We start from the raw sequence: 57,671 nt of genomic DNA on the forward strand, positions 1-57,671 counted from the left end.
TTGGAGCAATGGGGGCCACTGCTGAATGGCTTGTTGAAACGACACCGTAATTAAGCTACCGCAATTGACTTTATCGTATTTAACGCATCGTATGGAACATTATGGCTACTTCATCAATTTTTTTGGATTTTAGTTTACTTAAAAATAATGCCCATTTTCGCGCTATCTTTATTGCCCGTATGTTATCTGTCTTTGCATTAGGAATGCTGACGGTTGGGGTTCCTGTCCAAATGCAGTTTCTGACAGGATCTACCTTACAGGTGGGAATTGTGGTTGCACTGGACGGAGTCGGTATGTTCATCGGCTTAATCTTAGGGGGAATACTGGCTGATCGTTATGATAGGCGTAAACTCATTTTGTTTGCCCGTGGTACTTGTGGTATCGGTTTTGTCGCACTGAGCTTTAACGCATTTTTAGACTCTCCGTCCCTGTATATGCTCTATTTTCTTTCTATTTGGGATGGTTTTTTTGGTGCGTTGGGTATGACGGCATTAATGGCAGCCATCCCCAATTTAGTCGGGCGGGAAAATCTGGCTGCGGCAGGCGCCTTGAGCATGATTACTGTTCGCATAGGTGCCATTATTTCACCGGCATTGGCAGGTATTATTATTGTTGCTGGTGGACCGGGATGGAACTTTGCTGTTGCAGCAATCGGTACATTAGCCACATTGTTACCCCTGATGAGGCTTCCTGAAATGAAGCCTCAGCCAAGTAAACAAGAGCATCCAATCAGTGCTTTGATAAGCGGAGTGAAATTTGTTTGTCAGCATAAGATTGTGGGCAGTGTCATATTGGTGGGGATGATGATCAGTATCGCAGGCGCTGTTCGTATTCTGTTTCCTGCATTATCTCAAGAAGTATACCACCAAGGGCCGTCAGCAACGGGCTTGATGTATTCCGCTGTTCCTCTGGGAGCCATGCTCGGAGCCTTTACCAGCGGTTGGATAGGACGAAGTAACCGGCCTGGTGTTCTGCTTGTTATATGTGCTCTGTGCTCTTTTATCACGTTATCTATGCTAGGGATCGTCACCAATATCGTTCTGGCATTACTTGTGTTGGTTTGTTATGGATATTTGAATGCATTCGCATCCTTACTGCAATTTACCCTTGTTCAGAGTCATACACCGGATCATTTATTGGGGCGAGTGAACAGTTTTGTCACTGCTCAAGATGTTACTGGTGATTCTTTGGGGGCATTGGGATTAGGTTTTATGGGACGTTTGCTATCTCCGGTAATCACCGTCTTTTCGTTTGGAACTGTTGCTGCACTTACCTGCTTGTTGCTTGCAGCAGTAGTAAAACCTTTACGTCATTCTACACTGCGTGACCGCATGCCATTATCAGAAACAAACACCTTAGAACATGGGCCTCAGCAAAGTGATAATTAATTGAAACCATAGTTAACGGAAATAACACCATAACATGATGTGTTGTGGTGTTGTTAAATATTATTAAAATAAAGGATAATAAAATGTGGCATTTTATGGTGTGCATTGGTGATGTAAATAGTGTAGGTGATGGCTTTGATTAAACCCGCTTTATTTTGATAACAATCTAAAAATCAGCACGCCTTTTTAATCTGTCTCTGCTTTTTAGACAACTATCACCTTGATGGTTTCAAGCTGCCTACACAATAAAAAACATAAGAGCTGGCATTTTTGCAAATCAACAATGGATGGTGACTAAAATGAATAAGAAATACAGAATACCTTGGAACCCTCTGACGTCCACACGTTTATCAGTCAAAACCCAACCACGAGTACTTTATCACGCTATCGCTTGCTGTTTGGCCGCGGCCAGCGCAGGAGCCTATGCGGAAAATTATGTTGAGAAAGGGCGGAGTGGCGATCCTGCCAGTTGGCGTTCCAGTGAGTTTTTGAGTCAATGGGGGCTTAGTGCAATTCATGCTGATGAAGCTTATGCCAGAGGTTATACCGGTAAGGGGATCAAATTAGGAATATTTGATCAGGTAGTTTATGCCAAGCATCCTGAGTTTATGGGAAAAGGCAAGGTCACTAACTTAGTGACTTCTGGGATACGTGAGTATACCGATCCCTATATTCCGGTGAAGAAAGGTGATCCATTCACCTATGATGGCACGCCGTCCGTGGATAGGTACGGGACGCTAGGAGCACATGGTGTCCATGTTGCAGGCATAGCGGGGGGTAACCGAGAGGGCAAAGAAATGCATGGTGTGGCCTATAACGCCCAAATACTCAGTGCGGATAACGGTGATCCTGGTCCTGAAGATGGCATTATCTTAGGCAATGATGGTGGTGTTTACCAGGCTGGTTGGAATGCGTTGATAGATAGCGGTGCTCGTATCATTAACAACAGCTGGGGAATTGGTATTGACAGGGAGCTTGAGAGGGGTGGGAAAGATCCGAACGCAGCCCATTTTACTTTAGCTGAGGCCCAGAAGCAGTTTGATGCAATAAAACCGATTTTGGGTACAAAACCTGGTGGTGCATATCAGGGCGCAATTGATGCGGCTCGTAGCGGCATTGTGACAATTTTTGCTGCTGGTAATAGTAATAACTACAGTAATCCAGATGCTATCGCGGGCTTGGCTTGGTTTGTACCAGAGATTGCACCAAACTGGCTGACAGTCACTAGTTTGCAAAAAGATCCAAATAGTACCAATAGTGTGCCTTATTCCATCAGCGATTTTTCCTCCCGCTGTGGCTATACTGCCAGTTTTTGTGTCAGTGCACCTGGTAGCTGGATATATAGCTCAGTTATTAAGGGAACAGGAATAGACAATATAACTACCGGCTATGACAGTTACAGAGGGACTTCAATGGCTGCGCCACATGCTGGTGGTAGTATTGCGGTATTGATGGAGCGTTTCCCATATATGACCGGCGATCAAGTAGCTTCCGTGCTTCGCACTACGGCTACTGATATGGGAGAAAAGGGCATTGATGCGCTTTACGGCTGGGGATTGATCAACCTCGGTAAAGCAATAAATGGCCCTGGCATGTTCTATACCGCAGAAGATATCCCTGAAAAATTCCGTATTCCAGATCCTGACGGAGTGGCCTACGGCAAGGGTCAGTTTATTGCTGATATTCCGGGTGTTGGTGCTGTGCTCGATAAGGGTAAACCAACTGAACGTGTCTGTGATGCGGGTCAGTGTGCTCAGGATCAATGGAGCAATGATATCAGTGGTCATGGTGGATTAACCAAACAAGGTAGAGGTGGGCTGACTCTCAGTGGCCAAAATACCTATTCTGGCCCAACGCTGGTCAAACAGGGATTACTAAATGTTAGTGGTAGTGTCTCTTCTACCATTTCAGTAATGGAAAGTGGCATTCTTGGCGGGAATGGTACGGTGGGGGCGCTCAATGTGCAGCGTGGCGGTACTGTAGCACCAGGTAACTCTATGGGTACGCTTAAGGTTGCCGAAAAAATTACCTTTGAACCCGGTTCTCATTACGCGGTTGAAATCGCTTCCGATGGGCGCAGTGACAAAATTCAGGTTGAAAAAAGTGCGCAGATTGATGGAGGAAAAGTTACCGTTTCTCTTGAGAATACGGGTAACTTGCTTTCTTTTGAAGACGTGCGAAGCCTGACTGGTCAGCAATACACTATTCTTAGTGCGAAGCAGAATATCAATGGTCGCTTTGATGATGTTGTCCCGAATTATCTCTTCCTTGGCACAGGATTGTCTTATCAGCCTGGAGAAGTCACTCTCCATATTGGGCGTAATGAGACTGCTTTTGTCGATTTTGCTAAGACACAGAATGAACGTGCAGTAGCTGCTGCCGCTGATACCCTTGATAGGGGTAATCCGGTTTACGAAAGTATCTTAGCCAGCAGTTCTGCGGAGCAAGCTCGATCTGCGTTCCGTCAGCTTGATGGGCAAATCCACGCTGATATCGCGTCTCAGTTGGTTAATGACAGCCGTTATTTACGTGATACTTTGAATTCTCGTTTGAGTCAGGCTGAAGGCCGTTCATCTTCGCCCGATATTCATGGAGACAGGAACGGTGCATGGGTTCGGCTACTTGGTGCATGGAGCCACGCTTCTGGTACAGCGAATGCGACGGGCTATCAGGCTTCCAACTATGGTTTATTCCTTGGTGCGGATGCTCTTATTGATGAATACAGCCGTCTTGGTATCGCAACTGGTTACACCCGTACTTCCCTTGATGGCGGCAACAGTGCTACTGCTGACAGTAATAACTATCACCTCGCTCTTTATGGTGATCGTCAATTTGGTGACTTTATTTTGCGTGCCAATAGCGGGTTCACGTGGCACCGTATTGATACCAAACGCTTTATCAGCTATGGCAGTCAGCGTGATAGTGAGAATGCCAAGTACAGTGGGCGGACAACACAATTATCCGCTGAACTTGCTTACCATCTGCCGACAGGGGCTGTGAATCTGGAGCCATTCGTTAACCTGGCTTACGTCAATTTCCGCAATGAAGGTATTAACGAGAACGGTGCCGCAGTCGCACTTCACGGTAACAGCCAACATACTGAAGCAACTCTCTCCACATTGGGATTGCGTGCCAATCATAGCTGGCAGGCTGCATGGGGTTCTTCAATTACCTTAAATGGAGAATTAGGTTGGCAACACCAATACGGTGAGCGTGAACGGGCAACAGGTTTATCGTTCCGTGGCAGTAACACAACATTTGTGACTCGTAGCGTGCCTGCCTCTCGTGATGGTGTGGTGTTAAAAGCTAATGCGGAGATGAATGCAAGTAATAACGTCTCATTCACGCTTGGCTATAGTGGATTGCTCTCCAGCAGTCATCAGGATAATAGTATGAATGTCGGTTTTAGATGGCAATTCTGAGGATGGGCGGGATGTAAATATTCGATAAAATATGTGGAGTCAGTCATGCTGGCTCCACAATATTTGTGTGGTGAATATTTTTTATGGTTTTATTGTGGGGTATTAAATGCCGTTTCTATTAATGTCCTTTAATTTTTACCCACTCAGTTAACTCCATAATTGAAGGGTCTCATTTTTACTTCGTGTTGGTGTAACTATTTTCATGTCTAATCAGGTTATTTAACACCGTCAGTTTTTTGATTGTTACTCTAATTATCTTTATTTATATTACGGCTAGGAATTTGTTTTTCCTTACTTCGTGTTGTTTTTTAGCAAGGCGGGAGCATGAATGTTTACTTATTATCCAAGGCTTGCATGTGAACTTTTCATAAACAAATTGAGTTCAAAAAAATCCTAAAATAGATCTGTCGTTTTCAAAAGGCAATACCACAGCCTGTCAGAACTCAGTAGCACTCGATTGCTGAAGTTGTGTGGCTGGTGGTTTAAGCGGCTTCTAAAAATGGATCATACCGATTCAAGATTGGCGTCTTGCGATGGGTCGTTAAATATGCTCAGCAAACTCTTCTCCGTTAATGCTTCAGGTTATAACGAAGATAATATCTTTGATGTTACCACTATCATTCTGTATCTTGCGAATATCAGTGAATATGATGCTTATCACTGACTGTTAAATCAGAATCCAGTTTCGTCAATGGAAATTCAAGAGATTGTGATGGTTACTATTACATTTGCAATTATTTTCACAACAATAAGTTAACAATTATTATGACATACCGTTTATCATCTAAAGATATTTGGGCATTGGGCTTTATGACCTTTGCCTTATTCGTCGGGACAGGAAATATCATCCCGCCTATGGTTGACCTGCAAGCGGGTGAGTATGTTTGGAGCGCTGCTGCTGGTTTTTTGCTTACAGCTATGGGCCTAGGTACATGTGCTAACACTGTATTTATTCGGGGGTTAGCATGAGTCAACAATGGACATCCCGTCTGGGGCACATATTAGCCGCAACCGGATCTGCCGTTGGCATTGGTGCCATCTGGAAGTTCTCGTATGTTTCAGCAACAAATGGTGGTGGTGCATTTCTGGTTGTATTTTTATTGTTTAGCTTTGTGATTGGATTAGCGGTTCTGTTAGCTGAAAATATGCTGGGAAGCAGTACGGGTGAAGTGGCCGTTAATGCGTTTAAAAAATTACTTGGTAAACACTGGGGGTGGGTTGGCCTTATAGGTGTATTCAGTTCATGGTGTATCTATAGCTTCTACAGTGTTGTCGGTGGTTGGACCATAGGCTACACGGTGATGGCAAGTACAGGAAAGTTGAATATTACAGACATCTCTCAACTGACATCTATTTTCACCAATTTCATCAGCAATCCATGGTGGCCGATAATCGCACATCTGGCATTTTCAGGGCTAACCTGTTTCGTTGTATTATCTGGTGTGCAGAAAGGTTTGGAAAAATCAGTTAAGGTCATGATGCCGCTGTTATTCTTGATCATGATAGTGTTAATTATTATCGGCATCCGTTTACCGGGCTCATCAGAAGGGCTAAAATTATTCTTATACCCAGATTTCAATAGTTTGACCGGAAAAGGTGTTTTAGATGCATTAGGGTTGGCATTTTTTTCACTGTCTATCGGTTTAGGTATCCACATTACGTACAGCTCCTATTTGCCTAATAACAAAGGTATTGGTAAATCGAGTATCTGGGTTGTAATCCTCTCCTGTTTGGTCTGTATATTGGCTGGTCTGATGATTTTTCCTGCTTTGGCTGCTGCTGGTTTAAAACCAAATGCGGGCCCCGGATTAACGTTTATGACGATGCCAATTTATTTCGCCAGTCTTCCTGGTGGCTCAATCTTAGCAGTCACTTTCTTTTTATTGTTATTAATGGCCGCGCTGACCTCAGCAATTTCATTACTTGAGCACATTGTTGCTTATGTTCAGACGCGTTTTCAATGGTCACGTCGTAAAACAAGCTTAATAGTCACGGCATCGATTATGTTAATGGGGATCCCTGTTTCCTTATCTTTTGGCCCCCTAAGTCACGTCACATTAGGTGGAAAATCCATCTTCGACATGCTGGACTTTATTACTTCCAATGTTCTCATGCCATTATTCGGGATTATCATTTGCCTCGTATTTGGTTGGTCACGTAAGGTCAATGCACTAATACCGGATAATATGTCATCGCGGAAACGTCAGTGTTTACGGTTTGTATGGCGATATGTCGGACCTTTATGTATCGGGGTGATTTTGGTACACGGACTTATTTGATTGTGTTAAGTATCATCTTTCATTCATTTTTATTTGATAGAGAATGATGCTGCAATTTTGTAACACTGCTACATTTTAGGTAAAAATTTAAACGGGCGAGTTTATCCACCAAAACCGCCCGTTAACCATCATAAAAATGCCTCGAACCGATTTTAATCCTCCAATTTTCCTAAGACACTCAAATGTTTGATAGAAAATTTCATATGGAGTTTGGATTCACATAATGAATGTTTGACTAATCAAGTCGCTAATAACTGATTAGCGAAATTAAGTTAATTAACCCGCATTCTGGATAAGAAATTGACGTGAAGCCTGTTCCAGGAGCCATGTTTTGGTACATGCCGAAACAGCTCCGGGAAGGAACAGGTCATGGACAAGTTAGTTGAAATTTTTTGTGGTGTCGACGATTTTTGCCGTTTTTTTATCCCGAAGTGGGAGCAATTTTGTCTCGATAACGGATACCTGCTTCCAAAAGTGCGCAGATGTACCGCAATGCTTGCTCTCCCTTGCAGGCTACGGGAGTTAATGAGATGGTCTTCCCCACCTTGTGAACCATACTCTTTATAGAGTATTTTTTCTGGAGAGTCCATCATGCAAAACGTCACCCTTATTGGTATCGATCTCGGCAAGCATTCTTTCCATATCCATTGTCAGGACAAATTCGGCAAGACTATGCTGCGTAAAAAATTTACCCGCCCAAAATTAATGGAATTTTTAGCTGGGTGTACATCGACTACCGTCGTGATGGAAGCTTGTGCGGGTGCACATTTTCTGGCTCGTCGGATCGCTGATTTAGGCCATGATGCGAAGCTGATATCTCCGCAGTTTGTTCGTCCTTTTGTCAAAAGTAACAAAAATGATTTCGTTGATGCAGAGGCGATATGTGAAGCGGCATCACGCCCCTCAATGCGTTTTGTCCAGCCGAGAACGGAGACGCAACAGGCGATGAGAGCACTGCATCGTGTCAGAGAATCACTCATCAAAGATAAGGTAAAGACCACTAACCAAATGCACGCCTTTTTGCTGGAGTTTGGTATCAGTCTGCCAAAAGGCGAGGCGGTCATTAAACGGTTATCTCTGGTTCTGGCAGAACACGACGTGCCCGATTATCTGAGCCGTTTACTGATGAAATTACATGCCCACTACCTTTATCTTGTCGAGCAAATAACCACGTTGGAATTAGAATTAAAACAGTCCATCAAAGCGGACGATGCGACTCAACGCATGATGACAATACCGGGGGTAGGACCCATTACCGCCAGCCTACTTTCATCCCAGCTTGGTGACGGAAAACAATTTTCATGCAGCCGGGATTTTGCGGCTTCGATGGGGCTTGTTCCCCGACAATACAGTACAGGGGGAAAACCGACTCTGCTGGGTATCAGCAAACGCGGCAACAAAAATTTGCGCCGATTGCTGGTTCAATGCGCCCGGGCGTTTATGATGCGGCTTGAGCATCAGCATGGGAGACTTGCCGAGTGGGTTCAGGCACAACTGAGCAAGAAACATTCGAATGTGGTTGCCTGTGCATTGGCTAATAAGCTGGCAAGAATAGCCTGGGCAATCACTACTCGACAAAATGAGTATCAGGCCTAATAGAGGCTGGCTGATTCAATAACTTGATGATTAAACAGTGAAATACACGTTACCTATCTGGTTTTGCGAAGACTGATTATTGATGACATGAACGGCCAATCGGCCTGATGAATAACCTAAGAAACAAAATGGCTCATTGAAGCCGGGGAGTTTTTAAGGTTCATCAGGCGCAGAACTCATCGTGGCGCGGGTATCCATACTCATAGAGACGCCGGATAGATTTAAGCAAGCCAACCATACATCAAAATGAGTGTTGCAAAAACGGGGAAGACCATAGATTTTGTTCGCCAACCGAAGGCGATCCTGGCATCTTTATTTTTACCTGAATTTTCGCGCATATTCCGATAATCCCCCCATATTCCGCCAAAACCAGCCAAAAAGTGGATTTAATTCGTTAATTAATTTGATTGATTGATGTGTAGAATAAATGTGCTTTGCTGTTCAGCTACGCATTTTATCTCGCTGGTATTCAGCATAATACCGAAGCCCAATTGATAAAACATAAGTTAAATTCAATGAAAAGCGAAAAGGAATCGCTTTATCTAAAAGAGCGCGCTTACCTGCGAGAGCTGGCTGAGCACATCGCGAAAGAGTCGCCGCATCTGGCTGAATTTCTGGTTTCCTCTCATGACCCTGATATTGTCCGTGTTTTCGAGTCCTTTGCGTTTTTGATTGCCAATCTGCGGGACAAGCTGGAGGATATCCAAAAAATAAAGATTGAGCTAACAGAATCACTGAAAAAGATTCAGGATAATATCAGATGTCTCCAGTTTGATATTATTGGTTTTAGTCGGGGAGCAGCGGCTGCCCGCCATTTTGCCAACCGGGTTTTTAATCGTGATCCTATTCTGGTGCAGGCCTTAACTGATGGTTTTAATCAACGACGTTACCTGAATAAGTCCACGTATCCTACAGGGAAAAGCCGTTTTCTGGGTATTTTTGATACCGTTGCGGCGATGGGTACACTCAGAAATGGACTTAACCCTCATACCGCTGATACGGGCGATGTTTATATTTGTTTACCTGATGGCATAGCAGAGCATATTTTCCATATTACGGCCATGAATGAATGTCGTTATAATTTCTCTTTAAATAGCATTAAGCCTGATTACCCGGAATTGATATTCCCCGGCGCGCATTCCGATATTGGCGGGGGCTATAACCCGATGGAAACAGAACGGTTATTTATCACCCGGCCACGTAGCCTTACCGTGGATGAAAGTACCCCTAATAACGCCACCTGGATATATAGAAAAGCACAGGAAGAATTATCTCAGATAAGAAGCTATCCGGCTATTGCCCCGTTATTGCACAACAACGAGGTGAAAGTAGAAACGTGGCAAAATAACCAGTTTTACCCGCGTAACGAGCTGGAACGTTTTCAAAAACAAGTAGCATCGGCGACAGTGCTGTATCGGGAAATCACCAATGACTGGTCTAAAGTAGTCATGCTGGTCATGCAGGATGCCGCACAAGAGTCTGGTGTGATTTTTAGTAAACCCAGCGATAAAGATGACGATTATAAACTACCCTCAGAGCTTACTGCATTGGCAGAAAAAGCAATCAATCAAGGGCGTGCTGTTCGACAAGGCCAGTCATTAATTCCTTTTAACGCAGAAGAGTTAGCCTTGATCCAGACTAAATACGTCCATTGCTCATCACACTGGAATAGTGTCGGGGGACGCTTTCAGTTCTGATGCAATAATAAACGCCCCTTTTTTCTGGCTGCCGGACAGTAATTTTTTATCTCCATTGGGTTTGATGATCTGCGCGCCGGTGATTTTTTTATCCAGTGTTGTCAACGGCAATAAAACCGAATTATCAGACAATACAGCAAAATCCTGATGGAGTAAGGCTCACCGGTACTGATGAGACCGGGCAACAGGCTGAACTGACCTTGACGGTTCACACCTGGTTTGAGCGCTCGGGCCTGACAAAAGACTTTTATTCTCATGCGAAACAGCTTTGCCAATCACTCGGCAGCCGGATTGCCTCCAAATATGTCCTCGAACGGCTCTATGAGGAATGGGGGAACTTTTATCTCTATGATGGCTGGGCGCGGGAATTTTACGTGACCTCTACGGATTACCTGGCGGCCAGCTCAGGTTCCGCAGAGCATCAGGCGAAATGGGCGTTTTGGGCAGAAACAGACCGGTGGATGCGAAATGCCTGGGCGATGACGGCATTTGCGTGTGGTAAGCAGCAGTACTGAATAGCATGTTCCATTATTTTACCTATAAGAGAAATGAGCGGCTGTTTGGGCAGTCACTTGAAACGCCGCTATTTTTTCTTTGTTTTGAATGCCTTTTCTTGGATACGGCATCACATCCAGTGGTGATCCTGATTCAAGCACAGGTTCCCCCCCAAAAAAAATTATTATCACTTCAAGTAGTTATCTCTTTGGGACAACAAATTTTCTCGAGTAATCCGTCTCCATGCATGACGTTTTTTTTCATCCCTGAGCTGACAGATATCAATCGATTGATGGGGAGTTCTTAACGGATTATTCCCCCTCACTAATAAAAAAGGTAGTTAAATATAAATATTGGTTATTATGATGAAGGGAAATATTTCATTTATATAAGTAATGTATTAATAATTAAAAGCACTCATGGTGACGACATAGTCAAATAAATTTAACGGTATAATAAAAAACCTTATTCAATATGAAAAATATTACACCGCAATAAAATCGTGGGCCAATATTTCATATCGGTGAAAGTGTGTTAATTATCACATTTTAATGTAATTGAGAAATCCCCATTTCATTTGCAGAATAAAATTGAAACAGAAGAAAAGACAAGTGCTAATAATAATGCGGACATAATGCAACCATTTGTTTTGTATGTAAATAAATTGAAATAAAATATGGTTACCATGCTAAGTGTTTTAAAATTCCGTCAATGGGTTATTTTTCAGGTAAAAATTCAAGAGTAAAATCACATTTTTAACGATAAATAATATATCATTGAGTTTTCGATCGCTTTCTCACTACCAGCATAATGTATAAAAATACGCTTTACTGTCATTAATCAATGGAATAAAAACAACTATGTTTAAAAACAATAAAGGGCATGATATGAGAAAAATGGATAATCTGGAGTTTAGAATATTACAACTTCTCAGGAAAAATCCTTTTCTCGCCCAAAAAGAAATCGCTGATACTATTGGCATTAGTCGTTCAAGCGTTGCAGGATATATCCTTAACCTACAAAAAAAAGGGCATATAAAAGGAAAAGGATACATTTTTTCCAGTGGAAATTATGCCGTAACGGTGGGGGCTTCCAACATGGATATTACCAGCTTCGCTTCGACTGAATTATTAAAGAAAGATTCCAACCCAGGGAAAACAAAATATACGCTAGGTGGTGTCGCCCGAAATGTGGCGCATAACATTGCCGCGTTAAAGAATGACAGTTATTTAATTTCTGTTTTTGGTGATGATTCATATGGAAAAAGATTGTTTAGAGAAACCCGGTTAGCCGGTGTTGATCTTAGCCATTCTCATAAACTCAATAATGAAAGAACTTCGATTTATCATTCAATAGTTGATAGTCATGGTGAACCGCACACTTCCGTGAGTGATATGGATATTTTGAAAAAACTCACGCCTGAGTTGCTAAATAAATCTAAAGCGCTTATTGAGCGGGCCGGCATACTGAGTATCGACTGCAATTTGAAAGAGGATGCTCTGGAATGGTTATTTAAAAACTCAGGTAATGTGCCCATATTTGTTAATCCTGTCTCGTCATATAAGGCGGGCATAGTACGTAACTGGTTATCCTATATTCATACTATCAGACCCAATCGGCTGGAAGCAGAAAAAATCAGTGGCATTAAAATTAACTCAATAAAAGAGGCTAAGTGGGTCACATCATGGTTTCATGAACAAGGGGTACAGCGGGTAGTTTTAAGTATGGGCGCTGACGGTGTTTACTACAGTGAGTTAGATTATATATCGGGTCACTCTCCGGCATTTCCTGTTGATGTTGTCAATAACACGGGTTCCGGTGATGCAATGATGGCAGGGTTAGTTCATTGCGCGTTGGCAGGTATGGACTTTAAGGAAAGTGTATATTTCGCCCAACGTTGTGCTGCACTTGTCCTGTCTACTGAATTAACACATTCACTAACCCTGTCTCCATTTGCTGTTGATAAGTTACTGCTATTAGATCCAATAACAATGATGAATAACCAACAAATATCATAAAAATAAAAAATGAGAATGTTAGTATTGTGGCTAGGGCCGGGCTGGACCCGGCATTTTTTTCAAAGTCCATTCATGTCAATGTTTATGTCTGATTGAATTTAATCCAATCGTCATGTGGAAGGAATGGGGAGTGAGCTTAAAACTGGCAAACAAGTCCGGTATGGACACAATTTTGTAGGTAATTATCCCAAAAACCTTGAGGATAACGCACTAAATCGCTGTCCAGGACCGTAGGTTTTTTCCAGCTAAAATGATCGAATCCTGCTTTTTTAAGCGCTTTTTCATAGCTTTCACGGCTCCAACGATAAAACGTAAAAGGGCTTGGGGGGGTTGACAGAAATTTTGCCTGGTGACGGAAGCCATTTTTCCAGGGCTCTTCGCTCAAAATCTTAAAACCATAATTCTCACAGTTTCCGCTTTCTAACCGATAATCAGGTGATGCCATATAAGCAATTAATTTGCCGGAAGGTTTTAAATGATCAGCGGCTGCCTGAAACATCGTTTCCAGTTCTTCTGTGGATTCTGCATAGTGGAATAAAAAAGCGGCGATGACGATATCAAATTTTTCATCTAATTTCATCTCACATACATTTTGTACATGGAACTCAATATCATCACCATACAGTTTTGACTTGGTTTTAGCGAGTTCAATCATTTTTTCAGAGATATCGACGCCAACCACTTTTGACGCCCCACGGCGGTGAAATTCCCGCCCAAAATAACCATACCCGCAAGCTAGATCCAGCACTGACTTTCCTTGTATCTCACCGACCATGTTGAGTATATCCTGAAGTTCAGACTGTCGTTGGGCTACCGTATTGGAAAATTGTTCGTAATGTTCTCCAATTGAATCATAGCTTGCTTGCTCTTCCATTATTATGGCTCCTGATAAAAAATAAAATAAGGGTACTATTTTATAAGGATAAAGTATCATGGAATAATGAGATATAATTATTTTTGTAATGTGATTAATTTTACACGATAAACAATCTGTTTAAATTAAATCAGGAATAATCAGATGTTGCTCTATTCAAGCGCATTGCCCCATTTTAAGCTGAGAACCCCTTGTCTGTGATGAAAACTGAGTATAAAAAATAAGTCGCTGTCAAGGCGCATTTCCCCGAACAGGCTCAAATAGAGTTAGCTGGTGAGAAAATGTAACATCAATGAGAATCAAGCGGAAAGTCAGACTAACTTCCGCTCATATAATTTCGTGTTAGTGTCAGGCACGCAGTTTATTTTGACTGGCAATCAGTTTTGCGCCGCAAGCTGTGCTCATACCTTCCAAGGCAACCTGTTTGCCCTGATACTTTAAAGACTCACTCCCTTCTATTATCGGGAATGTGTCTTCACATTTTGGGCAAACAACTAAATCACCTTTTCCAGCAATGGGAACTCCTTGATAAACATAACCATCAATGGCAGTGATCACTTTACCACCATGATCGGTCGTATCATTTAACCGGATAACTGGTTTATTTGACATATTTATCTCTCTGTAATCATCTGCAATATTTTCATTCTATTGAAGATAGTATTTTTAAATAATCTTTGGTTTTATTTTCTATTTCTATGATTAATGAATCAACATCAGAATGATATTGTTTTAACAACCTTTCATTGAAATGAGGAAAGAAAATATCCTGATCGAATTGATGTCCTAATAAAAACATTGTTAATGTTAAAAACGCTGAATAATTGGCATTTTTTATGCCATATTGATTGGATTTTTCAACACCAAATTGAATGGATTTATTGATATTATCTTGTTTAATATATCGATATTTTTGTGGAAAAAGAGAATTTAATAGTGAGTCTACATTACTTTCATAGGTATTCCATTGAACATTTAAGCGTTCAATATTGATATTTTGAAATTTAAATATACTGGTTTTCAGATATTCATCTTGTTCGCCATGCACTTCATTAAAATATCGAATGATCTCATGATAAAGTAAACTTGTTCTTTCTAATTGCCCAAGGCAGGAGTGATTATCTAGGATCGTCTTTATCCATACATATTGTGGGTCAGTTTGAAATTCGGTACCAAATAAAATAAGCATATCAATATAAAACTGAACAGTACCGCGTTGATCAAATCCATCGTTTTTCGATTTTTCTATTGCGTTTTCCAGCGCTGTCCTCAATTTATCTTCACCTAATTTTATTTTAAGATAGGGATAGGATTCATTACAATGTACTACCAGTTCATCAATAAATGAATTGAATGAATGTTTTTTTAGCATATTCCATTGGTCTTCATTAATTTCTATTGTCATATTTATGATATCTCCGGTCACAATAACTAACGCTATAGTTGCTGGTAAAATACGTTTTTAATAGAATTTAAAATCCAACAACTATGTCTTTGTTTAATTTATTGTTTGTATGAATCAATCTTGCCTGCAAGATAATCTCTATATATTAGAGTGTCTTTATTATGTTTATGCCATTCATTTTCTCTGTAAATAGAGTCGAAATGGTCGTACACATACTCATTTCCATATTTTCTTCTCATTACTAATAGTTCATATTTTTTTCTTTATAAGGAAATTTAATCAAAAAAAAGTCTAGCACTGGCTTTAATGATTCTTCATCAAATTTTGTGTATATGTATTCATAATTCATTTTATTTTGCATTAATTGCAAGAATTTTATAGCTTCCATATCTTTTAATACATTTAATTCGGGGAATTTTATTGAACTATCAATTTCATCCTGTAATGTCATTGTGATACTCAGCGTATTCAAATTTTCAATAGGAACGAATTTCTTATTAATCAAATAAGCATCATGAACTTTAATATACTGCGAAGATTTCAGCCATTCACTGGCATCGAACCAGACCTTTTTACTAGGAAACTCAGACGAGTTTACATCATATGAAGTTACCCTAATATACATTTGAAATTTTTGCATATACATATAATAAGCACCTGAAAAAAATAAAGTGAAAATTGTCAAAATTGCTATCTTAACAATAAGCTTTTTTTTAAGTAAATTCATAAAATCCACTCTATTGGATTATAATTTTGCAGACCACTTTTTAGTCCTTTTGGCGAATTTCCTGTTCCCGGTAATCGCCAGGTAGCATTCGGTGCAATAGGGCCTCCACCGTGGTCTTCGTTGTATTCTCTTGCCTTCAAACCTTCATTACGTTTTTTCATTATGTCATAATCTTTTGGTTTTTCTGGTGGTTTGGCGTTTTTGTTCCCTTTACTCAATTCATAATTATAAGCTCTGCGAGCTGCTTCATATTTGTCAATTACTTTGCTATATTTTCTCGCCTCTTTAATCTCCTTTCCCGTTCCATAAACGATGTCATAGAGAGAGCGCATCTCAAATGCTTTGACCCCAACATCCCAGGCATTAGCCATTCGCTGTGCCGGGCTTTTATCCTGCCCCGCATTTTTTCCTGTAAAATCGCTACCATCCACCGAAATTCCTGCCCGGCAAGCGTAGGTTGTTATTTTAGCATCAGAATCAAATACCGACTCATACACCTTTTTAATTTCGGCTGGCCCAAATTTCCCTTCTTCCACATTCTTTCCCTGATAATGAAAGGTGGCACAATCAATCACGCCATGACAGAAAAACACCATCTCTTTGATTAAGCGTTTCTTTTGTTTTCTTTCATTTATAATCCTAATGAACATCGGTACATCTGTTACATAGCGGACACGGGCACCTAATTTTTGAGCATAGTCATTTATTCTTTGACGATCCATGTCTGTATATCCCTGTGAAAACACAATTATAATTCGTTGTACAGCATAATCTCCCTGACTTGCTTTAGGAAAAAGCTGCAACTGATGTAACCCACAATTAATAAAACGGTATTGATTTCCCATTGATTCTTCAAACCCTCTTGTAACACCTCCCAAGCTGAAATCCCATGGCGCTGTTCTGGCACCTACCACAGTAATATAATCATAACCACTGATATAAGGCTTCTCTGTAGTTGGATTATTTATATTTGTAATCAGGCTGATTTTTCTTTCTTCTAGTACTACAGTCGTACGCTCCATTGTGGCATGATAGCTCATGATATATTCTTCCTGAAAATAGGGGGAGGTGTTCAATGCACTCACCTGTCAACCTTTGGGAACAAGAACTGCTCTCATTACACACGCGTCTGACACCGTTATTTCACCATGCCAGTCCACAGCAACGCAGCCTCGCCTATCTCAGGGGATTACTCAGTGATGTTGAGCGTAAAAATAGCTGGCAACTGGCGGAATGGTTGGGTGAACACTCGCCTGATGGCATTCAATATTTTCTGGAACGCGCCCGTTGGGATGCCGAAGCGGCTCGCGATATTTTACGCGACTATGTGACTGACCATCTCGGTGATGAGCAAGGCATCCTCATCATCGATGAAACCGGTTTTATCAAAAAAGGGACCCATTCTGCTGGCGTCCAACGCCAATATAGCGGTACTGCCGGACGGATAGAAAACAGTCAGATAGGCGTCTTTCTCTGTTATGCCGGTCAGGGCGGCCATGCCTTTATTGACCGGGCCTTATATCTGCCTGAACAATGGACAGATAACCGGCCCCGCTGTAAAGCCGCTGGCATTCCTGACTCGGTCACCTTTGCCACCAAACCCCAACTTGCCCAACAGATGTTGGAACGCGCATTAGATGCCGGCGTCTCTTGTCGTTGGGTGACCGCCGATACGGTGTATGGTCAAGATCGTCGTCTGCGGTGCTGGTTAGAATCCCGATATCAACCGTTTGTACTGGCGATCCCCAAAAATGAACGTGTGTGGAGGCAAGGGCCCAGATATACCAGCGCCGACAAGGTTGTGGACAGTCTGCCATCTTCGTTTTGGGAAAAACATTCCGCGGGATTGGGGACAAAGGGAGAACGTTGGTACGACTGGGTCCGGGTGCCGCTTTGGCGTTTACAACTCAGTGAGGAAGAGCGGGATTATGGTCATTATCTGCTGGTTCGGCGCAGCCGGGATGAGAAACAAGAGCGGGCTTATTATATCGTCTATGCCCGCAGAGAACAGGCTGACCTGAAAACCCTGATTCAGGTGGCAGGGCATCGCTGGGAAATTGAAAGTGGTTTTGAGGAAACGAAGGGGGAATGTGGCCTGGATCATTATGAAGTGCGGCAATGGCACAGTTGGTATCGGCACATTACCTTATCGCTATTAGCTCATGCGGTGCTGGCGGTCTTGCGGATACGGGAGAAAAAAAACACCGGCAGGATTGGTAGCCCTGAGTATCCCGGAACTGCGTAAGCTGTTGTCAAAATTGATGGAAAAAACGGGAGAGGCAGTCGAACAGATTTTACATTGGTCAGACTGGCGGCGGCGACACCAATACTATGCACAACAATGTCATTACCGTCGTCGGAATAACCCTATGGTGACAGAGCAATTACGGCTGTAGTACTAGGCTGTGTCCCTTAATGTAAATTGATAGTATTCTCATCTAAACTGTTTTCAATATGGGAAAAAGATGATGGCACGCTACGACATTCCTGATGACGCATGGATAGTGATAGAACCTTGTTTGCCCCCAGTCCATTCAGAGCGAGCAGGACGTCCACATGTTGAACACCGCCGTGTGATGAATGGGATGTTCTGGGTCTTGTGCTCCGGGGCACCGTGGCGTGATTTACCTGAACGCTATGGCCCTTGGAAAACGGTCTATAACCGATTTAATCGCTGGTCAAAATCGGGCATTATCAACAAGATATTTAATCGGTTACTGTCCATTCTGGATGAAAAAGGCTTGATTGACTGGGCTGAAATTTGCCTGGATGGCAGCAATATTCGTGCGAGTAAAGATGCCGCAGGCGCGAAAAAAAACATCCCGATATCACTGACGATCATGCGCTGGGTCGCTCACGCGGTGGTTATGGCACCAAAATCCACCTGGCAACCGACGGAAAGGGTTTTCCCCTCAACCTGATGTTGACCGCTGGGCAAGCTCATGAAAGTCAATCCGCCATCCCTTTGCTCGACGGCATTGGTATACAACGCAAAAATGGTTTCATGAAACGACGTGGCAAAGCCGTGCTGGCAGACAAAGGGTATTCGAGTAGAAAGCTCCGCGGTTATCTGCGTAAATTGAGGATCAAAAGCGTTATTCCTTATAAAATCAATGAAAAAGGCAGTGCTGATGGTCGTACGCAATTTGATGAACAGGCTTATCGTGACCGCAATGTTGTCGAACGCTGTTTCGGTTTTCTGAAAGGAAATCGGCGTATTGCAACCCGTTACGAAAAAACCGCACGAAACTATTTGTCCATGGTGAAATTAGGCTGTATTCGACTCTTTTACAGGCGGTTATCTAATTAAGGGACGCAGCCTAGCAGAAAATAATATAAACACACAACTACCTGAGAAATAATAGTGGCAAAAATAACCCCCATCAGTCCTAGTTTGAAATAAATAACAAAAACTAAATTTAAAATAACATTTAACCCATTAGCAATTACTCCCGCGTATAAATTATATTGCGTTTTTCCCTGAGCCATGCAAATAGCACTGAGTGAAAACTTGATTGCCATAAACCATAGTGCAATAGAAATATATTTAAGATACTCACCAGCAAACAGCACTTCATTATTCTTTAATCCCATAGACTCAGCTAATGGAAAAGAACCTAAAAATAACACTAAAAATACAATAAAACCTAAGGAGGCATTAATAACTAAAATACCACTCCAATTAAGATTAAGCTTTTCTAATTTCCCAGCACCAATAATTTGCCCACCTACATTAATTGCTCCCTGAGCCATCATCATAAATAACAGAACAAAAATGACAAAGATGGGAATAATAGCGCCAACCGATGCGGCCATCGTCGTTGAAACATGACTCAAAAATAATGAATCAACAAAAAATATCGAAAATGATAATAACATATCGATAAATATCGGAATCGCCAAACTCCAAATCGAGAATGGCAATACAGATGACTTATTATCCATAATGAACTCCTACACTATATTTTAAAATATTATTTATACGCGGCCCTAAAGGCCGCGTTAGCAACACCCAATATTCATTTAATAGGTATCAATCAATTGCCTAATATGGTTTTCAACCTCTTCTCTTGTGCCAAGCGTTTTATAGAGATGGATACGGTTGCGTACAACATCACCTCGATTCCATAACTCATAAATATCCTGTCGGCTACCAAAGGCATCCGCTACCATTTCCCAGGCAAAGCGAAACAGGCGTGATTTAAAATCAACGCTGCATGATTTCCCTCGCATATAACGTTCGAGGAACGGCCGTAGCTCCGGTGTCTCCAGATCTCGAGGTGATGGCTGCATGATTATCCCTGCCCCAGAAATCGTCCGCACAATCTCATTGATACGACCGCTAATTTGCGCCGCAAATGTATCCGGTGCCAGTGTAGAAGCGGGTGCCAATAACCCGGAATCAGTCACTTTGGCTTCGACATTCATAGCAACCAAAGAGTGCCGGATAAGTTCCAAATACGCACTGAGCTCCCCGAGCTGATTCTGGATTTCCCTGAATTCATTCACGCCAATCGACTGACTAATCAGCGACGCAACTCCCAAGAACGTACGCAGACGGTGATAAAAACGGATCTGCCCGACGTACAGTGCCCAAGCGTTTAAACGGAAGAACCCTTCAAAAGCCGTTTCAGCTTCTTCAAGTAAGAAAATACGATCATTGGGAATGAAGACATCATCAAAAAACAGCATGGCATCTTGTTCATCAAACCGCTCGCTCAATAGATGCTGGTGACTGCTTCCCCGCTTAACATGAGCCTCACGGCACAGTATATGCAACCCAGGTGTTTCCATTGCTACGCTAACCAGACGACGTAATCCTTGTGTTTCCGCAGAGCGTAAGACGGCGACATATAAATCAGTGCCTCATGGCAAAACGGTGCGAGCGTTGCCAAGTTCTTAGCACCTCTAACGACTATGCCATCTTCCCGTTTCTCCACCACTCGCAACCCACTTTCCGGGCACTCCTCCAGCGTTGCTGAACGATCAATCTGCGGGTCGCCTATCGCGTGAGTGAGGCTAATGTCATTTTCACGGCAATAGAGGTAATAACGTTCAATATTCTCCTTAAAGCGAGGATTAACCTGGCCTGCATGGTGGCGAAAGTCATATAGCCCCACAACCACATTCGACATAAAGTCCGGCACCCGCGGAACCATACCCAGCGTGTGCTCCATCCATAGATGGCTGTCCTCCCAGCGCGTTGATACCCGCTATCGCCTGTGAGTGCAATTTCTCGGGTTGTGAACGGCCAAACCAGACGAGTGTGACACCGTAATGCTCCGCCAGATAGCGGCTAATTTGTTGCCCCACCACACCGGCACCGCCTACCATCAGGTAAACGCCCCCCTGACGGAACGGCTCTTTAGTCGCCGCAGACAGCGTTTCTACCGGTACAATGTCCCTCCGCAGTAGACGATCCCCACGTAAAAACAGTTCGCGATTCTCCAGCCAATTCCCGTTTACATACAGATTGGTATATAGCTGGCTAAAGGCCGGGCTATGGTCAGACCAGTCTCCATCCAGCAAGGTTAACTCAGCTTTTGGATATTCTCTTACTAAGCTGCGGAAGTAACCGGACAGCGCTCCCGAATTAGACACTGCTTCCTCATCCAGCTGTACGTTCTCAGCGAGCCGGGTAAAAATACGCAGCTTCGTGTTATTCTCACGCGTTGCCTGTGCAAGTTGATGCAAAAGCGCCAATTCCTGTCGTGCTGATACCGGCTTCACACCAGAATCCTGCAATAATCCGATACCCCAGAATAGTACCTCGTCCAGTCCGTTGATATGCTGGAGACAAAGCGGAATATCGGTGGGCTTATCTGCATCTAATAGCCACTCTTGGTCGCTCAATAACTGTGTCCTTTGAAGACTCATGGTTGATATTGCTCCCTGAGTGCGCGGGCTTTTGCCACATCCGCGGTGCCATACACCACCTCCCTATCATCAAAGACCACGGCCGGATACTTTTTTACGCCTGATTGCCATGCCTGCACCACAGCACGGTAAGCCTTGATCAGTTGTTGCTCCTGCTGACGCCATTGGGAGGATTGCAGTATCACCTGTGCCTGAATAGCGGCTTGCTGCGGATTGGCGGAAAGTTGGGCAACGAGTTGCTTTTGCTGTTGTTCAGCTTCATCCAACCAGACGATGTGACTGTCCGGCATCAGATTCACCGGCGGGTGCTGACGGTCAGTATACACCACTGTCCCCGCACTCCCTGCCCCACTCCATCCCAGCAAAAACACTAAATACAGCTTTTTCATCCTCTCCGCCCCGGTTGCAAACCCTCAGACCAGCGTGAAGCAAGCCACGGTAAAAGTCAGCCCGTAACTGATTTTCCGAAAATGAAAATTAACGCCCCGATTCGCTGATGCAGTTCCGACAAACCAAGGTAATAACAGCCCGGCTTAACCGGATGACAAAATTTGTTATGAACTTAATGAAAAATATGCCGATAAAACAGTCAGCCCATCCTCATAATGAGCAAAAAAGGCAGGCATACCGAATGGGCTTTGCCTGTCCCTTTTCTGTCCGGATATCGGGAGGCATAAGTCAGCGAAAACCGGAAGGAGAACAACAAAAAGCCCATGACAATAAGGAAAATGACACCATGTCAATGAAAAAACACCTGACAAAGTTGCAGCAGGGACAGTCACTGCTGGAAAAAGGTAAGCAGGCGGCAGGCCTGCTGGGGGGTAGCGGTGCCGCCGGCCTGATGAAGAAAGGAGGTCTGACGACATCCGGCGGTTTTGCCGGTCCGCCCGGTGGTGGTCAGGGTCTGGCACAGCAGGCGGCAGTCGGACACAGCGCCGCCACCAAAGTCCTGCAAAAAGCCAGCCAGTTGCTGAGTGGTAGCGACTCTCCCAGTGGCCTGCAATTTACCCTGACGGCCGGCGGTCTGGCACCAGAGACCTTTGTCGTCACGGATTTTACCCTGAACGAGCATTTTTCCCAGCCGTTCCAGCTGGAAGTCGGGCTGGCGAGTGCTGACCCGGCCATCGACTTTCCGGCCGTACTCGACCGCTCTGCTACCCTGACTATCACACAGGATGGGGTTGAAAGCCGGAGTATCACCGGTATCGTTGCCAGTTTTGAACAGGGTAACACCGGGTTGCACCAGACCACCTACCAGATGAGTATTCGCCCGGACCTGTGGCGCACCACCCTGCGTCAGAATTCGCGTATTTTCCAGCAACTGAACATTGCGGCCATTATCACCACCATTCTGAAAGAGCACGGTATCCGTGATGTTGTCTTCAGCCTGCGCCATACCCACCCGGAACGCGAATTTTGTGTCCAGTATCAGGAGAGTGACTTTGCCTTTCTGCAACGGCTGACCGCAGAGGAAGGTATCTTCTACTTTTTTGAATGCGGCAACGGGCGCAATACCCTGGTGTTTGCCGATGATGCCGGCTCTGTACCACCGGGCATCGTGCTGCCCTACCAGCCGGGTGACACCAGTACGCTGGGAGAGCCGGCGGTGAGCCACCTGACACACCGGGCACAGGTCCGCCCGGCCCAGGTGCAGCTCAAAGACTACACCTTCAAAAATCCGGCCTGGCCGGCCGAATTCAGCCAGCAGATGAAGGAAGACACGCTCCAGCAATTGTATTACGAACATTACGACTATCCGGGCCGTTTTAAGGATGAGGCACACGGTAAGGATTTTACCCGCTACCGTCTGGAGGGACTTCGCAACAATGCCGTGACAGGACAAGGCCGTGGTCATGCAATTGCGATCCAACCGGGACGGTTATTCACCCTGTACAACCACCCGCGTGAAGACCTGAACCAGTCCTGGCAGGTGGTGGGGGCGAGTCATGCCGGCAGCCAGCCTCAGGCACTCGAAACTGCTCACAGTGGTACAGGGACTACTCTGAACAGCCAGTTCCACTTTATCCGCCATAACCAGCACTGGCGTCCGGCACTGTTACCGAAACCGGTCATCGACGGCCCACAGATTGCCAAAGTCGTCGGCCCGGCCGGGGAAGAAATCTTCTGTGACCAGTACGGGCGTATCCGTCTCCAGTTTCCGTGGGACCGCTACGGCAAGAGTGACGACCAGAGTTCCTGCTGGATACGGGTGACCCAGCCGTGGGCCGGTCAGGGCTGGGGAATGCTCGCTATCCCGCGTATCGGGCAGGAAGTCGTGGTGGATTTTCTGCACGGTGACCCGGATCAGCCCATCGTCATCGGCCGCACTTACCACGCGAGCAATATCCCGCCGGGCGGGCTACCGGGCAGTAAAACCCAGATGGCCTTTCGTTCCAAGACCCATAAAGGTGAGGGTTATAACGAGCTGCTGTTCGAAGATGCCAAAGGCAGTGAAAAACTGTCACTGCACGCGCAGAAAGACATGGATACCACCGTCCTGAATGACCGCAGTACCCGCGTAATGCACGACCATACCGAAAGTGTCGGCCACAATCAGGCTATCAGTGTACGGGCTGACCGGCATAAAGAAGTGGTCGGCATGGAAGTGAGCAGCATCGGGACACGGCAGGTCACCGTAGAAAAAACCAGCGTCCTCAGCGTCAAAGGACAAATTACTATTCAGTCTACCGAAAGTGGTATCACCCTCGGCAACACCAAAGGGAGTATCGCGATTGATGCCGACGGCAATATCCATATTACCGGTAAGACCGTCATTGTGAACGGACAAGAGGCTATCACCCTGAACTGAGTCCGGGCAGGCCAACTACAGACTGACACCTGCTCAGCCGTATTTTTACGGCGGGCTGAATATCGCTGAATATCAATGATGTAAAAAGAGTGAAAAGGAAAATCATGAGCAAACAACCCTACCAGATGAACGAAGGTATCCTGACCCTGCCTACCGGCTGGCGTGATGAATCGATGCACGTGTTTGTGCTGCCGGATGACAGCGGCGTCAATCTGGTGATTAACCGCACCCCGGTGCCGGCAGGCACGGACAGCGATGCGTATTATGAACAGACACTGGCCCAGTTTGTCACCCACCTGCCGGGGTATCAGGAGCATCAGCGACTGCAAATGGAACTCAGCGGTGACACGGCGTGGCGGCTGGATTACCAGTGGCAAAGTCCGGAGGGGGAAATGCACCAGACGGTGGTGCTGCAAATCCGGGGCAGCCAGTTACTGGCATTTAACCTGACCTCGCCACATCCCTTTAATACCGGGCAGCGGGCAGCCTTACTGACCGTGGTGAGCAGTTTTCAGGCGGCATAAGGAGAGGCTGATATGGGATTAGGTGATGAGATTATTACCCGGATTGCCCGGGTCGGGGCTACCCATGCCCGGCCGCCCCTGCCACCTGGTGGTGGGGCCAGAGGGCCGGCAGCCGCACGCCAGGGCGACCCCATCCAGCATAAGAGTTTCTTTGGTGCTCTGATGGGGGCGGTGGCCGGTGCCCTGATTGGTGCCGCGATTTTCGGGGCCGTGGGATTACTGGTTGCCGGCACCGGCGGGCTAGGGGCGACGCTGATTGTGGCGGCCGCCGGCAGCGGATTAACCTATCTGGCCAGCGATGCCATTGCGGCAGCCAGCTCGGCCGTCACGGACTTTATCGACAGCTTCGGCTCACCGGACGGCGTGCTGGACAGCGGCTCCGGTAACGTCCTTATTGAAGGCAAACCCGCGGCACGGGCTACAGTAGATATGGCTAAATGTAGCAAACACCCGGCACCGCCGCCCCTGATAGCGCAGGGCAGTGAATCCGTGTTTATCAATGGTCAGCCTGCGGCGCGGGTCGGCGACAAGCTGGTCTGTGGGGCTGCCATCAAAGGGGGGGCGGGCAAAGTCTTTATCGGCTCCGGTCAGAGGACTTACCTCAAGGTTGAAGAAGAGTTCTCCGGCTGGCAGCGGGCATTACTGGTGGCGGTGGAATTTCTGGTGCCCCCGACACGCGGGCTGCTCAAAGGGGTCGGCAAACTGCTGACCAAAACCGGCCGGCAGGCGCTGCTGGCCGGCGCAAAGCTGGGGGCCAAAAAAGCCGGCCATGCCCTGAAGGGCAGGCTGATTTGTGCCAAAGCCGCGTTTAAAGCCAATAAAGGGATGAAACGTTTCACTCAGGCCACCAAAAAATTCTTCACAGGTGACCCGATAGACGTGACCACCGGCAGCCTGTTTGACCAGCGCACCGAATTTGAACTGGGCCAGACAATACCCCTGACCTTCACCCGCAGCTGGTCACCGGGATGGCGGGGACTGCTTGGCGAAAACTGGCTGGACAACTTCTCCGAAGCCGTTATCGTGACCGGCGACCGGGTAGAGGTCCTGACACTGGAAGGGGCCTCCCTGCATTTCGCCCTGCCCCACAGCGTTGACCACAGTATCAACCCGGAGCACCCGGAATTTACCCTGAGCCGGCAAAAACAGGGTTTCGTGCTGACCGAGCGTAATCAGCCGGTCAGAAAATACTTTACTCAGCCTGGACTCTCAGTGACGACTGGCACACAGCGCTGGCAACTGGCTGCCCTGCGTGACTGCAACAACAATACCATCGGGTTTCATTACAATGCGCAAGGTCAGCTGCATCGGGTCACCCACAGTGACGGCCCGGCGCTGGTATTGCTGTACCGCGAGGATGGCCTGCTGGCTGATATCCGCCGCAGCGACAGTGGTCTCAGTGACGTGTTGGTGCGCTATGACTATCACGACAATGGCTGGCTGGCGGAAGCGGACAGTACCCAGCAATTTCACCTGTTCTATGAATACAATGCACAGGGGCTGATTAGTCGCTGGTCGGATGGTGACCAGACAGCTGTGGACTATGTGTATGATGCCCAGGGACGCTGCATTGAAAGTGTCGGCAGCGGAGGCTATTACCCCGTCCGGCTGGACTATGAAGCCGGTATTACCCGTTCCACCACACCACAGGGCCATACCACCACCTGGCATTATAATGCCGGACAGCAGGTCACGCAGGTCGAAACCCCATGCGGTCATGTTACCCGGTATGAATATGATGACTGGGGCAACCTGCGCCAGCAGATTTTGCCGGAAGGGCAAATCCTGACGTTAGATTATCTGGTGGATACCGGGCTGGTGACAGCCTTTACTGATGCCACCGGTGCAACCTGGCAATATAACTACGATGAGGCTGACCGACTGACCAGCATGACCGATCCCCTAGGTCGTGTCTGGTGGCAGCAATACAATGATAAGGGTCAGGCCGAATGCTTTATTGCTCCGGACGGCAGCAAAACTACGCTGACCCGCAATGCCTTCGGGTTGGTGACGAAGGCAGAAGATGACGAAGGCAACCAGCGAAACTGGGAATACGATGACCATCAGCGGCTGACCCGGCTGTTTGACGAAGAAAACCGCAGCCTACGGCTCGGTTATGACAGCCATGACCGGTTACAGCGACTGTCATCAGGCGGCGGAGCCTTATGGTTGTGGCAATATGACCGCCATCACCGTATTGCCTTAAGTGACCGTCCCAACAACAGTCTGGAGCGCTTCCGCCATGACCGCCATGGTAACCTGACCCGGTGGACAGATGCCCGGGGCGTGGAATGGCAGATTGAATACGGCCCGTTTGACCTGCCTGTCGGACGTGTCGACGGAGAAGGTCATCGCTGGCAGTACCGTTATGACCCGGACAGCCTGCAATTACGGGAAGTGATTAATCCGCAAGGGGAAAGCTACGGTTATCAGCTGGATGCCGACGGACGGGTGACCACGGAGACTGATTACGCCGGCACCCAGTGGCATTATGCCTATGACGGCAATGGCAACTGTACGGAAAAACGGGATGCGCTGAATAATGTCACCCGCTATGACTATGATGCCAGTGGGCAGATGACCGCGATGCACACACCGGAAGGCAGTACCACTTACGCTTACGATATACTGGGTCGTCTGCTTGAGGTGACGGCACCAGACGCTGAACCGCTGACCTTTGAATACGATGACAAAGGCCGTCTGGTCAGAGAAATTCAGCCTTATGGTGAAATCCGGTGTGAGTATCCCGACAGTGCCACAACAGAACGAACCCTTCACCTGCCCGATGGCCGGCGCTGGAAAGCCGGTACGCAGGTCAATAAGGTGGGTGAACTTAACCTGCTCAGTCTCAGCGGTAAACAGACACTTTCGCTTGAACGGGATGAAGACGGACACGAATGGCATCGCCAGTCAGACAAGGGTTTTATCCTGCGTCAGGAACACTCATTGATGGGGCAACTGACCGCTCAGCGTGCCGGACGCAATACCGAGTTTTTTGCTGCCCATGAAGTGGCGGATATCCCCCAGCCGACACTGGCGGGACTGGACCGGGAATATCGTTACGATGCGGCACTGAATCTGGTGGCTGCCAATGATGAACGGCAATGGCTGCGCTATGTGGTCAACGGCAACGGTCAGGTGACTTCGGTCAGTGATGGCGACCAGCTGCGGGAGCATTATCAGTATGATGCCTGCGGTTACCCCGCCCGCCGTTTTGACGGTCGCCACGATATTGATAACGAACGACTTTACCAGAAAGGACACCGGCTACGACAAGCAGGTCAGCATCTGTTTGAATACGATGATGCTGGCCGGATGACCGCCATGCAGTTGTGGCAGGAAGGCCATCGCCCACAACTGACCAACTTTCGCTGGAACAGCCAGAATCAGCTTATCGGGCTACAGACTCCGGGCGGCCAGCAGTGGGATTATCGCTACGATGCCTTCGGGCGGCGTACCGAGAAAGTGTGTGAACGGGCCGGCCTGCGTACCACCTATCTGTGGGACGGAGATGTGCCGGCCGAAATTCGGGAGTACCGGCATCACCGGCTGTACAGCATCCGGCATCTGGTCTTTGACGGCTGGCAGTTGCTGGCACAACAGGTGCAGTTCTTTACTCTGAACCCGGAAGACCGTACTGAACTGCTGGGCGGAAAAATCCAGACCCAGTATGCGGTGTGCGCCCCGACCGGGGAACCGCTGGCGCTGTTTGATGAAGCCGGGCATCGGGTCTGGCGGCAACCGCTGCAAAGCCTGTACGGACTACAACTAGGGACGGCCGGTGAAAATGTGGAACTTAATCCGGGGTTAAAATTTGCGGGTCAATTTCTCGACGAGGAGAGCGGGCTGGTCTACAATCGATTCCGGTATTATTTGCCTGTGGCTGGGTGTTATTTAACCCCCGATCCGTTGGGAATACGGGGTGGAGAAAACATTTATATATATGGCTCTAATCCATGTACTCAAATTGATCCATTTGGGCTAGCGGCAAGTGATTATCCTTGGAATCAGCAAAAAATTAGCTTTGGAGAATGGTTTGATAAAGCATCAGTAGGCGATGTTACTGCAGCAATGTCTAATAAAGCTGTTAAACCAGGGATAACAGATGCATTACGTAATGGCGGAGCCGCTCATGAATGGTTCCCAGTATCAATGGCAGCTAAGTCTAAAGAATTAGGCTTTAAATATAGTGAGTTATTGGAGCTTTCGTCTCCACGTTCAGATGTATGGTTCCAAGGTGTTCCAGATCCTAAAAATCCCGGTGTCTTTTTAGAAGGGCCACATTCCACCGGCGCTAAATTACCTGCTGGGCAATCAGGTAGGGCGAGTTCTAATGGTCATAAAATTTTATTTGCACAATTAGAGAACGCCAAAACAAAAAGCGAAGCAGTAAAGGTGATTCAATCATTTGCGAAGCAGTATGTAAAAGATGGTGCGCGTCTTATGAGCCAAATAAATTTTAGTGCTATAAAATGTTAGGAGTATTAATAATGAGTCAAAAAACCACATATCCTATAAGTATATGGATTGGTACAGTTGATAACAGATTTGATGACTATATAAATCAAGATGAGTTTGGTGAGGAATGCGGTTTTTGCCAAGATATAGGACAAGAATATGATGTTGATACCTTCTCCACCTATTTTGTTGATAATCCTATAAATATAAAAGAAATAATTGATGAAATTCCTTTCAGTGAGTCATATGAAAATGAGCTATTGGTAAAATGCAACGAATTAAATATTACCAATGCTAACTGTTATGTATCAATACTAGATGAGTCATTTGAATTTGAAGAAAAAAATAAAGATTTTTGTGGGTTAAAGTTTGTCGGTGTTTTCAATTACCAACTTCCAGATATTTGGTATGAAAATAATATAATTTAAATTAATTACAGAGGCTGAGTTGATATTATTTAGCCTCTATTTTTGTAACTAATTACTCTATTTTACGCCAAGAAGATTATGGTCAGGCATCATCATAATAACATGATATATAGTGGTAAATGTGGAAAATGACAACTGAGAATCGAGTGCATTTATGGATTGGAAATAATTTTTCCTCTGAAGACGAATATATAAAATATTTTGAGTTGGATTATTCTGTTGAAGGTAATTTTGATGATCCTAACTATAAACTTTGTCAGTTTTGTAAGGACGTTGGTCTTCAATGGTATGAAGATGATTTTATAGGAATAATTCCACGCTACGATGAAAGTGTTTCTATAGATGAAATTTTAGTTGATGCTGCTGTTGATCAAGATGAATTTCAATCAATAAAAGACATATGTGAGAAGTTAGGAATAAAAGAAGCAAATGCCATATTTTGGTATCAAGATTCAGAACTACACATAAATCCCCCATATAAAGAACAATACAATGATATGAAATATATAGGATTATTTAAGGGTGATTAATTTATTGAGCGATGGCTATGATGAGATGGAAATATTAAATTGGAACAAATCATTAAATGAATCTTTGATCAAAAAAGAACTCATGGAGTGGGTTAAAAATGAACTATAAAAGTAACTCATTCATAAATATATTTTTGTGGTAATTTTAATAACGCTAGCATGATTGTTAGCGTTATTTTTTGACTATAGATTATATCCAACACCACCACCATAAATTTTGAAAAGGACGACAATACATGATAAAACCAATGCAAAACACAATAACTTTTACGGAAGGCTGGTTTCTTTTTATTAATGGCGAGATCCCTTTCTATTGCGATCATGGATGCACTGTCACCGATTTTTCGGAGGCAGGAAACCTAATCGGTTATAATAAAAAAAACGGGATCTACTTCAAATTCGCCTATGAATCCTCTGAAATCAGCGGGTATGAACCTCTGCCGGGAACCTATGTTCTGACCATCAGAAAATACAATTACACCTACAATTCCGGTTATTATGGCCGTTGTGTTTATGCGGAAGTGAAACAGACCCAATGCCCGAAAGAGTTTAAAAATATCATGACGGATATGCTAAAAATGTCGGCGGAACAATCCACGTTTGAAGAAGTAAAACGACCGAAATCACAGGGAGAATGCACACCTCAGTTACAGCAATGTATTCAGGATTTTTTTACTGGCGTCAAGAAAGATCGCACGGATGAAATCATGGCCTTAATCAGGTCTCCCACGAATAAAGACGAAGAGGACGATATTCGTTATCTTCGTGAACTGTACTGTGGGAGCTATGAAAGCCCCTATCAGAGAGATGATTTAGTTAAAAGTGAAATACATAAAAAAGTCGTCTCAGAGATCTACCGCTATTTTGACTCGCTCGATAAGACAAGAAAACTGGAAAATGGCCGGGATCTTTTTTCCTTTCTTTTCAGTTCAAAAAAATATGATATCAGTATCATTGTGCCTAAAAATGTGAGCTTATGTGATGTGTTTATGAATATGAGCTATCTTCAGGATGAAAAAATCATGTGATAAAGCATCTACCTTCCAGTGTGGCCTGTATCCATAGAAATAGCAGGCCATGTTACCCACGTTTATACAGGATGGTCGGGATCAACCTGTAACCCCCGCGCCAGATAGAGGCTCGGCGGCACGACCCGGAACAGCGCTTCGATTTTTTTCGCCAGTACCACGCCTTCGGTATAGCAGCGCGGGAGTTTACTGGCAGAGAGCAACACGGCTTTTTGTTCTTCGTTGTGTTTTTTGAAACGGGCGATTTGCTCCACTTCATCCGGGGGCATGGTGAGACACAGCCACCATTCCGCCATATTCAGCATTTTTTCAGCCGTATCCGGGTAGTCGGCAAGGTTCTGTGTGGCCAGCCACAGCCAGGCCCCCAGTTTACGCCACATTTTCACGACCTTGGTCATATAAGGGGACAGCAATGGGTTGGTGGTAGTGATATGCCCTTCGTCTATCACCAGTTGCAGTTCCCTGTCCTGATACTGGTCGCGTTCGGCCAGATTATTGACGGTGTTAATCAGTGACACCATCGCCAGTGCCATCTGTGCCGAGTAATTCTCACGTGCCAACGTCCCCAAATCAATTAACGTCACATCCACTTCCGGCCACGGGGTGCCGGGGCGGTTAAACAATTCACCTTCAAAACCCTGTGTGAACATAGACATGGCCCCGGCCATTTCATCCGCCCGTGCCCGACGGGGTGCCGTGATTAAGGGCTGGCCGTGTTCATCCTGCCGATGGTTACGGGCGATGGTATACAGCGCGGTTTGTAAATCCGAGGCTACCATTTGACGCCCTGCCTCATAACTGGTCTGCGCGGCCAGCATAATCGCTTCACGGATCAAACCGCGGTCAGAACGGGTCAGACGTTCTTCCTCTTTTTTCTCACCACCGGTGATCATCAGCCGGGCGGCAATTTCCATCTCGCCCAGAATATCACGCTGTTCATCGCCCTCTTCCTGCGCTTCTTCCGTCTCCGGAATATCGGCCTCATTGATCCGTAATTGTTTCGGGCTGAGTTGCAGCAACTGATGCGCATCTGCAAACAAGGCCAGACTGACACCACAACCCGGTTTGATGCCGATTTTATTCATCGTCAACCCCAGACTTTCATAGTAATCGGCCAGTAAGCCAAAACTGTTCCCCGCTTCGACAATAAACAGACGCGGACGGTGGATCGCCATCAGTTGTACCAGCGAAGCACACAACGTGGCGGATTTGCCTGCCCCGGTCGGGCCGAACAGCAATAAGTGCGCGTTTTGGGTGCGATCCTGTTTGTTCATTGGATCAAAGGTCAGCGGTGCTCCACCCCGGTTAAAGAAACTGAAGCCCGGATGCCCGGTGCCGGTTGAGCGTCCGGTGACCGGCATCAGTCCTGCCAGATGCTGGACCCACGTCAGACGGCTGTACCAGTGTTTTTTATCTTTCTGCGGGTTAAAGCCCATCGGCAACGCCCGTAAATAAGCATTCAGCGGGGACACACTGAATTCAGGTCGCACGGGCTGTAATCCGGCGCTCAGTAATGTGGAAGATAACTGATGCACCCGCTGGTTCAGATTATCTAAATCCTGACCGCGCACCAGAAAGGTCAGTGCACTGCGGTACAGTTTATGGCGTCGCCCCAGTAATTCCTTCACGGCCTGTACATCCTGCCGGACGCGCAGTGATTCGGTATTTTCCCCTACGGCATTTTTTGCCAGTCGGGTGAAGCTTTCTTCCAGTGTATCCTGTGCCTGCGCCACAATGGTCAGCGTGACCACCGTGCCTTCCGGCATCATATCCATCAGCGCATTGATATGGTCGCCCCGTTTCACTTCCCCTGTCAGGGTGCCCGGCTCGGACGGACGCCGCAGGCGCTCGACCGGCACCGCTTTATGCGGCAGACCGTCAAACCACCAGACACCGTTCTCAGGATCTGACACCGGCGGGGTAAACCACAGGCTTTCGGTAAAGTCATTATTCACCGGGAGATCGGATGGTGTAGGTGTTTCATAACTTACCGTGCGGTAGAAATCGGCTTTTGTCATACCCCAGTCCGGCGCGGGATTAAAATGACGCAGTAACCAACTGTGAATTTGTTCGCCCTGTTGCCGGGTTGCCATAATACCGGCTGATGCCAGTGATGATATCAGTCGTTCGCAGACCTGATTGAGTGCTGCCACCGACGATACCGTTTGAGGGTGAGCCTTCGATTTATGCGCAGGCAACCAGCGGTAAACGACCATGCGCGTCTGGCGCTGCTGCCCTCGCCACGGTTGCCCGGTGATTAAGCTGTCCTGAAATATCCCGTCAGGCTGGGCAATACTGTTCAGGTGACGTGCTGATTCTGCCAGAAAAGCGTCAGTAAAGGCTGTGCCCTGCGCCCACGGTTTCACATAGTCACGTAACGTATTGAGATAATTGTCAGGATCATCTTCATCCTGACAAAAAAACTGTACCACCCACGGCGAAATATCGTCCTCGTCCAGACTGTCCTGAATGGCATCTTCCAGTTGTCACGAATTTCAAGCAACCGTTCAGCTGGACGCCCTTCGGTGGCAATGGGTTCAATCTGATAGACGGCCCCCACGGACACACCATCATCCAGCAATAAACACTGCCCGTCTTCCAGATATTCCACCCAGGGCAGGTAGTCGATAATGGACGGATTCGCCCGGTAAATCGCGGCTTCATCTGTTTCGCTCAGTGTGCCGGGACGATGCAATGGGTTTGGATTATCCATTACCGTGCCTCCGTGCGTTCACCCGGCAAGGCATACTGCACCTGCTGATAAAACGGAAACACTGTGCTGTAGCCGGAGGCGGAATCGAAAAGAATTATAACTTGTTGAATAGTATAAGTCTATAACCTTGCCTTCCTTTTATGCCCCTTTTAATGCCCCTAAGTTTTTTTGCTTGCTTTTTGTTCTATATCTTACTGATTTTTCTTATTTATATTACTAATTGTGTACTTTTAAATCATCTTAAAGCAAAAAAGCCGTGAGGGTTGAAAATGGTCAAATTGGGCTGCCATTTTACGCTCAGGGCTTAAGATAAAAAATGTTCATTTTTACGAAGTCGATCACAAATTACAGCAGGTTATTCCTGTGGCTTAGAGCGGGCTTTCCTTTCTAATAATTCTCCGGTATGAGAATCGAAATAACGGCTGGGCCAGATCTCTGAGGGATGGATGCCAAGGTAATTTGCGATAATCCATTCGCCTTTCGGCCACGGTCTGCTGAATGCATTTGCTAATGTTGATGAACTGAGTCCTGCTTCGCGGGAAACCGCCGCTAAGGTTGTACCCCGTTTACGTAATGCAGCAATAATATCGGCCTGATGCCAGTCATTTTGAACATTGTTGTTATTCATTCCTGCTACCCCTTCCATTAATTAATATTGATGGTGGCGATTCAAGCAGGGTTCGCAATACCGGAGATCAACCAATCCGGCGAGGCCGAAGCCTCCCCCACCTGAACCGCCATAGAAAAGGCGAACGCAGGCGCACTGGCAGAAACATCCTACCAGTGGGTTGATCATTACAGGGTTGCGAATCCCCGACCATCGGATTTTGCCAATGGCGGGAATACTTTAACTGATTGTTTTACCTAACACAATAATCGAACGGTTAAGTTTAACGGTTATTCCTCCTCTCAGAGCGCATAAACTCAGGGGATAATACGGACGACTAATCAATCTTTATTGTTTGTTCTCGTTCGTGATCGCTTCGCTATCCGTATTTTCCCTGTGATTTTCAGACTAACTTTATTCATTTAGAAACATTTTCCCTGCGTGTCGGTTAGATTCACCGTTCCGTGGTGCGTCAGATAATGTGTAGCAGGGCGAGGGTTATGTTGAGTTTTTGCAGGAGTTCGCTGCGTGCTCAGCACGGCGATGGTTTACTCCCCGTTCAGTGCCTGATTCAATCAGGATGAACGCCTCATTATTCGTGACGTATGATATCTCCTTTCTTTACTGCATCGGCCTATTACAAGGCGGTGAGTGAAAAACAAACGAAATAAGTGAATTAAGGCAGAAAAATGCCAATGAAAAGTGGTGACACTGAGTAATACGGGGTTCAAATCGGTCGTAAAGCCAGACCGGACGTGCTCTGGACGTTGGCCGCCCGGCGGCGTCACTTGGTAATCGCTCCGCTTCAACGCAAGTGACGCCGCGAAGTTTTCGGAACGTTTACCGTACGTTAATCAAAGCATAGGTAAAAATCGTACAGAACACATTGTGATTGTGGCAGGGGCTATTGCCCTGCATGAATGAAAAGCCGGTGTATAACAAGACCGGGAGACTTTCACCGCCAGACGATGGGTTAGGTGTCTGACGATATCTGCTTTCAAAAGTGTGCAGATGTACCGCATTGTATGCACTCCCTTGCAGGCTACGGGAGTTAATGAGATGGTCTTCCCCACCTTGTGAACCATACTCTTTATAGAGTATTTTTTCTGGAGAGTCCATCATGCAAAACGTCACCCTTATTGGTATCGATCTCGGCAAGCATTCTTTCCATATCCATTGTCAGGACAAATTCGGCAAGACTATGCTGCGTAAAAAATTTACCCGCCCAAAATTAATGGAATTTTTAGCTGGGTGTACATCGACTACCGTCGTGATGGAAGCTTGTGCGGGTGCACATTTTCTGGCTCGTCGGATCGCTGATTTAGGCCATGATGCGAAGCTGATATCTCCGCAGTTTGTTCGTCCTTTTGTCAAAAGTAACAAAAATGATTTCGTTGATGCAGAGGCGATATGTGAAGCGGCATCACGCCCCTCAATGCGTTTTGTCCAGCCGAGAACGGAGACGCAACAGGCGATGAGAGCACTGCATCGTGTCAGAGAATCACTCATCAAAGATAAGGTAAAGACCACTAACCAAATGCACGCCTTTTTGCTGGAGTTTGGTATCAGTCTGCCAAAAGGCGAGGCGGTCATTAAACGGTTATCTCTGGTTCTGGCAGAACACGACGTGCCCGATTATCTGAGCCGTTTACTGATGAAATTACATGCCCACTACCTTTATCTTGTCGAGCAAATAACCACGTTGGAATTAGAATTAAAACAGTCCATCAAAGCGGACGATGCGACTCAACGCATGATGACAATACCGGGGGTAGGACCCATTACCGCCAGCCTACTTTCATCCCAGCTTGGTGACGGAAAACAATTTTCATGCAGCCGGGATTTTGCGGCTTCGATGGGGCTTGTTCCCCGACAATACAGTACAGGGGGAAAACCGACTCTGCTGGGTATCAGCAAACGCGGCAACAAAAATTTGCGCCGATTGCTGGTTCAATGCGCCCGGGCGTTTATGATGCGGCTTGAGCATCAGCATGGGAGACTTGCCGAGTGGGTTCAGGCACAACTGAGCAAGAAACATTCGAATGTGGTTGCCTGTGCATTGGCTAATAAGCTGGCAAGAATAGCCTGGGCAATCACTACTCGACAAAATGAGTATCAGGCCTAATAGAGGCTGGCTGATTCAATAACTTGATGATTAAACAGTGAAATACACGTTACCTATCTGGTTTTGCGAAGACTGATTATTGATGACATGAACGGCCAATCGGCCTGATGAATAACCTAAGAAACAAAATGGCTCATTGAAGCCGGGGAGTTTTTAAGGTTCATCAGGCGCAGAACTCATCGTGGCGCGGGTATCCATACTCATAGAGACGCCGGATAGATTTAAGCAAGCCAACCATACATCAAAATGAGTGTTGCAAAAACGGGGAAGACCATAGATTTATTTCGCCACCCGAAGGCGATCCTGACAGGCGATGGATCGTTTTTGTAAGAAGAGATATTAGCTATTGGGTAATATGCAGTCAATAGTCTGCAATAACTGAAAGCATATTACTTTAAGCTGATATTATATAATCACTCACTAGAATAAATAATAATAATTTAATTACGATGATTTATTTTATCATGATAATTTATCTATTAAATGGATAAATTATCACTAACTCTTTCATAACATTTAAAAAATAATTATTTTGTTCTTTACTTCCAACAGATATCCTTAATCCACAATCATCATAGGATTTAACTTCTATTCCTTTATCGAACAAATAGTTATAATAAAAACATGTTTTCTTTCCTGTATGTAACCAAATGAAATTTGCTTGACTGTCCGAAACTAAAAAGCCAAGATCTATTAATTCATTATTAAGTTTATTTCTTTCAGTTATTGTATTTTTAATGTTTGATTTTATTTTATGAATATTATTTAAAGCAGAGCAAGCAGCAACACTAGATATAGAGTTCACATTGTTGGGAAGTGTTTTATTTTCTAATAGATTAATAATTTCCTTACTCGCAATGCAATAACCGATCCTTAATCCAGCCAAACCGAAAGATTTTGAAAATGACCTAACTATTATTAAATTATTATAGCTTTTTAATAAAGGCAGTGAATCAAAATGTTCATTAGCATAGTCTATATAAACCTCATCTAGAATAATATATTTATTTTTAGGTAAGCATTTAAGTAAAACATCTATTTTAGGAATCGATAATAATTCTCCTGTTGGATTGTGTGGATTACATAGTATAACTATGTCAGATGAGTTTGAATTTATTAACCCATTGAAATCTTGGCTGCCATTTTCAAATAGAGGGATTAAATTTTCGTTCAAATTTAAAGAATTCATCATGTATTTAAACCCATCAAAGCATGGGGTTGAAAATGTAACACTAGTAATATCTAATGTGCTCAAAATTTTAAATATAACATCAGCAGCACCATTTCCAATATAAATATTATCCCTATTTATTTTATGATATTCAGCCAATCGATTTGATATGTTAAGATCTTTAGGATAACGATTTAAGTATGGAAGAACCTTAAAAATATCGTTACTTATTTCATTCAAGTTATTGAATGGAGACTCATTTTTAGAAAGGTCTATTCTATTCATAGCATGTTAATCCTAATGCAGTGAGTGGGTCATTATTTTTAATAATTACTGTTAAGCTATATGTAAAAATGGATAATTAATATTATTTATAAGGTATTAAGTTAATCAAGTTAATTCCAAGTGACATTTTCATTTAATCTAAACCATTCACCAACTTCTTGAACTTGTAAAGTAACTGGATATATAGCATTTATCAAAGGAATTGCAGAGTGAGAACTAATTCCAACAAACCAAATATGTTCTTCACTATTCATTTTGTTATTAAACAAACGGTAATTCTTGGTTATAGTTGCTTTTTTGAGAAATTCTTTTTTATTGAAGAAAACTTCATTGTCATTATCATTTATATAAAAACTTGGATATTCTCTACCTGTCGCAAGTATTATTGTATCAAATAGTTCTGAGCCATCCTGCCAAAAAACATTCCATTTTTCTTCTTTTATAATTTTATTAACAACTCCATTACGTAATTTTATCTTATTATCAATTAATTTTTCAAGCAATATTTCAGCACTTTGTATTGAGCAGGCTCCCATATATCTATCGATTATTGGCATGCATTGATTAATAAATTTATTTTTAACATCAATATCTTGAGTTAATAACAACTCGTTCAATTTGTCTATCACTTCTACCATGATATCTTGCCAATATATTTTTCCATCCAATGCTAAATTTAACTCTTCACTTAATCTATCTATGGGGATAATTTCTCTTGACACTTGAGAATAAACTGGGTTTTTGAAGTTTTTAATCAAACTTTTATTTATTTCATTAATTATTTTTTTTCCTAATCTACGGTCCTTAAAATTTATTTTTTCAAAACTATTCTTGTTTAATATGCTTGTTCTTAGTGGAACTGTATGTCCTCTAACTGCTGGTATTTCGCCAGAAGGTGATAACATGGTAACAATATGTTTATTTTTTGCAAGGTGAATAGATGTTTCTATAGCTGATAATTTAGAACCTATAACTAATACATTTGAGTTTCTAGGTGATTTTTCTATTACCTTTTTCAAAGGGTATGGATTTATATAAAATGTTTCTTGTTTTAGATGTTTTTCAAACATTGATGGAATTCTATTATTTGCATATCCAGAACAAACAACTATAGCATCTGTTAAGTGTTCTTTATTATTTTCTGTTTTAATAAGGTAAGGTGAGTTACTGTAGTTAATACATTGAACTTTATCTTTAATATGTTTTATTACTATTCCTTTACTAAGCGCTACTCCATAAAACAACTCATATCTCTTCTTAATATATAGTTCAACTAAACTGCGAGGAACAAAATCATCTACAGTAACAGATTCACCGATAGAGATTAAAAATAATAAGAAATCATTTTGATTATTGGGTACAATGCTAATACTACCTACTGATGTGTTACAAATCATTTCCTTGCTAGCTTCTGAGAATGCTTCTGAATATCCCATTTCATTTGGAGATATAAAAGTAATGTTTTTTACGTTACTATACATAATTAAAGAAATGAATGTAGCAATACCAGATACTCCATTACCTATTATAGTGATATTATCAAATTGCATAATTATATTTTACTCAGTTTAATATTAAAAAATTATCAATGATAAAATAACAAGAAGAAAAATATTAAATCCTGAGAGGATCCTCTCAGGATCATAAATTTAATAATTTATAAATTCTTTTATTTTATTTATCCATGTTGATGGATTTTCAATTTGAACTGCATGCCCACTTTCAATTTCACTGTATTTACTATCAGGAATTAATGAACTTACTTTTTTGACCATATATGTTGGTATTAAATTATCATAAGATAATCCTATAACTAAGGTAGGAGAGTTGATTTTATTCAAATATTCAACTATATCTATGCTTAATCCAATTTTTATTCTTTCTTCGGTGTTCTTTGATTCTTTACTACATATCATATCAATTGTTTCAGTTGAAAGTTCTGACAATTTTTGAGGACTAAGAACATGAGATAATCCAAATGCAGTTGCCATTCGTTTGTCTTTTAATTCTAATTCATACCAAGTTTTAAACATGAAAGTAAAGCGAGCATCATCACTAGATGCCCAAGGCGCGGTTAAAATTAATTTATTAACAAGTGATGGTTTTCTTGCTGCAACAACAGCAGCAACAACAGCACCCAAAGAAATACCCACTAAATGTACAGGATTATCAAAATTACAATTTTCAATTGCAGATATAATTTGATCGGCCAAGCCATCAACGTTTAATGAACATGGTAATGTTGACTCCCCACAACCTGCATAATCAGGAATAACAACATTGAATTTATCTATAAACTCATTTTTTATACTAGAGAAACTACTATTTCCATCACTATTTGTTCCATGTAAAAACATTATTGTTTCAGAACTTTCTGGGTTTTTTGTAGAGTATATTCTATATTTAACAGTTGAACCGTTACAAGTTACTTCTTTCATAGGATTTATTTCCTCTTAAGTTATTTTTGCTCTGATTTTTTATCATTCCACGCACTATATTAACAACGGGCAATTCTATCATTTTATATAAAAAATAAGACAATAATATTGATAATGAAAACCATAATATGATAATTGATATCATAGGAATGTTATATATATCAATAAGATATATAAGTTTGTCAGGAGTATACATAATAACCATTCTATGTACAAGATAGAAAGAAAATGAAATTTCTCCTAAAAAAATGAAAAATCTGTTAGAAAGGATGGTGTTTTTTTGCTTGGAGTCATTATGTGCAAATGATAAGATAATCATTAAACATGGAATGATATTTATTGAAGCATAAGTATATAAGTAACTTATATTTAGAGAAATAAAATAAAAAACAACAACAAACATCAAGGATAACTTAACATTAATTACTAGTAATTTTTTATCTTTGAATAATAAACAAACCAAAACGCCGCATAAAAATTCAAATAACCTTGTCGCAGGGAAAATATATACTAGCCAATATGAATATGCGGGTTTGTGATTCCATGGCAATACATTCTCTTTCGGAATAAAATATGACAGAAACGGAATTGACCATATAATAATAATAAATATTATTAATAATAAATATTTAATGGACGTGTTAAGTTTAGAAAAAATGCTAACAAAAAAAGGAAATGTAAAATAAAAAAATAACTCACAAGATAATGTCCAACTCACACCATTCATACTAATAAAAACATATGGGTTAGTTGACCAAGACTGAATTAAAAATATACTTTCAAATAATCCCGATGTGTTTTCACCTCCCGGTAGTAATGGTTTATTAAAAAAAATTAAAATAAATGCAAACACTAGTGTAATTATATGGTTAGGGTATATTTTTGCTATTCTTTTTAATATGAATATAGAATATTTCTCTTGCCTGTTTTGAGACCAGGCAAGAATAAATCCGCTTAAACAAAAAAAGAAAGTTACTCCCATAGAGCCAGCATTAGAGAATATTTTTCTGAAAATTTCATTTTGTATATCTGTACTAAATATCTTTTCAGATGAAACATGATAAAAAAACACCATCAAAGCCGCAAAAAATCTTAAACTTGTCAATGAGGGTAACTGGTATTGCATATATTATCCTCTATAAAATATAATCACTATTAACTAAATCGATACATACATAACTTAAAATTCATTTTTATGTAATGTTGAAATTTAGACGGGATTCTGATTTATCTAAAAATAAAAAATTTTCCGGATAAAAATAGTCCATTTTAAGATGGAATCCCGCCCTGTATTAACTGTATCAGTAAAGTTTTAAGCTGCCGATAGTTAATATAATGAATGCGTATGATATTTTATTTTTCAGCAACTACAATCAAATATGTTGAATCATCATTATAGGATGAACCATCCCAGTCACCATATAAATTGACCTTAGAAAATCCAGCTTTAAAACAAAGATCTTGAAATTCAATCGCAGTATAAATTCTTACATCATATGGCCTTAAAGAAATTTCCTTATTTTCTTCATTGAGCAATGACCATATTCCTTCTTCTCTTTTAGTTATATGATTGAATCTACGCTTTGAAACCAAAGTTCTTCCGGATTTCAATTTTCTTTTTTCTTCCAATGGAATTCTACCATCTCCAAATGCAGGAACTGTTATCATTGTATGCATAAGGAACTTACCACCATCTTTTAACGCATCATAAAAATTCCTTGCAACATTGATGTTTTCTTCATCGGAAAAAAAGCCGAAGGAATAAAACATATTTATTAAAACATCCACTTTATCGTCTACTTTGAATGTCCGCATATCATCTTTTTTGAAGATCACATCCGAATTCTGCAATATTGCATGTCTACGTGCAATGGATAAGTGTTCATCATTAACATCTATTCCAGTAACATTTATATTTTTATTTCTAAGGGCAACACTATGTCGTCCATATCCGCAAGGACAATCGATCAGATATTGTCCTGATGTAAGCCCACATAAATTAATGACTCCTTCAATTTCTTTATTTGTTCGCTGTTCTAAATCGTTTCCTCCTTCAAAGAAGGTCTGCATTGAATCATCCGCCTCTTTATATAACTCCCCGAAAAAACCAGCCCCTTCTTCCCACCACATTTTTTCTTTATTATTTTTAGCAATATCGAACATTTAAACCTTCCATTTCAATTAGTAATAAGAGGGCGTTAATTATTATTAACATTTAAACTTTATTTTGTGATTTAAATCACATGTTATCAAATGCAAATATATTTTTTTATTATAATTAAACTATAAAAAATAACTAAATATTAGTTTAGTTTAATATTATTTAACGTGATTATAATTTCGTTTAATTATCTAAATGTACAAATAATAGTCCAAGTGAAATCAAATTAAAAATACAGTTAGAATAATCACTTAAAGAAATAATTTTAATTTAAATATGAATATTAAATAATTATCCAAATAACTATATAGTAAATATGAGAGTGTTTTTTCTTTGGTGCTCAGATATTGAACCAACATAGAGTTATGTAAATAAGCTATTCATATTAACATGATGGCAATTTAGGTCTGTTTTGTATGGTGTAAAATAATATAAAAAATGTACTTATAAAAATATAAATATCCGCCGGGTTAATAATAGCGATACAGTCTGTAATATTTGATATAAAATGCACAACTCAGGTTATTAAGCCGATGTTTAAATAGAAATGCTTTTGTTAATTTAAATCGAAATACATTAGTTATCAAATTGATTTTGAATGGATTTACTTACATTTTTAAAATCAAATCATTGGTAAAAGCATACCGGGTTAATAATTTTTGGTTGATTACATCAGGCCGTAAGTCTATCAAGAAGCTTCTTCGAATCTTGTGATATCAGAAGCCGTGCAAAGTGAACTATTATTTTTTATTAAAATACAGGATAGGGCTAAATAAAGAGTATTTATTCAATAAACTAAATTATTATAATAAACCAATTAAACATGAGTAAAGTTCATTGAGTTGTTTATATAACAACCTGAATATATATGATATACATATAGCCGACATTCCGCATCGTATTCGTAATTCATTGTTTTAATCTCTCAGGGTTTAATTCCCCGTCGCTTGCGACGAACAAATAATAATTGAACGAAGCGAAGCGGGTGATTTCATATCTAAATACCCCGCTGCTTGCGGCGGGGATGTTTATTTAAAAATTAACATGCATATGAAATTTATACAACCATTTAAAAATTAGTATATTGCAGTTATAGCTGCAATATGACTGTTATAGAACAAGAATGAAATAAGTTCATATATTGTCCTACCAGTGGAGGATTAGACTGGATATATCAGTGACATTGTGAATAATTTCATCAAAAACCTGCCCCAAATTCTTATTATCGATTGGAGCAGTTCTTAATTATTAACTCTAATTTCTTATTTTCGCAAACGGCGCTGCGCATAAAACGCATCCAATGTAAACAGAATCAGAGCAGCCCAGATAAAACCGAAAGTGATTAAACGCTCTGACCCAATTTCTTCACCATAAACCAGAGTTGCCAGCAGGAACACCAGTGTCGGCGAGAGGTACTGAAAAAAGCCCAGTGTGGATAAACGCAGATGAGATGCGGCAGCGGTGAAAAATAGCAATGGTACTGTCGTAATCATACCAGCAGTGACCAGCAATAGATTCAGAGATGGAGGATTATTCAGCATATTGCTGGTTGTGGTATGGGTGAAAAAAAATAGATAAATCAGTGCAACTGGGAATACCCAGATTATTTCAATCAGCATGCCGATTTGTGTATCCACTTCCAGCTTTTTGCGGATCATCCCATACAGGGCAAATGTAGTTGCCAGATACAAACCAATTCCCGGCACAGAGCCGAATTGCCAAAGCTGGATGAATACACCAGTAAAAGCTAACCCTACGGCTATCCATTGTATAAGACGGAATCTTTCACCAAGGAATAGTATTGCAAACAGTACACTCATCAGCGGATTAATAAAATAGCCGAGGCTGGCTTCCAGCATATGATTATTATTGACTGCCCAGATATAAGCCAGCCAGTTACTAGAAATGGTAAATGCTGTGATGCCTAATAACAGCAGCGTTTTGGGCTGTTTGATGACTACCAAAACCTGACGCCAATGGTGAGTCACTGTTAGCATTAGCACCATAAAAAAAACTGACCAAATAACTCTATGCGATACGATTTCATCGGGTGGTACTTGTTTTATTTCCTTGAAATAAATGGGAGTCAGTCCCCAAATCAAGCAAGCACTTAAGGCATACAGAATACCTTTGGTTGTCTGTGGCTTATTCATAATATCCTTAAATATATTTGGAAAATGTTCAGAAAATTAAGACGAGATTGTTAGATGTTAGCCTATAATGCCGTACAATGTGTCACCGGATTGAGTAATTTACAAGGGGTTAATGAGGTAAGAGATAAATAAAAATTTTTACTGATTGGAATAGGTATCTTATGCTGATATTACCATTTAGTTTATAATATGGGCATTAATTCAACTTCTCTTGTTGAGTAGTTATTCATATATTGTGTATAAAATCATCCTGACGCGCTACGCTTGTCTTCTCTGGTTTGTCCGGCTAATACATTAACCAGACAAACCAGAGAATCTGAAAACCCCCTGCTAGCCAGAAAAAACATTTTCATAGCCTACCCTATTAAAGAATTAGGGATAAAACTGTTCACCTTGTTCACTTCTTAATATTTTTATTTAAATTCATAATATTAAGTAGTGATGACTTGAAATCAGACTCATCACCACTCTTCACCCAACAGTTCACCTTCAAATCAGGAAAAGGTGAACAGTGATGAAGACTTGTGAACAGTTTAAAAATAACTATTCACCCTATAATATATTGATATATATAATTTAAATTATAGAGTGAATAGAGGTGAACACTTTTTTTATATTTCTTTGAAAAATCCTTGTAATCAGAAAAATTATTCTTCTGGCAGGTTATTCCTTGTCAGTTTTGGCATCCACTCAATGGCAGTGTCAATATTTAGGTTCAGATTGCTGCGAATACCGTATTTGCTTTTTTTACGCAGGTAATGCTGGCTGTACTCTGCCAGTGCACCAGGCATATCCATACCAAAACGAGTCACGGAAACGGGTTTATTCAGATTGTTACCTTTCATGTAAGCAAGGTAAGCGTGATAAAGGTACTTACGGGGATTTAACGGTACAATCTCCGCATTACCGATTAACAGGCCGTCAGTTTTATTAGACGCAATCAGATAGCCGCAGAAATCGACCAGTGGATCTGTGCCGCGTTTAATATCCAACGCCTCCGCAGATTTTTGCTGTTCTGCCAGTAAACGTCTTGCAGTTTGTGGATCAGCAAAGCGGTAAAGCAGATGTCGGATAATCACAGGCAATTCTGCTGCGATTTTATCCCGCAGAAGTGGATCACGTTCATTTTCGGGCACAACTTCGGAAAAATTGAAAATCACCCGACGCCGCGATACACCGCCACTGCGATCACTGAAACTCATGGCATTATTGTTTACCGCCAATACCACGGCAGGAATGCGGGTTGAATAAGGTTGTTTATGCTTCGGGTCGATAGCCACCTCATCCCCGCCTGTAATGGCTTTGATACCGGAGCCATCGCCCACATAGCGGGTCTGGTCCGGCAGGATAATCAACGAATATCCCACAATCAGTGCCCGTTCCCGTGGATTTTCCAGTGCGGCCATACTCGCAGAAACAGTGTTGCCTTTGCCTGCCAGCATTGAACAGATTTCAGCAAAGATGCTTTTGCCACTGCCTCCGGCACCAGTGATTTCCAGAAACAACTGCCAGTCGTAACGGTTCGCCAACACCATAAACAGGGCTGCCAGTACGCGATCAAATTTGTTCTCACTGTTAGCGGTTGCCCGATTGAGCCATTGCCAGAACTGTGGGGCATGGTCTTGCAGGGTTTCCCCCGAAACAGGGGAATTAAACGCAACATCATTCGCCAGTAGCAACCAGTCATGTTTGCGATGAGGCCGGAATTGGCAGGCTTTCAGGTCAAATACGCCGTTACTGAATCCGATTAAGTGGCGTTCTGGCGGTTGCATCATAGGAAGCCGCAATTTCAGGGCATCCACCGCAGAACTGATACCATGCGGTGAGTACGGCAGTTTCTCTTCCATGAAAGCAGCGACCATTTCCCGTTTTAAATCGCGGTCACTGACCGGACGCCAGACAATACCGTCATAGTGATGAACGGTTTCCGAAGCGCCATCCAATGCTAAATCACCGTCATAACGTGCCAGTAATACTTCTCCGCGCTGGCTCGCTCCCATCTGGCATAATGTCAGTTTTGAAGGTTCGACATCACGGGGCTGAATAACTTCTTTTTTCTTGGTTGATGTTGGTTGATAAAGCCCTTGAGCAAAGGCCAGCTTTGCCCTTTCCACACCATATTGTTGGCGGTAATCATCCCAGTCGGCTTTGTACTCTGTCGGTGGTAACGTAACCCAACCACTAACCGCAATAGCTGCTTTTTCTGCTGAGATCCTGCCGATATTCACTTTTGGTTTGCCGTTTTTATCCAGTTCGTCGGGATGATGCCAATCGTTATCTGCTGCCAGAATAATTTTTGTATCCGACCAGCGTTCCCGAACGGCTTTGGCAACCGAAGATAAATTACCTGCATCTAATGCTGCCAGAACAGTACCTTTATAGAGTTGGTTAACCGTGAGTGCTGTGGCGTAACCTTCGGTAATGATGACCGTATCGGGGTTATCTTCTAGTTCAGACAGGGCAATAAATGCACCTTTTTTCTGGCTGCCGGGGAAGAATTTTTTCTCGCCATTGGGTTTGATGATTTGAGCGCCGGTGACTTTTTTATCCAGTGCTGTCAGTGCCAGCACTGTCGAATTATCAAACAGTAGCTGCTGATCAAGATGTTGCAGACCCTTTGCAGTCAAATAGGGAGATTGCCCGGCGATAGTCTGCGCCATCAGAGTTGCCACTCTTTCGGCAACGGGCGGTGTGGGATAAGTGATTTCTTTGGCGAGCTTGGGTTCGGATAAAGGCAGTGCCAGTGCATCCGCGACAACTTTGGCTGCTTCAAGAATTGAGATTTGGTTGGTTCTTGCCACTAAATCCAGTCCATCGCCATAATTCGGGGCATCACACTGGCGGCAGTGCCAGTTGCCGTGATGGTGATCGTCGATAAAATGAAAACGGTCGGTGCCGCCGCAGACCGGACAGGCACCATGCTTTCCTTTTGCCGGAACAGTGATACCGCAAGCAGGCAGTAGGTTTTGCCACGAATACATAGCCGAAGTTTTTACGGTCTGGATCAGATCAAGCGGTTTGTGGTTGCTTGTTGTTTTTTGAGCTGTAAATTCAGGGCGAGTTTGGGTATGCTGTGTATCAGCCATCATTTTTACCTTGCTTAATGGTTGTTGGTGAAACGCCCTGTCAGTGTTAGCAGCACTTCGGGGCGTTGTGTCTTTATGTTACGTGTCTTATGTCATCGTCTTTTCTGTGTTATGCCGCCCGTGATTCTGCAATCCGCTGGGCGATCCAGTCATCAATTTCTGCTTCAATAAAAGCCACTGAGCGAGGTCCGATTTTGACCTGTTGCGGGAATGAGCCGTCGCTAATCAGTTTGTAGATCCACGCTTTGCTGTAACCCGTCCTGCGTTGCACTTCCGGCAAACGAATCAAACTTGTTTTTAATGCTGCCATTGTCATATTCATTCTCCTGTTACCGAGTCCTTGAGCGCTCATCGTGGACGTTATCTGATGACAGGCGGATTATTTAAAATGCAGGATTAAATGAACAGCGTTAATTGTTTTTCTCCCGATGAAAATTAACGGGTTGCAAATTGTACTAACGGTTCTTTCTGTTGCGCAGCGGTTTGGCGAAGTCATACGGTGTAATGGATTTTTCCCTATTGGCATCCAGATAATCCGCCCACCACTGCACCATCAGCCGCCGTTCGTCCAGATGTTTGGAGGTGTGAATATACGCCGCTCTGACGTTGTTTCGTTCGATATGGCTGAGCTGGCGTTCGATGGCATCATCGCTCCACAGACCGGATTCCCCCATGGCACCGCGTGCCATTGTGCGGAAGCCGTGCCCACAGACTTCGGTTTGGGTATCGTAGCCCATCGCCCGTAATGCCTTGTTAACCGTGTTTTCGCTCATGACTTTCGCGGAATTATGATCACTGGGGAACATGACTTCGCAGTTGCCACTCAGTGCCTGTAACGCGTTGATAAGCCGGACAGCCTGACGACTCAACGGGACAATGTGATCGGCTTTCATTTTCATGCCACGTTCAGAAAAGCGAACGCCTTTAATCGGTTGCCTTGTGGCGGGAATTTTCCACACGGCATTTTCAAGGTCGATTTCCTGCCAGCGGGCAAATCTCAGTTCACTGGAACGGACAAACGTCAGCAGTGCCAGCTCGACAGCGATTTTTGTCAGCAGGCGCCCACGGTAAACAGACAATCGGTTCAGAAAATCTGGTAAATCTTCATGAGGCAGGGCAGGGTGATGGCGTGATTTTACGGTGGAAAGTGCGCCAGCCATATCACTGGCAGGGCTGGATTCGAGGACATCATTCTGGACGGCATAGCGCATGATAGCTGTAACACGTTGTTGCAATCGCTGGGCAATGTTGTGTTTACCCGCATCATCAATGGCTTTGATGGGGGCTAAAAGCTGGCTGGTTCTTAACGTGGTAATATCGAGCCTGCCAATCTGCGGGAAAATAGACTGCTCAAGGCTGCGTAGCACTGTTTGGCTATGTCTGTCGCTCCAGCGTTTGTTGCTGGCATGCCATGCGCGGGCGATGTGTTCAAATGTATGTGTGATTTTCGATGGCGAGGCAGTGCCTTTTTTCTCGGCTTTGGGATCGATGCCCTGTGCCATCAGCTTTTTGGCTTCATCCCGTCTGGCGCGGGCATCGGCTAACGATACTGCCGGATAAACACCAAACGCCAGCCGGTCTTCTTTCTTATCGGTCGGGCGGTAATATTTCATCCGCCAGTATTTCGAGCCGCGTGACGAGACTTCTAAATAGAGACCGCCGCCATCGGCGAGTTTGTAGGTTTTTTCTTTGGGCTTTGCAGTTTCGATTTGCCGGGCGTTTAGTTTCATTATTAAGGGCATCCTTGTAATCGAACGGTAAGTGCCCCGAATTATGCCCTTCGCTGCATCTTGATTGCAACAGACGAAACTAGACCTAAAAATAATAATGGATGTTGATTTTGCTGGATTTAGCAGGAATTGTTTGACTGGGCTGGACTTCACTGGAAGTTTAAGTGGTGCCCGGAGGCGGAATCGAACCACCGACACGGGGATTTTCAATCCCCTGCTCTACCGACTGAGCTATCCGGGCTAACGGGGCGCATTAAACCGTATTCAGCCCAATCCGTCAAACACTTTCTGCGAAAAAACCATAAAAATTGATTGATTGCTTTATTTTTATACCGTCTCAGTGTGGTTATTCAGCTAATGCCGTTTTTTATTAACTTAACGCCCCATTTTTTCGGCATTTTGCGATGGTTAGAATATCTTGAGCCAGAATTTTCGCAGTGATCACATCTTCAAGGTCTCTTTTCACCAATAGCTTACTGAGACACCCCTCAAGAATAAGTTCCATCTGTTGGGCGACTTGCTTACTGTCGTCAATATCAAGTTGTTGTAATAATTCTTCCGTGTAATGGAAAGAGTTTTGTTTTTGTAATTCTGCTAATTGGTGGATTGGATGGTCAACATCAGGAAAAGCGTTGCAAGCAGCAATAAACAGGCAACCTGGATAATGCTGTTCCTGTACTTTTTCCTTAAGAGCGTCGTAGCGTGCCAGTAATTTTTGCTCAGGGCTTAAGGCTTCATTTAACAGGGTTTGACGCTGCCAGATTTCAATTTGCTGGCTGTGATGGCGCAGGCAGTCGTAGAGTAAGGCTTCACGATCAGGCCAAAAATGTTTTATATGGCTGATATCAATATCGATAGGGTTTAAAAGTGTCTCGAGTGTCGCTGACAGGCCATGTTGCTCCAATAAGTTCAGGACATGACTAAGTACATATTCACGTTGCACGGTGGCTCTCCTTCCAGATTATTTTTGTTGTAGATGTTGTAATTGCTGTACATGCTGGTTAAAACGCTGAGCGTCCATGAATCCATTGACCCGCTCATCGGTTAGCTCTTTTCCCTTATCGAAAAATAAGATAGTGGGAAGTCCCAGCACTTGCAGTTTTTGCAACAATTCTTTTTGTTTTGGGGCGTTATCTGTGACATCTGCCTGTAACAAGAGAAATTGGCTTAATTGTGCCTGTACTTGTGGATCACTGAAAGTATATTTTTCAAACTCCTTGCAGGCTATACACCAGTCAGCATAGAGGTCCAACATAATCGGTCGATGATGATTTTCAGCCAGAATTTGACTCAACTCTTGCCAATCAGAGACTTGTTGAAATTTTAAAGTGGCTTTTTGCTGCTCTGCCGCAGGGCTTCCCCATACCCAATCTTGCAAAGGACGTGAAGCGATAAGCGCCAAAGCCAGCAAGATGATTTGTAAAGTTCGTACCCAGCCGTTTTTGCTGTTTAAGGTTAATGCGAATGCCCAACCAAGGAAAGAAAATGCCAATAGGCTCCATAATCTTATGCCCCATGTGTCACCAAGTACGCGTTCCAGTAGGAAGACTGGCAGGGCCAATATAATGAATCCGAAAGCTTCCTTGACGTATTGCATCCACGGGCCGCTGCGTGGCAGGAGTTTGTGACCAAATAGTGTGACGGCGATAAGCGGTAAGCCCATTCCCAAGGCGTAGAGGTATAAGGTTAAGCCACCGACCAATGTATTACCGCTTTGGGCGATATAAAGCAAAATAGCACTGAGTGGTGCGGTAGTGCAGGGAGAGGCGATTAATCCGGCTAAAGCTCCCATCACAAATACGCCAATGTAAGAGCCGCTTTGCTGTTGGTTGCTCCAATCCACGAGGCGAGTTTGGAGTGAAGAAGGAAGTTGTAATGTATATAGCTCAAACATTGATAAGGCGAGCAAAATAAACAGCACTGACAGCCCTACGAGAATGTAAGGATTTTGCAGGGCCGCCTGAAATTGCAAGCCAGCCGCCGCGACGACTAAACCAAGTATTGTATAAGTGAGCGCCATTCCCTGAACGTAACTCATGGCAAGCCAAAAGATCCGTTTTAGGCTTTCAGGACGTTTTTGGCCCAAAATAATACTGGAAATCAGCGGATACATGGGCAGTATGCAGGGAGTAAAAGCAATACCAATGCCAATTAATAACGCCCAGAGTGGCGAAAATGGCACATCATGGGACTCGGATGGTATATCTTCCTGTTGCAGAGGTGCTTGTAAGGAGCTGTCTTCTTTATTTGTCGCTATGTTAGTTGGTGTCGCGGTTTCATTGCCTGATAGGGTGGAGGCAGCCACGGCTTGCAATGGTACGTTTAGTGTCTCAGGCGGATAACAATAACCCGCTTCTGCACATCCTTGATATGTGACCTGGAGAGAGCCGTCGTTGGTGGCAGACAGAATGGGAATATCAATCTGTGCCGATTGAAAATAGACTTCTGTTTTGCCAAAAAACTCATCTTCATGATCTACACCTTTAGCGTATGTAATTTTACCCAATGATGTTTCTTGATTAGGAATGATGTTGAATTGTTTTCGATAAAGGTAATAACCGGGTTTAATATCCCAGTTCAACGTGAGTTTATTTCCTTGTTGCTGAAAATCAAACATGAATGCCTGATCAGCAGGAAGGTAGAGACTTTTCCCCGGTTGCTCAAACAGTGCGTTAGCTTTGTCAGGAGACAGAGCGATACCACTGAACAATAGAAACAACATCAGAATACGTTTCATCATAAGATAATCTTTAGCCTGCCTGTATCGTAAGTTTGATTTGGGAAATTTATTAGAATCTGCACTATAACTGATGACGCTCATAGCAGAAAGTCACTTGTTCAATATTAAGACAATACTGGATTTTTGACAGGAAAAGATAGGCAAGGAAGGAAGTTTCAGGGGCTGGCAGGCCCCTGAAATAACGATGTCAAACAATCGAAATTGTAAAGTTACAAGATAATACCGCCAAACAGGAAACCGAATGTGACCGCCAATACAACGGCAAGGGTTCCCGGAATAAAGAATGGATGATTGAAGACAAAACGCCCGATACGAGTGGTTCCGGTATCATCCATCTGTACGGCGGCAACCAATGTTGGATAAGTTGGCAGAATAAACAGACCCGACACCGCCGAGAACGAAGCAATTGCTGTTAATGGAGTGACATTCAGTGCCAGAGCCATTGGCATCAACGCCTTAGCCGTTGCTGCTTGTGAATAGAGCAAGGCTGAACAGAAGAAGAAAATGATTGCCAGCAGCCACGGTTGGGCATGAATCAAACTGCCCGCAGTTTCTTTGATCCAATCGAGATTGGCCTGTACAAAAGTATCCCCCAGCCATGCAACCCCTAAGATACAGATACATGCGCTCATGCCTGCTTTGAAAGTGCTTGAGTTCAGGATGGCATCGGTATCGACGGAGCAAATAATGGTGGTGAGAGTAGCGATACTGAGCATGATGATCAAAATCGCATTTGTGGTGTTCATCAGGGGTTTTTCAACCAGACCGACACTTGGGCTATTGATAATCGCATAAATAACAACACTCACGACACCTAGCAGGAACAACAGAACAGAACATTTTGCTTTGGGTTTGATTTGAATCTGGCTGGCACCACGCATTTCTATCAAGCCATCTTCAAGGCGTTTTTGGTAAACAGGATCATTCGACAGTTTGGCATCAAAAAGCCATGAAATAATGAATGACATGAGGATAATGGCACAAAATGTTGAAGGCAGTAATACCATTAACAGGTGGATATAGCTGATGCCTTGCCCTTCCATAATCGATGCCATATAAACCACCGCCGCAGAAATAGGCGAAGCAGTGATCCCTATCTGGGCAGCAACAACAGCAGTAGAGAGTGGACGGCATGGTTTTATGCCCTGCTCTTTGGCAACCTCTGTAATAACAGGCAATGTTGCCAGTGAGATATTCCCCGTACCTGCAAATAGCGTCAGAAAATAAGTGACGATCGGTGCAAGGATTGTGATGTATTTGGGATTCTTACGCAGTAATTTTTCAGTTTGCTGAACGAGATAATCTAATCCCCCAGCCACTTGCATGGCTGATATCGCAGCAATGACGGCCATGATAATTGAAATAACATCAAATGGAATACTCCCTGGTTTAACACCGATGGCGGCGAGGATGAGAACACCAAGCCCACCAGCAAAGCCAATACCAATTCCCCCTAGTCGTGCTCCCAAAAAAATGGCCAGCAGAACGATAGCTAATTCTACGGCTAACATGTTAAATACTCCTTCATTTATTTAGTATTATGAAAATCTATGGTTAATAGTTTGTGTTTGCGGAAAATTAAAAAGGCACGCTTCCGGTTGGAATAGCGTGCCTTAATAATTAAGACGAACTTGTTATTATAATCATTAATTAGTCATCAAAACGTTTTGCTTTATAAGTTGGATGTTTTAGGTTCTCAACGGAGAAAATATCATCTAATTCAGTTTCGGTCAGTAAACCACGCTCAAGCACGACTTCACGGACGCTTTTGCCCGTTTCAGCACAGATCTTGCCCACGATATCACCATTGTGGTGACCAATAAATGGGTTCAGATAAGTCACGATCCCGATGGAGTTGAATACGAAACTTTCACAGACTTCTTTATTGGCAGTAATACCGTTGATACATTTTTCAACCAAATTACGGCATGCATTGCTCAGGATAGATATAGATTCAAACATAGCCTGACCAATCGCAGGTTCCATTACGTTAAGCTGTAACTGACCGGCTTCTGCTGCCATCGTGACACAAGTATCGTTACCGATGACTTTGAAGCAAACCTGGTTAACAACTTCTGGCACAACGGGATTAACTTTCGCTGGCATGATGGAGGAACCTGCCTGCAATTCTGGTAGGTTGATTTCATTCAGGCCAGCACGAGGGCCGGAAGAGAGTAGACGCAAGTCATTACAAATCTTGGACATCTTAACCGCCAGACGCTTCAACGCGCTGTGAACCATAACGTAAGCTCCACAGTCAGAGGTAGCTTCTATCAAATCTTCCGCTGGTTGGCAAGGTAATCCTGTGACTTCGGCCAATTTTTCAACTACCAGTTTTTGGTAACCTGGTGCAGTATTCAGGCCAGTACCGATAGCAGTCGCGCCAAGGTTCACTTCCAGCAGCAGCTCTGCCGTGCGAGTGATGTTTTTGATCTCTTCTTTCAACAGCACGGAAAAAGCACGGAATTCTTGACCCAGTGTCATTGGGACCGCATCTTGTAGTTGGGTACGGCCCATTTTCAGGATGTCGTCGAATTCAACACTTTTTTTGTCGAAGCCCTCTTTCAGCAATTCGATGGAATCAATTAAGTGCATCAAGGCGTTATAAACAGCAATACGGAAGCCTGTAGGGTAAGCGTCATTGGTTGATTGGCTTCTGTTCAGGTGATCATTTGGATTCAGGTACTCATATTCGCCTTTTTGATGTCCCATCAACTCCAGGCCGATATTTGCCAACACCTCATTAGTGTTCATGTTCAGTGAGGTACCGGCCCCCCCCTGAAAGACATCAACAGGGAATTGATCCATACATTTGCTTTTAATGAGAACTTCATCACAGGCTTTGACAATGATATCTGCCACTTTTCCAGGAATAGTATGGAGTTCTTTGTTTGCCAGTGCCGCGGCTTTTTTCACCATCACCATGCCACGGATGAATTCAGGCACATTGTTGATGGTACGGTCACTGATATAAAAGTTTTCAATCGCACGCAGAGTGTGAATACCGTAGTAGGCTTCAGCAGGAACTTCTCGTTTACCTAACAGGTCTTCTTCGATACGAATGTTGTTTGACATGAGAACCTTCTTAAAATTGGATACGTTTTTTGACTGTTCTATTACGTGTTTGTTGAAAAATAATGTTGCCGATAACAATTTCCCTGATATTAGACACTTATCATGAAATTGCTGGCGCGATCATATGTGGATTTGTAAGAAATGCCTTGAACCTGGATCACTTTATAGTGCTATTTTATTAATGGAATACCATATGTGTGACTGAGGTCACGATTACGGAGAGAAAAAGTTAAGAGTTCGAAGTATTGAAAATGATCACGATTATCCCCACATGTGTTATCTAACACCATATTATGTGATCTAATCCTCAATAATAATGAAAGGAGAACCACGTGCGTTGGCTCCCGCTTATCCTTATATGCCTTCTGGTTTACATCGAGTCTGTCCTGTTTGTTCGGATTGCCTCTGAAGTTGGGGTCTTGTTGACTCTGTTATTGGTTATTCTTACGTCTTGTCTTGGTGTATCCCTTGTGCGTAATCAAGGCATCAAGAATTTTATCTCTATGCAGCAAAAACTTACAGTCGGTGAGAGTCCTGCGGAAGAGGCGGTAAAAAGTGTTTCTTTGGTCATGGCTGGATTTTTGCTGATATTGCCTGGTTTTTTCACCGATTTTCTCGGATTACTGTTGTTATTGTCTCCCGTACAGAAACTGCTGACAGCGAAGTTATTGCCTCATATTAAGTTTTACCGCCCGAATACTTTTTATGGTTCCGGTAATAACGGTAATCATAATGGCGGTTATGGTCAGAGCGGGCAGACTTTTGAGGGCGAATATGAGCGCAGGCAAGATGGCGCTTCCCGTATATCGGATGACCAAAAATCCGCAGAGCAAAAGCATTATGGTGAGTCTGGCAGTGAGTGCAATAAAAAATGATTGCCGCTGTGTTGGCTGAGATTTCAGTGAGTAAGAAAAAAGTAAAATATTTTTGTTACTCACCCTTGAAGTCATGATCTCAAGCCCCAATTTGTAGCTTCATGATACCGGTTCTTACTGGTTATGCTGGGTTCTGGTATCAATCCTCTTACCTGATATGGACTTTATTTATAGGAGATCTATCAATGAAAATTCGTCCATTACATGACCGCGTTATCATTAAGCGTACAGAAGTTGAATCAAAATCCGCTGGCGGTATTGTTTTGACGGGCTCTGCTGCGGGCAAATCTACCCGTGGAAAAGTTTTGGCAGTCGGCAATGGTCGCATCCTCGAAAATGGGGAAGTGAAGGCGCTGGACGTAAAAGTGGGTGATACCGTTATTTTTAATGAAGGTTACGGCGTTAAAACAGAAAAGATCGATAATGAAGAAGTATTGATCATGTCTGAAAGCGACATTCTGGCAATTGTTGAAGCGTAATTGAGAATCTTATTTACGCTTAGATCTTCTTAATTGAACGAATTTAAAGGAAAGACACAATGGCAGCTAAAGACGTAAAATTTGGTAATGATGCTCGCAGCAAAATGCTACGCGGTGTGAATGTACTGGCTGATGCAGTTAAAGTGACCTTGGGTCCTAAAGGCCGTAATGTAGTTTTGGATAAATCTTTCGGTGCACCTGTCATCACTAAAGACGGTGTATCTGTAGCACGTGAAATCGAATTGGAAGACAAATTCGAGAACATGGGTGCTCAGATGGTTAAAGAAGTCGCTTCTAAAGCTAATGATGCGGCCGGTGATGGTACCACCACAGCAACCGTATTGGCTCAAGCTATCGTCACCGAAGGTCTGAAAGCTGTTGCTGCTGGCATGAACCCAATGGATTTGAAACGCGGTATCGATAAAGCAGTTATTTCCGCTGTTAATGAGCTGAAAAAACTGTCCGTACCTTGCTCTGA

At 43.4% G+C, this 57,671-nt stretch carries 45 protein-coding genes, 1 tRNA gene and 5 pseudogenes (2 of these 51 running past the window's edge); 23 read left to right on the forward strand and 28 right to left on the reverse strand.

Translation table 11 applies throughout. The features are described from left to right. The 10 genes and pseudogenes from BDE27_RS01015 to BDE27_RS01065 form a co-directional block, all read left to right on the forward strand. A protein-coding gene (locus BDE27_RS01015) for an amino acid adenylation domain-containing protein (RefSeq protein ID WP_244208650.1) crosses the window boundary here: on the forward strand, positions 1–54 show its 3' portion. It extends 8,532 nt beyond the left edge of the window; the window shows 54 of its 8,586 coding nt (coding positions 8,533–8,586); its start codon lies beyond the left edge, outside the window; the stop codon is at positions 52–54. Between the two features lie 47 nt (positions 55–101). Then, positions 102–1,388: an enterobactin transporter EntS gene (entS, locus tag BDE27_RS01020; RefSeq protein ID WP_099130726.1), complete on the forward strand. Its 1,287-nt coding sequence runs from the start codon at positions 102–104 to the stop codon at positions 1,386–1,388. Between the two features lie 299 nt (positions 1,389–1,687). Further along, on the forward strand, positions 1,688–4,810 hold the full coding sequence (locus BDE27_RS01025; RefSeq protein WP_099130725.1) for an autotransporter outer membrane beta-barrel domain-containing protein: 3,123 nt from the start codon (positions 1,688–1,690) through the stop codon (positions 4,808–4,810). 765 nt (positions 4,811–5,575) lie between these two features. Then, positions 5,576–5,737, forward strand: a pseudogene (locus BDE27_RS01030) (branched-chain amino acid transport system II carrier protein); the annotation flags it as partial. 38 nt (positions 5,738–5,775) lie between these two features. Then, positions 5,776–7,089, forward strand: coding sequence for a sodium-dependent transporter (locus tag BDE27_RS01035; RefSeq protein WP_099130724.1), 1,314 nt, complete (start codon positions 5,776–5,778; stop codon positions 7,087–7,089). Positions 7,090–7,458: 369 nt separating this feature from the next. Continuing rightward, positions 7,459–7,557, forward strand: a pseudogene (locus BDE27_RS01040) (IS982 family transposase); the annotation flags it as partial. A gap of 123 nt (positions 7,558–7,680) precedes the next feature. Next, positions 7,681–8,685: an IS110 family RNA-guided transposase gene (locus BDE27_RS01045; protein WP_099134140.1), complete on the forward strand. Its 1,005-nt coding sequence runs from the start codon at positions 7,681–7,683 to the stop codon at positions 8,683–8,685. 515 nt (positions 8,686–9,200) lie between these two features. Next, complete coding sequence (locus BDE27_RS01055; protein WP_143707547.1) at positions 9,201–10,382, forward strand: T6SS phospholipase effector Tle1-like catalytic domain-containing protein; 1,182 nt, start codon at positions 9,201–9,203, stop codon at positions 10,380–10,382. Positions 10,383–10,477: 95 nt separating this feature from the next. Continuing rightward, entirely contained in the window at positions 10,478–10,897 is a 420-nt protein-coding gene (locus BDE27_RS01060; protein ID WP_244208651.1) for a hypothetical protein, read from the forward strand. A gap of 840 nt (positions 10,898–11,737) precedes the next feature. Further along, positions 11,738–12,895: a PfkB family carbohydrate kinase gene (locus BDE27_RS01065; protein ID WP_099134061.1), complete on the forward strand. Its 1,158-nt coding sequence runs from the start codon at positions 11,738–11,740 to the stop codon at positions 12,893–12,895. A 136-nt stretch (positions 12,896–13,031) separates the two neighbouring features. Here the strand turns inward: BDE27_RS01065 and BDE27_RS01070 are convergent, their stop codons facing one another. The 5 genes from BDE27_RS01070 to BDE27_RS01090 form a co-directional block, all read right to left on the reverse strand. Continuing rightward, a complete protein-coding gene (locus BDE27_RS01070; RefSeq protein WP_099134060.1) occupies positions 13,032–13,769 on the reverse strand; it encodes a class I SAM-dependent DNA methyltransferase in 738 nt (245 codons plus the stop codon). A 348-nt stretch (positions 13,770–14,117) separates the two neighbouring features. Continuing rightward, the gene (locus tag BDE27_RS01075) at positions 14,118–14,381 is read right to left on the reverse strand and encodes a PAAR domain-containing protein (protein ID WP_099134059.1); all 264 of its coding nucleotides are present in this window, start codon (positions 14,379–14,381) and stop codon (positions 14,118–14,120) included. Between the two features lie 31 nt (positions 14,382–14,412). Further along, positions 14,413–15,174: a hypothetical protein gene (locus tag BDE27_RS19715; RefSeq protein WP_244208652.1), complete on the reverse strand. Its 762-nt coding sequence runs from the start codon at positions 15,172–15,174 to the stop codon at positions 14,413–14,415. Between the two features lie 241 nt (positions 15,175–15,415). Beyond that, entirely contained in the window at positions 15,416–15,901 is a 486-nt protein-coding gene (locus BDE27_RS01085; protein ID WP_099134058.1) for a hypothetical protein, read from the reverse strand. Further along, positions 15,898–16,941 carry a hypothetical protein gene (locus BDE27_RS01090; protein WP_244208653.1) on the reverse strand — a complete coding sequence of 348 codons (1,044 nt, stop codon included), beginning with the start codon at positions 16,939–16,941 and terminating at the stop codon, positions 15,898–15,900. Before BDE27_RS01090 ends, BDE27_RS01085 begins: the two co-directional genes overlap by 4 nt. Positions 16,942–16,976: 35 nt before the next feature. Here BDE27_RS01090 and BDE27_RS01095 point away from each other — a divergent pair, with 35 nt between their 5' ends. The 3 genes from BDE27_RS01095 (at position 16,977) to BDE27_RS01100 (ending at position 19,211) form a co-directional block, all read left to right on the forward strand. After that, positions 16,977–18,146, forward strand: coding sequence for an IS701 family transposase (locus BDE27_RS01095; RefSeq protein WP_120211290.1), 1,170 nt, complete (start codon positions 16,977–16,979; stop codon positions 18,144–18,146). 4 nt (positions 18,147–18,150) lie between these two features. Further along, a complete protein-coding gene (locus BDE27_RS19270; protein ID WP_167450507.1) occupies positions 18,151–18,297 on the forward strand; it encodes a hypothetical protein in 147 nt (48 codons plus the stop codon). 72 nt (positions 18,298–18,369) lie between these two features. Further along, a protein-coding gene (locus BDE27_RS01100; RefSeq protein ID WP_120211323.1) for an IS5 family transposase occupies positions 18,370–19,211 on the forward strand; the annotation gives its coding sequence in 2 pieces (ribosomal slippage) (positions 18,370–18,712 and positions 18,712–19,211; 843 coding nt in all). Here the strand turns inward: BDE27_RS01100 and BDE27_RS01105 are convergent. The 5 genes and pseudogenes from BDE27_RS01105 to BDE27_RS01120 form a co-directional block, all read right to left on the reverse strand. After that, positions 19,208–19,846 carry an MATE family efflux transporter gene (locus tag BDE27_RS01105; RefSeq protein WP_099133995.1) on the reverse strand — a complete coding sequence of 213 codons (639 nt, stop codon included), beginning with the start codon at positions 19,844–19,846 and terminating at the stop codon, positions 19,208–19,210. The two genes, BDE27_RS01100 and BDE27_RS01105, sit on opposite strands and share 4 nt — an antisense overlap. 78 nt (positions 19,847–19,924) lie before the next feature. Continuing rightward, positions 19,925–20,593, reverse strand: coding sequence for a 4-hydroxyphenylacetate 3-hydroxylase family protein (locus tag BDE27_RS01110; RefSeq protein ID WP_244589813.1), 669 nt, complete (start codon positions 20,591–20,593; stop codon positions 19,925–19,927). A 12-nt stretch (positions 20,594–20,605) separates the two neighbouring features. Then, positions 20,606–21,078 (reverse strand): annotated as a pseudogene (locus BDE27_RS19555) (4-hydroxyphenylacetate 3-hydroxylase N-terminal domain-containing protein); the annotation flags it as partial. Further along, the gene (locus BDE27_RS01115) at positions 21,008–21,778 is read right to left on the reverse strand and encodes a KR domain-containing protein (RefSeq protein ID WP_099133994.1); all 771 of its coding nucleotides are present in this window, start codon (positions 21,776–21,778) and stop codon (positions 21,008–21,010) included. The pseudogene BDE27_RS19555 and the gene BDE27_RS01115, both read right to left, overlap by 71 nt. Then, positions 21,775–22,167 carry a TIGR03757 family integrating conjugative element protein gene (locus tag BDE27_RS01120; RefSeq protein WP_099133993.1) on the reverse strand — a complete coding sequence of 131 codons (393 nt, stop codon included), beginning with the start codon at positions 22,165–22,167 and terminating at the stop codon, positions 21,775–21,777. The genes BDE27_RS01115 and BDE27_RS01120 overlap by 4 nt, the downstream gene beginning before the upstream one ends. Before the next feature lie 347 nt (positions 22,168–22,514). On the opposite strand from BDE27_RS01120, the gene tssI reads away from it, so the two are divergent. The 6 genes from tssI (at position 22,515) to BDE27_RS01150 (ending at position 31,555) form a co-directional block, all read left to right on the forward strand. Continuing rightward, the gene (tssI, locus tag BDE27_RS01125) at positions 22,515–24,587 is read left to right on the forward strand and encodes a type VI secretion system tip protein TssI/VgrG (protein WP_099133996.1); all 2,073 of its coding nucleotides are present in this window, start codon (positions 22,515–22,517) and stop codon (positions 24,585–24,587) included. 104 nt (positions 24,588–24,691) lie between these two features. After that, entirely contained in the window at positions 24,692–25,111 is a 420-nt protein-coding gene (locus BDE27_RS01130) for a DUF1795 domain-containing protein (RefSeq protein WP_099133992.1), read from the forward strand. 12 nt (positions 25,112–25,123) lie between these two features. Further along, complete coding sequence (locus tag BDE27_RS01135) at positions 25,124–29,590, forward strand: RHS repeat-associated core domain-containing protein (RefSeq protein ID WP_244208655.1); 4,467 nt, start codon at positions 25,124–25,126, stop codon at positions 29,588–29,590. Between the two features lie 11 nt (positions 29,591–29,601). Continuing rightward, positions 29,602–29,997 carry an immunity 22 family protein gene (locus BDE27_RS01140; protein ID WP_167450508.1) on the forward strand — a complete coding sequence of 132 codons (396 nt, stop codon included), beginning with the start codon at positions 29,602–29,604 and terminating at the stop codon, positions 29,995–29,997. 128 nt (positions 29,998–30,125) lie between these two features. After that, a complete protein-coding gene (locus BDE27_RS01145; RefSeq protein ID WP_099123215.1) occupies positions 30,126–30,527 on the forward strand; it encodes an immunity 22 family protein in 402 nt (133 codons plus the stop codon). Between the two features lie 248 nt (positions 30,528–30,775). Next, on the forward strand, positions 30,776–31,555 hold the full coding sequence (locus BDE27_RS01150) for a hypothetical protein (protein ID WP_244208656.1): 780 nt from the start codon (positions 30,776–30,778) through the stop codon (positions 31,553–31,555). An 89-nt stretch (positions 31,556–31,644) separates the two neighbouring features. On the opposite strand, the pseudogene BDE27_RS01155 reads toward BDE27_RS01150, so the two are convergent. From BDE27_RS01155 to BDE27_RS01170, 4 genes and pseudogenes are all read right to left on the reverse strand, one after another. Beyond that, a pseudogene (locus BDE27_RS01155) lies at positions 31,645–34,268 on the reverse strand (conjugative transfer ATPase); the annotation flags it as partial. Next, positions 34,268–34,342, reverse strand: a pseudogene (locus BDE27_RS01160) (TIGR03751 family conjugal transfer lipoprotein); the annotation flags it as partial. The pseudogenes BDE27_RS01160 and BDE27_RS01155, both read right to left, overlap by 1 nt. A 281-nt stretch (positions 34,343–34,623) precedes the next feature. Further along, on the reverse strand, positions 34,624–34,896 hold the full coding sequence (locus BDE27_RS01165; RefSeq protein WP_143707543.1) for a helix-turn-helix domain-containing protein: 273 nt from the start codon (positions 34,894–34,896) through the stop codon (positions 34,624–34,626). 819 nt (positions 34,897–35,715) lie between these two features. Beyond that, entirely contained in the window at positions 35,716–35,997 is a 282-nt protein-coding gene (locus tag BDE27_RS01170) for a hypothetical protein (protein ID WP_120211291.1), read from the reverse strand. Between BDE27_RS01170 and BDE27_RS01175 the strand changes: the two genes are divergently transcribed. Continuing rightward, positions 35,996–37,000 (forward strand): IS110 family RNA-guided transposase, encoded by a 1,005-nt coding sequence (locus BDE27_RS01175; RefSeq protein WP_099134140.1) that lies wholly within the window; start codon positions 35,996–35,998, stop codon positions 36,998–37,000. The genes BDE27_RS01170 and BDE27_RS01175 overlap by 2 nt on opposite strands. Before the next feature lie 472 nt (positions 37,001–37,472). On the opposite strand, the gene BDE27_RS01180 is transcribed toward BDE27_RS01175, so the two are convergent. The 14 genes from BDE27_RS01180 to aspA all read right to left on the reverse strand — a co-directional run bounded on the left by BDE27_RS01180 (position 37,473) and on the right by aspA (position 55,839). After that, entirely contained in the window at positions 37,473–38,456 is a 984-nt protein-coding gene (locus tag BDE27_RS01180; RefSeq protein ID WP_099133134.1) for a pyridoxal phosphate-dependent aminotransferase, read from the reverse strand. 110 nt (positions 38,457–38,566) lie between these two features. After that, the gene (locus BDE27_RS19560) at positions 38,567–40,006 is read right to left on the reverse strand and encodes an FAD/NAD(P)-binding protein (protein ID WP_099133135.1); all 1,440 of its coding nucleotides are present in this window, start codon (positions 40,004–40,006) and stop codon (positions 38,567–38,569) included. Positions 40,007–40,105: 99 nt separating this feature from the next. Continuing rightward, on the reverse strand, positions 40,106–40,894 hold the full coding sequence (locus tag BDE27_RS01190; protein ID WP_038221854.1) for an alpha/beta fold hydrolase: 789 nt from the start codon (positions 40,892–40,894) through the stop codon (positions 40,106–40,108). Then, complete coding sequence (locus BDE27_RS01195; protein WP_099133136.1) at positions 40,875–42,020, reverse strand: acyltransferase family protein; 1,146 nt, start codon at positions 42,018–42,020, stop codon at positions 40,875–40,877. The genes BDE27_RS01190 and BDE27_RS01195 overlap by 20 nt, the downstream gene beginning before the upstream one ends. Before the next feature lie 227 nt (positions 42,021–42,247). After that, the gene (locus BDE27_RS01200; protein WP_099133137.1) at positions 42,248–43,057 is read right to left on the reverse strand and encodes an SAM-dependent methyltransferase; all 810 of its coding nucleotides are present in this window, start codon (positions 43,055–43,057) and stop codon (positions 42,248–42,250) included. Positions 43,058–44,317: 1,260 nt separating this feature from the next. After that, the gene (gene rarD, locus BDE27_RS01205; RefSeq protein WP_099133138.1) at positions 44,318–45,208 is read right to left on the reverse strand and encodes an EamA family transporter RarD; all 891 of its coding nucleotides are present in this window, start codon (positions 45,206–45,208) and stop codon (positions 44,318–44,320) included. 647 nt (positions 45,209–45,855) lie between these two features. Further along, positions 45,856–48,294: a toprim domain-containing protein gene (locus BDE27_RS01210; RefSeq protein ID WP_099133139.1), complete on the reverse strand. Its 2,439-nt coding sequence runs from the start codon at positions 48,292–48,294 to the stop codon at positions 45,856–45,858. 109 nt (positions 48,295–48,403) lie between these two features. After that, a complete protein-coding gene (locus tag BDE27_RS01215) occupies positions 48,404–48,610 on the reverse strand; it encodes a helix-turn-helix transcriptional regulator (protein ID WP_099133140.1) in 207 nt (68 codons plus the stop codon). A 139-nt stretch (positions 48,611–48,749) separates the two neighbouring features. Beyond that, positions 48,750–50,024: a tyrosine-type recombinase/integrase gene (locus BDE27_RS01220; protein WP_099133141.1), complete on the reverse strand. Its 1,275-nt coding sequence runs from the start codon at positions 50,022–50,024 to the stop codon at positions 48,750–48,752. A gap of 165 nt (positions 50,025–50,189) precedes the next feature. Next, positions 50,190–50,265, reverse strand: a tRNA-Phe gene (locus tag BDE27_RS01225). A 129-nt stretch (positions 50,266–50,394) separates the two neighbouring features. Beyond that, positions 50,395–50,967: a division control transcriptional repressor DicD gene (gene dicD / locus BDE27_RS01230; RefSeq protein ID WP_099133142.1), complete on the reverse strand. Its 573-nt coding sequence runs from the start codon at positions 50,965–50,967 to the stop codon at positions 50,395–50,397. 18 nt (positions 50,968–50,985) lie between these two features. Then, entirely contained in the window at positions 50,986–52,764 is a 1,779-nt protein-coding gene (locus BDE27_RS01235) for a protein-disulfide reductase DsbD (protein ID WP_099133248.1), read from the reverse strand. Positions 52,765–52,973: 209 nt separating this feature from the next. Further along, complete coding sequence (locus tag BDE27_RS01240; protein ID WP_099133143.1) at positions 52,974–54,275, reverse strand: anaerobic C4-dicarboxylate transporter; 1,302 nt, start codon at positions 54,273–54,275, stop codon at positions 52,974–52,976. A 139-nt stretch (positions 54,276–54,414) separates the two neighbouring features. Next, positions 54,415–55,839 carry an aspartate ammonia-lyase gene (gene aspA / locus BDE27_RS01245; RefSeq protein ID WP_099133144.1) on the reverse strand — a complete coding sequence of 475 codons (1,425 nt, stop codon included), beginning with the start codon at positions 55,837–55,839 and terminating at the stop codon, positions 54,415–54,417. A 332-nt stretch (positions 55,840–56,171) separates the two neighbouring features. On the opposite strand from aspA, the gene BDE27_RS01250 reads away from it, so the two are divergent. The 3 genes from BDE27_RS01250 to groL all read left to right on the forward strand — a co-directional run. Continuing rightward, positions 56,172–56,714: an FxsA family protein gene (locus BDE27_RS01250; protein ID WP_099133145.1), complete on the forward strand. Its 543-nt coding sequence runs from the start codon at positions 56,172–56,174 to the stop codon at positions 56,712–56,714. A 185-nt stretch (positions 56,715–56,899) separates the two neighbouring features. Beyond that, positions 56,900–57,193 (forward strand): co-chaperone GroES, encoded by a 294-nt coding sequence (locus BDE27_RS01255; protein WP_074020370.1) that lies wholly within the window; start codon positions 56,900–56,902, stop codon positions 57,191–57,193. 59 nt (positions 57,194–57,252) lie between these two features. Then, positions 57,253–57,671: the 5' end (the start) of a chaperonin GroEL gene (gene groL / locus BDE27_RS01260; protein WP_099133146.1), read on the forward strand. The gene runs 1,228 nt beyond the window's last position; only the first 419 of its 1,647 coding nucleotides appear in the window; it begins with the start codon at positions 57,253–57,255; its stop codon lies beyond the right edge, outside the window.

This window comes from Xenorhabdus ehlersii (assembly GCF_003610465.1).
Classification (GTDB): Bacteria; Pseudomonadota; Gammaproteobacteria; order Enterobacterales; family Enterobacteriaceae; genus Xenorhabdus; species Xenorhabdus ehlersii.

Coding starts and splice junctions, on each gene's coding strand:
- BDE27_RS01140 (WP_167450508.1), top strand. CDS start 29,602: ATGAGTCAAAAAACCACATATCCTATAAGTATATGGATTGGTACAGTT.
- tssI (WP_099133996.1), top strand. CDS start 22,515: ATGTCAATGAAAAAACACCTGACAAAGTTGCAGCAGGGACAGTCACTG.
- BDE27_RS01220 (WP_099133141.1), bottom strand. CDS start 50,024: ATGAAACTAAACGCCCGGCAAATCGAAACTGCAAAGCCCAAAGAAAAA.
- BDE27_RS01115 (WP_099133994.1), bottom strand. CDS start 21,778: ATGAGTCTTCAAAGGACACAGTTATTGAGCGACCAAGAGTGGCTATTA.
- BDE27_RS01065 (WP_099134061.1), top strand. CDS start 11,738: ATGTTTAAAAACAATAAAGGGCATGATATGAGAAAAATGGATAATCTG.
- BDE27_RS01170 (WP_120211291.1), bottom strand. CDS start 35,997: ATGATGGACTCTCCAGAAAAAATACTCTATAAAGAGTATGGTTCACAA.
- BDE27_RS01070 (WP_099134060.1), bottom strand. CDS start 13,769: ATGGAAGAGCAAGCAAGCTATGATTCAATTGGAGAACATTACGAACAA.
- BDE27_RS01240 (WP_099133143.1), bottom strand. CDS start 54,275: ATGTTAGCCGTAGAATTAGCTATCGTTCTGCTGGCCATTTTTTTGGGA.
- BDE27_RS01210 (WP_099133139.1), bottom strand. CDS start 48,294: ATGGCTGATACACAGCATACCCAAACTCGCCCTGAATTTACAGCTCAA.
- entS (WP_099130726.1), top strand. CDS start 102: ATGGCTACTTCATCAATTTTTTTGGATTTTAGTTTACTTAAAAATAAT.
- BDE27_RS01090 (WP_244208653.1), bottom strand. CDS start 16,941: ATGAGCTATCATGCCACAATGGAGCGTACGACTGTAGTACTAGAAGAA.
- BDE27_RS01195 (WP_099133136.1), bottom strand. CDS start 42,020: ATGCAATACCAGTTACCCTCATTGACAAGTTTAAGATTTTTTGCGGCT.
- BDE27_RS01150 (WP_244208656.1), top strand. CDS start 30,776: ATGCAAAACACAATAACTTTTACGGAAGGCTGGTTTCTTTTTATTAAT.
- BDE27_RS01235 (WP_099133248.1), bottom strand. CDS start 52,764: ATGATGAAACGTATTCTGATGTTGTTTCTATTGTTCAGTGGTATCGCT.
- aspA (WP_099133144.1), bottom strand. CDS start 55,839: ATGTCAAACAACATTCGTATCGAAGAAGACCTGTTAGGTAAACGAGAA.
- BDE27_RS01025 (WP_099130725.1), top strand. CDS start 1,688: ATGAATAAGAAATACAGAATACCTTGGAACCCTCTGACGTCCACACGT.
- BDE27_RS01215 (WP_099133140.1), bottom strand. CDS start 48,610: ATGACAATGGCAGCATTAAAAACAAGTTTGATTCGTTTGCCGGAAGTG.
- BDE27_RS01255 (WP_074020370.1), top strand. CDS start 56,900: ATGAAAATTCGTCCATTACATGACCGCGTTATCATTAAGCGTACAGAA.
- BDE27_RS01110 (WP_244589813.1), bottom strand. CDS start 20,593: ATGCTGTTTTTTGATGATGTCTTCATTCCCAATGATCGTATTTTCTTA.
- BDE27_RS01145 (WP_099123215.1), top strand. CDS start 30,126: ATGACAACTGAGAATCGAGTGCATTTATGGATTGGAAATAATTTTTCC.
- BDE27_RS01130 (WP_099133992.1), top strand. CDS start 24,692: ATGAGCAAACAACCCTACCAGATGAACGAAGGTATCCTGACCCTGCCT.
- BDE27_RS01105 (WP_099133995.1), bottom strand. CDS start 19,846: ATGGATAATAAGTCATCTGTATTGCCATTCTCGATTTGGAGTTTGGCG.
- BDE27_RS01175 (WP_099134140.1), top strand. CDS start 35,996: ATGCAAAACGTCACCCTTATTGGTATCGATCTCGGCAAGCATTCTTTC.
- BDE27_RS01190 (WP_038221854.1), bottom strand. CDS start 40,894: ATGAAAGAAGTAACTTGTAACGGTTCAACTGTTAAATATAGAATATAC.
- BDE27_RS01085 (WP_099134058.1), bottom strand. CDS start 15,901: ATGAATTTACTTAAAAAAAAGCTTATTGTTAAGATAGCAATTTTGACA.
- BDE27_RS01180 (WP_099133134.1), bottom strand. CDS start 38,456: ATGAATAGAATAGACCTTTCTAAAAATGAGTCTCCATTCAATAACTTG.
- BDE27_RS01120 (WP_099133993.1), bottom strand. CDS start 22,167: ATGAAAAAGCTGTATTTAGTGTTTTTGCTGGGATGGAGTGGGGCAGGG.
- BDE27_RS19560 (WP_099133135.1), bottom strand. CDS start 40,006: ATGCAATTTGATAATATCACTATAATAGGTAATGGAGTATCTGGTATT.
- BDE27_RS01200 (WP_099133137.1), bottom strand. CDS start 43,057: ATGTTCGATATTGCTAAAAATAATAAAGAAAAAATGTGGTGGGAAGAA.
- BDE27_RS01035 (WP_099130724.1), top strand. CDS start 5,776: ATGAGTCAACAATGGACATCCCGTCTGGGGCACATATTAGCCGCAACC.
- BDE27_RS01135 (WP_244208655.1), top strand. CDS start 25,124: ATGGGATTAGGTGATGAGATTATTACCCGGATTGCCCGGGTCGGGGCT.
- BDE27_RS01055 (WP_143707547.1), top strand. CDS start 9,201: ATGAAAAGCGAAAAGGAATCGCTTTATCTAAAAGAGCGCGCTTACCTG.
- BDE27_RS01095 (WP_120211290.1), top strand. CDS start 16,977: ATGCACTCACCTGTCAACCTTTGGGAACAAGAACTGCTCTCATTACAC.
- BDE27_RS01075 (WP_099134059.1), bottom strand. CDS start 14,381: ATGTCAAATAAACCAGTTATCCGGTTAAATGATACGACCGATCATGGT.
- rarD (WP_099133138.1), bottom strand. CDS start 45,208: ATGAATAAGCCACAGACAACCAAAGGTATTCTGTATGCCTTAAGTGCT.
- BDE27_RS19715 (WP_244208652.1), bottom strand. CDS start 15,174: ATGACAATAGAAATTAATGAAGACCAATGGAATATGCTAAAAAAACAT.
- BDE27_RS01165 (WP_143707543.1), bottom strand. CDS start 34,896: ATGAATAACAACAATGTTCAAAATGACTGGCATCAGGCCGATATTATT.
- BDE27_RS01045 (WP_099134140.1), top strand. CDS start 7,681: ATGCAAAACGTCACCCTTATTGGTATCGATCTCGGCAAGCATTCTTTC.